General features: G+C 62.0%; 53 protein-coding genes, 1 tRNA gene and 1 other RNA gene (2 of these 55 only partly in view). 31 read left to right on the top strand and 24 right to left on the bottom strand.

Going from position 1 to position 57,268, the window contains the following annotated elements; translation table 11 throughout:
• From AC1RLZ_RS04545 to AC1RLZ_RS04530, 4 genes are all read right to left on the bottom strand, one after another.
• Positions 1-646 carry the 5' portion of a branched-chain amino acid ABC transporter permease gene (locus AC1RLZ_RS04545; protein WP_493187652.1) on the bottom strand. Its footprint begins 359 nt before the window's first position, so 646 of the gene's 1,005 nt are visible here — the first part of the coding sequence; the start codon lies at positions 644-646; its stop codon lies off the left edge, out of view.
• Positions 643-1,548, bottom strand: coding sequence for a branched-chain amino acid ABC transporter permease (locus AC1RLZ_RS04540; protein ID WP_493187651.1), 906 nt, complete (start codon positions 1,546-1,548; stop codon positions 643-645). Before AC1RLZ_RS04540 ends, AC1RLZ_RS04545 begins: the two co-directional genes overlap by 4 nt.
• A gap of 135 nt (positions 1,549-1,683) precedes the next feature.
• Positions 1,684-2,943: an ABC transporter substrate-binding protein gene (locus tag AC1RLZ_RS04535; RefSeq protein WP_493187650.1), complete on the bottom strand. Its 1,260-nt coding sequence runs from the start codon at positions 2,941-2,943 to the stop codon at positions 1,684-1,686.
• A gap of 266 nt (positions 2,944-3,209) precedes the next feature.
• A complete protein-coding gene (locus tag AC1RLZ_RS04530; protein WP_493187649.1) occupies positions 3,210-4,850 on the bottom strand; it encodes a flavin-containing monooxygenase in 1,641 nt (546 codons plus the stop codon).
• Positions 4,851-4,983: 133 nt separating this feature from the next.
• Here AC1RLZ_RS04530 and AC1RLZ_RS04525 point away from each other — a divergent pair, with 133 nt between their 5' ends.
• Positions 4,984-5,901 carry a LysR family transcriptional regulator gene (locus AC1RLZ_RS04525; protein ID WP_493187648.1) on the top strand — a complete coding sequence of 306 codons (918 nt, stop codon included), beginning with the start codon at positions 4,984-4,986 and terminating at the stop codon, positions 5,899-5,901.
• 63 nt (positions 5,902-5,964) lie between these two features.
• Here AC1RLZ_RS04525 and AC1RLZ_RS04520 read toward each other — a convergent pair.
• A tRNA-Arg gene (locus AC1RLZ_RS04520) sits at positions 5,965-6,041 on the bottom strand.
• Between the two features lie 163 nt (positions 6,042-6,204).
• The gene (locus AC1RLZ_RS04515) at positions 6,205-7,632 is read right to left on the bottom strand and encodes an ATP-binding protein (RefSeq protein ID WP_493187991.1); all 1,428 of its coding nucleotides are present in this window, start codon (positions 7,630-7,632) and stop codon (positions 6,205-6,207) included.
• 447 nt (positions 7,633-8,079) lie between these two features.
• On the opposite strand from AC1RLZ_RS04515, the gene rpmH reads away from it, so the two are divergent.
• The 12 genes from rpmH (at position 8,080) to AC1RLZ_RS04455 (ending at position 17,624) form a co-directional block, all read left to right on the top strand.
• The gene (rpmH, locus tag AC1RLZ_RS04510; protein ID WP_011471298.1) at positions 8,080-8,214 is read left to right on the top strand and encodes a 50S ribosomal protein L34; all 135 of its coding nucleotides are present in this window, start codon (positions 8,080-8,082) and stop codon (positions 8,212-8,214) included.
• 24 nt (positions 8,215-8,238) lie between these two features.
• Positions 8,239-8,601, top strand: a complete 363-nt coding sequence (rnpA, locus tag AC1RLZ_RS04505; RefSeq protein ID WP_493187647.1) for a ribonuclease P protein component — start codon at positions 8,239-8,241, stop codon at positions 8,599-8,601.
• A 73-nt stretch (positions 8,602-8,674) separates the two neighbouring features.
• Positions 8,675-10,534, top strand: coding sequence for a membrane protein insertase YidC (yidC, locus tag AC1RLZ_RS04500; protein ID WP_493187646.1), 1,860 nt, complete (start codon positions 8,675-8,677; stop codon positions 10,532-10,534).
• A 61-nt stretch (positions 10,535-10,595) separates the two neighbouring features.
• Positions 10,596-11,246: a ribosome biogenesis GTP-binding protein YihA/YsxC gene (yihA, locus tag AC1RLZ_RS04495; RefSeq protein ID WP_493187645.1), complete on the top strand. Its 651-nt coding sequence runs from the start codon at positions 10,596-10,598 to the stop codon at positions 11,244-11,246.
• On the top strand, positions 11,246-11,623 hold the full coding sequence (locus AC1RLZ_RS04490; protein ID WP_493187644.1) for a DUF423 domain-containing protein: 378 nt from the start codon (positions 11,246-11,248) through the stop codon (positions 11,621-11,623). The genes yihA and AC1RLZ_RS04490 overlap by 1 nt, the downstream gene beginning before the upstream one ends.
• Positions 11,624-11,715: 92 nt before the next feature.
• Positions 11,716-12,612 carry an acetylglutamate kinase gene (gene argB, locus AC1RLZ_RS04485; protein ID WP_371422033.1) on the top strand — a complete coding sequence of 299 codons (897 nt, stop codon included), beginning with the start codon at positions 11,716-11,718 and terminating at the stop codon, positions 12,610-12,612.
• Between the two features lie 25 nt (positions 12,613-12,637).
• Entirely contained in the window at positions 12,638-13,687 is a 1,050-nt protein-coding gene (locus tag AC1RLZ_RS04480; protein ID WP_493187643.1) for a DUF1036 domain-containing protein, read from the top strand.
• Positions 13,688-13,710: 23 nt separating this feature from the next.
• On the top strand, positions 13,711-14,445 hold the full coding sequence (locus tag AC1RLZ_RS04475) for a pyrimidine 5'-nucleotidase (RefSeq protein ID WP_493187642.1): 735 nt from the start codon (positions 13,711-13,713) through the stop codon (positions 14,443-14,445).
• A 74-nt stretch (positions 14,446-14,519) separates the two neighbouring features.
• A complete protein-coding gene (dapD, locus tag AC1RLZ_RS04470) occupies positions 14,520-15,365 on the top strand; it encodes a 2,3,4,5-tetrahydropyridine-2,6-dicarboxylate N-succinyltransferase (protein WP_493187641.1) in 846 nt (281 codons plus the stop codon).
• Between the two features lie 68 nt (positions 15,366-15,433).
• A complete protein-coding gene (locus tag AC1RLZ_RS04465; RefSeq protein WP_493187640.1) occupies positions 15,434-15,910 on the top strand; it encodes a DUF805 domain-containing protein in 477 nt (158 codons plus the stop codon).
• Complete coding sequence (gene dapE, locus AC1RLZ_RS04460) at positions 15,910-17,067, top strand: succinyl-diaminopimelate desuccinylase (RefSeq protein ID WP_493187639.1); 1,158 nt, start codon at positions 15,910-15,912, stop codon at positions 17,065-17,067. Before AC1RLZ_RS04465 ends, dapE begins: the two co-directional genes overlap by 1 nt.
• A complete protein-coding gene (locus AC1RLZ_RS04455) occupies positions 17,064-17,624 on the top strand; it encodes a phosphorylase family protein (RefSeq protein WP_493187638.1) in 561 nt (186 codons plus the stop codon). The genes dapE and AC1RLZ_RS04455 overlap by 4 nt, the downstream gene beginning before the upstream one ends.
• Here the strand turns inward: AC1RLZ_RS04455 and truA are convergent.
• Genes truA through def form a run of 3 tightly spaced genes read right to left on the bottom strand, consistent with a single transcriptional unit; the run spans position 17,621 to position 19,904 of the window.
• Entirely contained in the window at positions 17,621-18,361 is a 741-nt protein-coding gene (gene truA / locus AC1RLZ_RS04450) for a tRNA pseudouridine(38-40) synthase TruA (RefSeq protein WP_493187637.1), read from the bottom strand. The two genes, AC1RLZ_RS04455 and truA, sit on opposite strands and share 4 nt — an antisense overlap.
• Before the next feature lie 49 nt (positions 18,362-18,410).
• Positions 18,411-19,343 (bottom strand): methionyl-tRNA formyltransferase, encoded by a 933-nt coding sequence (fmt, locus tag AC1RLZ_RS04445; protein WP_493187636.1) that lies wholly within the window; start codon positions 19,341-19,343, stop codon positions 18,411-18,413.
• 39 nt (positions 19,344-19,382) lie between these two features.
• Entirely contained in the window at positions 19,383-19,904 is a 522-nt protein-coding gene (gene def / locus AC1RLZ_RS04440) for a peptide deformylase (RefSeq protein ID WP_175368577.1), read from the bottom strand.
• A 233-nt stretch (positions 19,905-20,137) separates the two neighbouring features.
• Here def and AC1RLZ_RS04435 point away from each other — a divergent pair, with 233 nt between their 5' ends.
• Both AC1RLZ_RS04435 and AC1RLZ_RS04430 read left to right on the top strand, forming a co-directional pair.
• Positions 20,138-21,352: a DNA recombination protein RmuC gene (locus AC1RLZ_RS04435; protein WP_371422043.1), complete on the top strand. Its 1,215-nt coding sequence runs from the start codon at positions 20,138-20,140 to the stop codon at positions 21,350-21,352.
• 76 nt (positions 21,353-21,428) lie between these two features.
• Positions 21,429-22,796: an AmpG family muropeptide MFS transporter gene (locus tag AC1RLZ_RS04430; RefSeq protein WP_493187635.1), complete on the top strand. Its 1,368-nt coding sequence runs from the start codon at positions 21,429-21,431 to the stop codon at positions 22,794-22,796.
• A gap of 11 nt (positions 22,797-22,807) precedes the next feature.
• Here AC1RLZ_RS04430 and AC1RLZ_RS04425 read toward each other — a convergent pair whose 3' ends face one another.
• The 5 genes from AC1RLZ_RS04425 to ffs form a co-directional block, all read right to left on the bottom strand.
• The gene (locus AC1RLZ_RS04425; protein ID WP_493187634.1) at positions 22,808-23,254 is read right to left on the bottom strand and encodes a hypothetical protein; all 447 of its coding nucleotides are present in this window, start codon (positions 23,252-23,254) and stop codon (positions 22,808-22,810) included.
• A 15-nt stretch (positions 23,255-23,269) separates the two neighbouring features.
• On the bottom strand, positions 23,270-23,872 hold the full coding sequence (gene recR / locus AC1RLZ_RS04420) for a recombination mediator RecR (protein WP_089262818.1): 603 nt from the start codon (positions 23,870-23,872) through the stop codon (positions 23,270-23,272).
• Position 23,873: 1 nt separating this feature from the next.
• A complete protein-coding gene (locus AC1RLZ_RS04415; RefSeq protein ID WP_371422046.1) occupies positions 23,874-24,194 on the bottom strand; it encodes a YbaB/EbfC family nucleoid-associated protein in 321 nt (106 codons plus the stop codon).
• A 21-nt stretch (positions 24,195-24,215) separates the two neighbouring features.
• Positions 24,216-26,105, bottom strand: a complete 1,890-nt coding sequence (locus tag AC1RLZ_RS04410; RefSeq protein WP_493187633.1) for a DNA polymerase III subunit gamma/tau — start codon at positions 26,103-26,105, stop codon at positions 24,216-24,218.
• A 169-nt stretch (positions 26,106-26,274) separates the two neighbouring features.
• Positions 26,275-26,371, bottom strand: an RNA gene (gene ffs, locus AC1RLZ_RS04405) — signal recognition particle sRNA small type.
• A gap of 180 nt (positions 26,372-26,551) precedes the next feature.
• On the opposite strand from ffs, the gene AC1RLZ_RS04400 reads away from it, so the two are divergent.
• From AC1RLZ_RS04400 to AC1RLZ_RS04375, 6 genes are all read left to right on the top strand, one after another.
• A complete protein-coding gene (locus AC1RLZ_RS04400; protein ID WP_493187632.1) occupies positions 26,552-26,974 on the top strand; it encodes an HIT domain-containing protein in 423 nt (140 codons plus the stop codon).
• Between the two features lie 5 nt (positions 26,975-26,979).
• The gene (nudC, locus tag AC1RLZ_RS04395) at positions 26,980-27,918 is read left to right on the top strand and encodes an NAD(+) diphosphatase (protein WP_493187631.1); all 939 of its coding nucleotides are present in this window, start codon (positions 26,980-26,982) and stop codon (positions 27,916-27,918) included.
• Positions 27,919-27,936: 18 nt separating this feature from the next.
• Positions 27,937-28,869 (top strand): sugar kinase, encoded by a 933-nt coding sequence (locus AC1RLZ_RS04390; RefSeq protein ID WP_493187630.1) that lies wholly within the window; start codon positions 27,937-27,939, stop codon positions 28,867-28,869.
• 78 nt (positions 28,870-28,947) lie between these two features.
• The gene (locus AC1RLZ_RS04385) at positions 28,948-29,457 is read left to right on the top strand and encodes an Lrp/AsnC family transcriptional regulator (protein WP_371422051.1); all 510 of its coding nucleotides are present in this window, start codon (positions 28,948-28,950) and stop codon (positions 29,455-29,457) included.
• 142 nt (positions 29,458-29,599) lie between these two features.
• Positions 29,600-30,637, top strand: coding sequence for a YeiH family protein (locus AC1RLZ_RS04380; protein WP_493187629.1), 1,038 nt, complete (start codon positions 29,600-29,602; stop codon positions 30,635-30,637).
• Positions 30,638-30,704: 67 nt separating this feature from the next.
• On the top strand, positions 30,705-31,586 hold the full coding sequence (locus AC1RLZ_RS04375; RefSeq protein WP_493187628.1) for a LysR substrate-binding domain-containing protein: 882 nt from the start codon (positions 30,705-30,707) through the stop codon (positions 31,584-31,586).
• Between the two features lie 220 nt (positions 31,587-31,806).
• On the opposite strand, the gene AC1RLZ_RS04370 is transcribed toward AC1RLZ_RS04375, so the two are convergent.
• The 3 genes from AC1RLZ_RS04370 to hrpB form a co-directional block, all read right to left on the bottom strand.
• Positions 31,807-33,306: a phosphomannomutase/phosphoglucomutase gene (locus AC1RLZ_RS04370; RefSeq protein ID WP_439065782.1), complete on the bottom strand. Its 1,500-nt coding sequence runs from the start codon at positions 33,304-33,306 to the stop codon at positions 31,807-31,809.
• 142 nt (positions 33,307-33,448) lie between these two features.
• Positions 33,449-33,967: a TIGR02281 family clan AA aspartic protease gene (locus tag AC1RLZ_RS04365; RefSeq protein ID WP_493187627.1), complete on the bottom strand. Its 519-nt coding sequence runs from the start codon at positions 33,965-33,967 to the stop codon at positions 33,449-33,451.
• A gap of 141 nt (positions 33,968-34,108) precedes the next feature.
• Positions 34,109-36,583, bottom strand: coding sequence for an ATP-dependent helicase HrpB (hrpB, locus tag AC1RLZ_RS04360; RefSeq protein ID WP_493187626.1), 2,475 nt, complete (start codon positions 36,581-36,583; stop codon positions 34,109-34,111).
• A gap of 202 nt (positions 36,584-36,785) precedes the next feature.
• Here hrpB and AC1RLZ_RS04355 point away from each other — a divergent pair, with 202 nt between their 5' ends.
• Positions 36,786-37,850 carry an acyltransferase family protein gene (locus AC1RLZ_RS04355; protein WP_493187625.1) on the top strand — a complete coding sequence of 355 codons (1,065 nt, stop codon included), beginning with the start codon at positions 36,786-36,788 and terminating at the stop codon, positions 37,848-37,850.
• A gap of 12 nt (positions 37,851-37,862) precedes the next feature.
• On the opposite strand, the gene AC1RLZ_RS04350 is transcribed toward AC1RLZ_RS04355, so the two are convergent.
• Positions 37,863-38,834 (bottom strand): quinone oxidoreductase family protein, encoded by a 972-nt coding sequence (locus AC1RLZ_RS04350; RefSeq protein WP_493187624.1) that lies wholly within the window; start codon positions 38,832-38,834, stop codon positions 37,863-37,865.
• Between the two features lie 91 nt (positions 38,835-38,925).
• On the opposite strand from AC1RLZ_RS04350, the gene AC1RLZ_RS04345 reads away from it, so the two are divergent.
• The gene (locus tag AC1RLZ_RS04345; RefSeq protein WP_371422059.1) at positions 38,926-39,783 is read left to right on the top strand and encodes a LysR family transcriptional regulator; all 858 of its coding nucleotides are present in this window, start codon (positions 38,926-38,928) and stop codon (positions 39,781-39,783) included.
• Positions 39,784-39,829: 46 nt separating this feature from the next.
• Here the strand turns inward: AC1RLZ_RS04345 and AC1RLZ_RS04340 are convergent, their stop codons facing one another.
• The gene (locus AC1RLZ_RS04340; RefSeq protein WP_493187623.1) at positions 39,830-40,414 is read right to left on the bottom strand and encodes a hypothetical protein; all 585 of its coding nucleotides are present in this window, start codon (positions 40,412-40,414) and stop codon (positions 39,830-39,832) included.
• Between the two features lie 139 nt (positions 40,415-40,553).
• Between AC1RLZ_RS04340 and polA the strand changes: the two genes are divergently transcribed.
• Positions 40,554-43,586 (top strand): DNA polymerase I, encoded by a 3,033-nt coding sequence (polA, locus tag AC1RLZ_RS04335; RefSeq protein ID WP_493187622.1) that lies wholly within the window; start codon positions 40,554-40,556, stop codon positions 43,584-43,586.
• Between the two features lie 117 nt (positions 43,587-43,703).
• On the top strand, positions 43,704-44,339 hold the full coding sequence (locus AC1RLZ_RS04330) for a LysE family translocator (RefSeq protein ID WP_493187621.1): 636 nt from the start codon (positions 43,704-43,706) through the stop codon (positions 44,337-44,339).
• Positions 44,340-44,434: 95 nt separating this feature from the next.
• Here the strand turns inward: AC1RLZ_RS04330 and AC1RLZ_RS04325 are convergent, their stop codons facing one another.
• Positions 44,435-45,061 carry a glutathione S-transferase family protein gene (locus AC1RLZ_RS04325; RefSeq protein ID WP_493187620.1) on the bottom strand — a complete coding sequence of 209 codons (627 nt, stop codon included), beginning with the start codon at positions 45,059-45,061 and terminating at the stop codon, positions 44,435-44,437.
• Between the two features lie 162 nt (positions 45,062-45,223).
• Here AC1RLZ_RS04325 and pyrE point away from each other — a divergent pair, with 162 nt between their 5' ends.
• From pyrE to AC1RLZ_RS04310, 3 genes are all read left to right on the top strand, one after another.
• Complete coding sequence (gene pyrE / locus AC1RLZ_RS04320) at positions 45,224-45,787, top strand: orotate phosphoribosyltransferase (RefSeq protein WP_371422064.1); 564 nt, start codon at positions 45,224-45,226, stop codon at positions 45,785-45,787.
• 115 nt (positions 45,788-45,902) lie between these two features.
• Entirely contained in the window at positions 45,903-47,267 is a 1,365-nt protein-coding gene (locus AC1RLZ_RS04315; RefSeq protein ID WP_493187990.1) for a sodium:proton antiporter, read from the top strand.
• Between the two features lie 99 nt (positions 47,268-47,366).
• Positions 47,367-48,188: a DUF2865 domain-containing protein gene (locus tag AC1RLZ_RS04310; RefSeq protein WP_493187619.1), complete on the top strand. Its 822-nt coding sequence runs from the start codon at positions 47,367-47,369 to the stop codon at positions 48,186-48,188.
• A 1-nt stretch (position 48,189) separates the two neighbouring features.
• Here the strand turns inward: AC1RLZ_RS04310 and AC1RLZ_RS04305 are convergent, their stop codons facing one another.
• A complete protein-coding gene (locus AC1RLZ_RS04305; RefSeq protein ID WP_493187618.1) occupies positions 48,190-48,621 on the bottom strand; it encodes a hypothetical protein in 432 nt (143 codons plus the stop codon).
• Between the two features lie 315 nt (positions 48,622-48,936).
• On the opposite strand from AC1RLZ_RS04305, the gene AC1RLZ_RS04300 reads away from it, so the two are divergent.
• The gene (locus AC1RLZ_RS04300; RefSeq protein ID WP_493187617.1) at positions 48,937-51,468 is read left to right on the top strand and encodes a glycogen/starch/alpha-glucan phosphorylase; all 2,532 of its coding nucleotides are present in this window, start codon (positions 48,937-48,939) and stop codon (positions 51,466-51,468) included.
• A gap of 12 nt (positions 51,469-51,480) precedes the next feature.
• On the opposite strand, the gene AC1RLZ_RS04295 is transcribed toward AC1RLZ_RS04300, so the two are convergent.
• The 3 genes from AC1RLZ_RS04295 to AC1RLZ_RS04285 all read right to left on the bottom strand — a co-directional run bounded on the left by AC1RLZ_RS04295 (position 51,481) and on the right by AC1RLZ_RS04285 (position 54,653).
• Positions 51,481-51,918 carry an EamA family transporter gene (locus AC1RLZ_RS04295; protein WP_493187616.1) on the bottom strand — a complete coding sequence of 146 codons (438 nt, stop codon included), beginning with the start codon at positions 51,916-51,918 and terminating at the stop codon, positions 51,481-51,483.
• Between the two features lie 200 nt (positions 51,919-52,118).
• Entirely contained in the window at positions 52,119-53,732 is a 1,614-nt protein-coding gene (locus AC1RLZ_RS04290) for a phosphoenolpyruvate carboxykinase (RefSeq protein ID WP_493187615.1), read from the bottom strand.
• A gap of 183 nt (positions 53,733-53,915) precedes the next feature.
• Positions 53,916-54,653 carry a HugZ family pyridoxamine 5'-phosphate oxidase gene (locus AC1RLZ_RS04285; protein WP_493187614.1) on the bottom strand — a complete coding sequence of 246 codons (738 nt, stop codon included), beginning with the start codon at positions 54,651-54,653 and terminating at the stop codon, positions 53,916-53,918.
• Positions 54,654-54,883: 230 nt separating this feature from the next.
• Here AC1RLZ_RS04285 and AC1RLZ_RS04280 point away from each other — a divergent pair, with 230 nt between their 5' ends.
• Together AC1RLZ_RS04280 and AC1RLZ_RS04275 are read left to right on the top strand one after the other, a co-directional pair.
• Positions 54,884-55,585, top strand: coding sequence for a response regulator transcription factor (locus AC1RLZ_RS04280; RefSeq protein ID WP_068733897.1), 702 nt, complete (start codon positions 54,884-54,886; stop codon positions 55,583-55,585).
• A gap of 135 nt (positions 55,586-55,720) precedes the next feature.
• Positions 55,721-57,268, top strand: the 5' portion of a protein-coding gene (locus AC1RLZ_RS04275; RefSeq protein ID WP_493187989.1) for a stimulus-sensing domain-containing protein. 258 nt of this gene lie beyond the right edge of the window; only the first 1,548 of its 1,806 coding nucleotides appear in the window; its start codon is at positions 55,721-55,723; its stop codon lies off the right edge, out of view.

Here is a 57,268-nt window from a genome sequence, read left to right as displayed (position 1 = left end):
TGAACACGCCGAGCTTCATGCGAACGATATCGACGCCAAGATAATTGGCACGGTTCGGATTGTCGCGGATCAGGCGCAGCGTGTAGCCGAACGGCGACTGCCACACCTGACGCATGATGAGAATGCAGACGACGAACACGCAAGCCGAGAAGATATAGAGCGACACACCACTGCTAAGATCGATGCCGAAGAACGGCGGCCGCGGGATGCCGCCGCGCAGACCCTGGTCGCCACCGGTCAGACTGACCCATGTCAGAATGATCGAGTGGATGAACATCTGGAAGGCGAGCGTGATGAAGGAGAAATAGATTTCCTTCAGGCGTACGCAGATCGCACCGATCACCAGCGCAAGCACCGCAGTGCCGAGCACCGTGACGAAAATTGCGACGGGTATCGATACACGGCCGGACTGCATCAGCAGACCGAACATATAGGCGCCGGACACGAAGAAGGCCGCATGCCCGAACGAGACCAGACCCGTGAGCCCCACGAGGAGGTTCAGCGACATCGCCAGCAGGCCATAGGCCATCACATAGATGAGGAAGTCACGCAGAGATGGCTTGGCGAAGATGAACGGTACGACAATCAAAACGATCAGCACAACAGCCGCAAAGAGCAGATCGCGCAGGAATCCGGCTTTCATCATCGCGCGATCTCCCGACCGAGCAGACCGCTGGGCTTGATGATCAGAACGACGGCCATCATGCCGAACATGATCCCGTCAACGAAAAGCGGAAAGCCGATCGCGCCGAACGCGCGCGTAAAGCCGATGAGCAACGCTGCGATCAGCGCACCGACAATCGATCCCATCCCGCCGATCACGGTGACGATGAAGCTTTCGATCAGGATCGACAGGCCCATGCCCGGCGTCAATGTACGCGTCGGCGCTGCGAGGGAGCCGGCAATACCCGCCAGCATGCTGCCGACGCCGAACACGGCCGCGTAGAGCAGCGTCGTGTTGATCCCGAGCGCGCCGACCATCTGCGGATTGATGGCCAGCGCCCGGATGATCTTGCCGATCCGGGTCTTCTCGATCGCGAGCCAGAGCATCGCGCCGATCGACAGGCTCGCAACGATCATGAAGACGTAATAGGCCGGGACGAAGCCGCCGGCGAATTCCAGCGGCGGAAGCGCGAAAACGTCAGGCATGCCCATCATCTTGTATTCCGGGCCGGCAACGATCTTCACCAGATCATCGAAGATCAGGATGATGGCGTAGCAGACCAGCAGTTGCATCAGGATGTCCTTGCCATACACCTTGCTGATGATGAACCGCTCGAAGATGATCCCGATCAAGCCTGCCCCAAGCGCGCCGGCAAGGAATGCCAGAAAAAAGCTCGACGTCGCCTGGTAGGTGAAGAACGCGATATAGGCGCCAGCCATATAGAAGGCGCCATGAGCGAAATTGATGACACCGAGCACGCCGAAGATCAGCGACAAGCCCGACGCCACCATGAACAGCAGCATTCCGATGATGAGCGCCGTCGATATCTGCGTCACGGCGCAAGCTGACGATGACAGACAGGAGGCAAGGGCTTCGAGGTTCACAGCGATGGTCCTTCGATGGTCTGAGCGGGCCTGTTCCGGCCGCCGCGAACGGCGGACCGGATGTGCGGCGGAGCGGCAAAGCCCGTCGGGATGCGACGGGCTGCGTCATCTAAGCGACGATGCTCCGCAGAAAGCTCAGGCGTAGCCCTTCTCCTTCTTCCACTCCTTCTCGAGCTCGATGATCTTCGACCATTCCGTATCGACGTAGTCGACCACCCAGGGGGACTTGCTGACCGTCTTGCCCCACGCCACTGGGTAATTGATGATCGTATGATCGCTGTCACGCATGGTGATGCCGGCGCCGCCAAAGGGCAGCTTCACCGTCATGCCGGAGATTTCCTTGGCCAGTGCAGAACTGTCCGTATTGCCGTTTGTGCGACGCAGCGCCTCGATAATGAACTGCGACGCCGCGTAGTTCTGCCACGCCCAATTGGTGGGTTCGTGAGGCGCCACTTTGACATAGGCATCGCAGAAGGCGGTGTTCTCGGGAGAACTCGGAAATCCCTTATTATACCGATAGGCCGTATTGAGCCCCTGCGGCAGATTCTTGATTGCTGTAAGGATCGGCGGGTCGCCGAGGCCGCCCGAGAAATAGGCGGTGTTCTGGAACAGGCGATACAGGTTCGACTGCTCGATGAACGCGACGAGATCGCCGCCCCAAAGCGCCGAATAGACAGCCTGCGGCTTCACCTGCATCAGCTTGGTGATGCTCTCGGTGTAATCGGGTGCAAACAGCTTCGGCCAGAGCTGATCGACGACTTCGATCGAGGGCTCGAACACCTTGGCATATTGCAAAAACTCCGCTGTGTTGTCGCGGCCATAGGCGTAATCAGGCGAACATGTCGCCCACTTCTTGAGCCCCTTCTCCTTGGCGATCTTCGCTGCGTAGCTCCCACCTGCGACGGCATCGTGGATGCCCTGCCGGGCGCACCTGAATACATTCTTGCTGAACAGCTTGGGATCTGCCGTCAGCGACGATGTTTCGCTGCAGGTATGAAGGCAGAGAATGCCGAGATCGCGCACGACCTCGTGCACGGCGAAACTGCCCGACGACGCCTCGCCATCGATGATGATATCGCAACCGTCATTGTTGATGAGATCGCGCGTGACCTTGGCGGCTTCGTCAGGGCGACCTTTGGAGTCGCGGTCGACCACTTCGAACTTGCGGCCGTTGATGCCGCCAGCTTCGTTGATCTGATTGAAAGCAAGCTGGACTGCAAATCGACTGGACGTGCCGAGGATCGCAACGCGCCCCGACAGGATCGTCGGCAGGCCGATCTTGATTACCTTCGCCTGCGCACCGGCGATATGCGGCGTGCCGAATGCGGCAAGCCCTGCCATGGCGCCAGCGCCCTTGAGGACGCGTCGGCGTGAAATGCCCTTGGTCGTCGTCATTGTACCCTCCCTGATTTTGATGTCCGGCTTTGCCGGTACATATTTTATTATTTCCAGATCGACGTGGTCTTCCGGTGGCTCACTCTCCTCACTCAGTTTTCCGGTCGATCAACGCACTACCGAAGATCGTGCAACAGGAACGGCGCGCTGTCCAACGGACTTTCCAAATACCTCGCGTAAATTCGCCGCAGCAAGGTCGGGAGGATGCGGCGGCGCCGAGTCCTGTTGTCCGCGTGCGCCCGCTTGGACCTTCGCAGCATATGTCGCTAGCTCAGCGCGAAACCGCGATAGCCGCTTTGTGCGACGTCGTCACAGATCGCGGTGTAGCGCGCAAAGCCGCCCGCATAAGGCATGAAAACGCGCGGCTTGCCCGGCACGTTGGCGCCAAGATACCAGGACGAGCTCGCCATTGGCAGCAGCGTTGCGTCCGCGGCCTCGTTGACGTGCGCGACCCACTTTTCGGCCGAGTCGATATTGGCCTCGATCCGCTTGAGACCCTTCGCGCGCATGTCGCGAATGCAATTGGTGATCCAGTCCACGTGTTGCTCGATGGCAATCGGCATGTTGCATAGCACCGACGGACTACCGGGGCCGGTGATGGTGAACAGATTCGGGAATTTCGGCGATTGCAGGCCAAGGTAAGTGCGCGGGCCGGCCGACCAGGCATCTTTCAGCTTCGTGCCCCGGCTGCCGCTGATGTTCAGATTGACGAGTGGTCCCGTCAATGCGTCGAAGCCTGTCGCGAACACGATGATATCGAGCTCATATTCCTGCTTCGCCGTGCGAATGCCCTTCGCGGTGACCTCGACGATCGGTTCTGCCTTGAGATCGACCAGGAGCACATTGTCCCGGTTGAATGTTTCGAAATAACCGCTGTCGATCGGCGGGCGTTTTGTCGCAAAGCCATGATCGCGCGGAGTCAACATCTCTGCGACCACCGGATCCTTGACGACGGTCTTGATCTTGTCGCGGAGGAAGTCCGAGGCCGTCAGATTTGCCTCGACGTTCTGCAGGACATCGGAAAACGAAGCACGAAAGCGCAAGCCGCCACGCTCCCACGCTTGCTCATAGATCTCCTGCCGCTCCGCATCGGACACCGACAGCGCCGAACGCGCCGAGATCGTGAACGGATGTCCGTTAGTGCCGGCGCGCGCCAGCCGCCAGATCTCGTCGTAGTTCTCTCGCGTGTGCTTGATGTCGTCCGCAGTCACCGGGCCATTGCGCGCCGGAATGCTGTAATTTGCCGTGCGCTGGAAAACCGTGAGGTGCTGCGCCTGCTCGGCAATGACAGGGGCTGCCTGAATCCCGGTTGATCCGGTACCAATCTGGCCGACCCGCTTGCCGGTGAAATCGACACCCTCATGCGGCCACAGGCCGCTATGGTACCATTGGCCCTTGAAGCTTTCGAGACCCTTGATATCAGGCACATTGGCGGTCGAGAGGCAGCCCACCGCCGTAATCAGGAATGGCGCGGAGAACGATTGTCCGTTCCTCGTCTGCACTGTCCAGAGATTGGCGTCGTCGTCGAATGATGCGGATGTAACCTCGGTGTTCAGCCGGATATCGCGTTTGAGATCGAGCTTGTCGGCGACGAAGTTCAGATATTTCCGGATCTCCGGATGCTCCGGATAACGCTCGCTCCAACTCCACTCCTGCTCGATCTCTTTGTTGAAGGAGTAGCAGTAGTAATAGCTCTCGGAATCGCAGCGGGCGCCCGGATAGCGGTTCCAGTACCAGGTGCCGCCGATGCCCTCGCCCTTTTCGAGCACGGCGACGTCGAGGCCGAGTTCATCCCGCAATTTGTGGAGCTGGTAGAGGCCTGAAAATCCGGCGCCGATAATGATGGCGTCACAGGCGTGGCTGGATCGTTCAGTCACTGCAAAAGCAGTGCGCTCGTTGCTCGCCAACGGTCGTCTCCCCGTTCGTTTATGAGCGGCTTCGCATGGCCGCGCTATTGCCTCGAAGGCTAGAGATTTGCCGGATGGCTTTCCATACTCTATCGTTCAAACCTAATGTGAATTTCCGTCACAAGAGAAAAATGTGAACCGCTACACAGAGATGCAGGTTTTCGTCAGGGCCGCGGAAGACGGCAGCTTCTCTGCAGCGGCCCGAAACCTTGCCATCACGCCGTCCGCAGTCAGCAAGCTGATTACGCGAATGGAAGAGCGGTTGGGCGCGTTGTTATTCCGCCGCGCGCACCGCAACATCGTCATGACGCCGGAGGGAGAAGTCTTCTATCGGGCGGCGCTTGCAGCCATCGAAGCCGTCGAGGCCGCTGACGCGACGATCTTCAGCGGCAAGCTCGGTCGCGAAACCCTGCGCATACGTTCAATGCCGATCTTCGGGCAGGTCATTCTCGCCAAGAAACTACCGGAGTTTTGCCGGCAGCATCCGGATCTTCAGGTCGAACTTCAATTGCGGATCGATCCCGGGCCGCTTCTCGACGAAGGAACGGACGTCGCAATCCACGTCGGTCATCTCCATGACTCCTCGCTGGTGGCCACGCGATTTACGAGCACGCGATGGATCATTTGCGCGTCGCCGAGCTATCTGGCCGAGCACGGCACGCCGTCACATCCCGACGAGTTGGCCGACCACGCTTGTCTCAATTTCCATTCGTCAATCGCTGCCAGTACATGGACCGTGCGCGGCGCCGATGGCCTGTCTGCGCCGCTTGCTGTCAAGAGCCGCGTGCGCTCGAACCAGGCTTCGATCCTGATCGAGTTCGCACGGGCAGGCCTCGGCATCGTGCGACTGGTCGAAGTCCAAATCGCGGACGATCTCGCTCAGGGCCGACTGGTCGAACTCTTTCCCGAACATCAATGCCCGGAGGAACATCCAATCTACGCGGTGTACCCAAGTCGACGACTTGTGAGCAATCGCGTGCGGGTCTTCCTCGATTTTCTGAAGATCACGCTGCCCGATCCGCCACCATGGCGGTATTGGCGAAGTCGGTAGGCTGAATATGATGACTGACCACCCGGTCGGCGGTTCGCGGTTCTGTCCCGAGTAGTGGGAAAATGGCGCGCCCGAAAGGATTCGAACCTCTGACCCCGTGATTCGTAGTCACGTGCTCTATCCAGCTGAGCTACGGGCGCGTGCCGCGATGTTGGAGACCAAACAAAAGTCAGAGCCCGCCGACATCGAATGCGTTTGGCAAACCTTGGTCTGCGAAAGCGGGCCATAGCTACCGGGTCGGACCCGGCTTGGCAAGCACCCTTGGGCGCTTATTTCACTCCCGTGACATGCTGGAAAAATCGCTCAGGCCCGGGCACGCTCGGTGCGGATACTGTGCAGTTCCACCGGTCGGTCAGGGAGGCTTATGCGGAAGGTGGCGCCCAGAGTGCCTTCCACCAGATTAATGTCGCCGTCATGGGCACGGACCAGTTCGGCGGCGATTGCCAGACCCAGGCCGCTACCGCCAGGGCGGGACGAGCCTTGAAACGCCTCGAAAAGGTGGTCGCGCGCCCGTTGCGGGACACCGGGGCCGGTGTCGGACACTTCGAGAATGGTCACAGCACCTTCGCGCCGCCCGGTGATGCGGATCTGCTGCGGGGCGGTATCGCTCTGCGGCTGGCCTTCGAGCGCCTGGGCCGCATTGCGGACCAGATTGAGCAAAATGCGAAACAACTGGTCGGGATCGGCATCGACCATCAGCCCGCGCTCGATGGCATTGACCCAGCCGATGGAGGCGTCGGTTGCAAGCCCCGCCGATTCGCGGACTTCATTAACCACCGGTTCGACCAGCATCATCTTGCGATCGGGCGCCGCTTCCTGCGCGCGACCATAAGAAAGCGTCGACTGGCAGAACGCGATAGCGCGCTCCAGCGAGCGCATCAGCTTCGGCGCGAAGCGCTGCACCCGCGGATCCGGCACACTGGACAGCTGATCCGACAGCAATTGCGACGACGCCAGCAGATTGCGCAAATCGTGATTGATCTTCGAGACCGCGAGGCCCAAGGCAGCAAGGCGGCTCTTCTGATGCAGCATCGAGACGAGATCCCGCTGCATGTCGGACAGCTCACGCTCCGCCACGCCGATTTCGTCGGCACGCTGGCTCGGCACGATGATTCGGGCCGAACTTTCGGGATTTTCATGGAACGCGACGAGATTGGCTGTCAGATTCCGCATCGGCCGCACAAACAGATAATGCAGCGCCAGATAGACCAGCCCCGCCGAGAGAATTGCCAGTCCCAGCGACACCCACAACAGATTGCTGGAGAAACGATACATCGCCTGCCGCAGCGGCAGTTCATCGACCACTACTTCGATGAATTGCGCTCCACCAGGCGCCGGACCAATGATTCGCATCGTCTGATCGCCGCTCTCCAGCATGACTTCGAACGCATCGACAATTGCCGACCATACGGTCATCGACCGCATATCGATGTCATGGTCGATCTGTGCGGGCAGATCAGCGCTGGCGAGCAGACGGCGCTGCTGGCCCATCTTGATGGCCACCGCACGGGCGCCGATGCTGCTCAGGATTTGTCGCGACAGCGATTCCGGGACCATGCCGAGCGGCGCGGCATCCAGCACCAGCGCGGCCGTATTGGCCGCGGCCAGCCTGTCATTGAGACGATTGATCCGAAAATTGGCGATCGACGGGACATAAATGAGAATTTCGGCAATCAGCACCAGCGGAATTGTGAGCAGCAAAAGCTTGCCCGACAGCCCCAGCCGTCGCATGGGGCCAAGACTGAACGGGGGCTCGAGGAGCTTTTCGCCGGCCGAAGACACGATATTGGCCTCTGATTTCACGGTCTGACGCTGAACTATCGAGAGATATGGGTCCAACGACGATTTGTTACGATGATCTTCGCGTCCATTTCTTAAATCCGTCCGCCCAGCGAACAAACTCCAGCGATAGAGCAATTTCATAACCGCCAACAACCTGAAAACACCGAACAAATGGGATTAATCCCATATTTCCAGGAATTTGGCGGACCGGAACACCGCTACAGGGCAACATTGACGAAAACAGGACGCTCCCGTATAAGCCCGCCAACTGTCCGCGATGGCCCGGTTTTAGATCGGGTGCGGCTCGTCTTTGGGCCGGAAATGGCTCGCTGAGCCAACATCTTAGGACTTACCTCAAATTACTCGGCGAATTGCCCGGTCAGCGGAGAACGACCCGTGAAGCGGACTTATCAACCCTCGAAACTGGTGCGCAAGCGCCGTCACGGCTTCCGCGCTCGCTTGGCGACCGTTGGCGGCCGCAAGGTTCTGGCTGCGCGCCGCGCGCGTGGCCGCAAGCGCCTGAGCGCCTGATCGGATCTCTTCCGAGAGTTCATCATGGACCGGTTACGGCAGCGGGCGGACTTTCTCGCCGCTGCCAATGGGCCGCGGGTGAATAGCCCTGCCTTTGTGATGCAAATCCGGCGACGTGACGACGACGGCCCGATCCGGGTCGGCTTTACCGTGACCAAAAAAAACGGAACCGCCACCGAGCGGAACCGGATCCGGCGCAGGCTTCGCGAACTGGTGAAGCGCGTCGATGTCTTATCCATGCGACCTCACAGCGATTATGTGCTAGTCGGCCGTCGTGTCGCGCTCCAACGCGATTTTACGACCATGCTCGACGACCTCCGTTCGGCGCTGCACCGCCTCGATCGGCAATCCGCTAAGATGCAATCTTCTAAAACTGACGTGACCTGACGCTCCCAGCCTGCCACAAGCGCGCAGCTGGCCGCGAGAGCCGCACCCGCATTTGAATGACGAGACCTGAACGATGATCGATAATCGCAACACCATCATTGCCGTCATTCTGTCCGGCCTGGTGCTGATCGGCTGGCAATATTTCTACAACATTCCGCAGATGGAGAAGCAGCGCGCGCAGACCGCGACGCAGACCCAGCTCGCCAATCCGGCCGCGCAGCCAAACGCCGCGCCCGGTAGCACGACGCCAACGGCGAATTCCACCGCCGCAGGCGGCGCACCGGCGAATGTCGCTCCGGCCAATGCTCCGATCGTCAGCCGCGATAGCGCCATCGCAGCGTCGCAGCGCGTCAAGATCGACACCCCGCGCATCTCCGGCAGCATCGCGCTGAAGGGCGCGCGCATCGACGACATCTCGCTGACCAAGTTCCGCGACACGGTGGATCCGAAGTCTCCGGCGATCGTGCTGTTCTCCCCCTCGGGCACTGCCGCGCCTTACTATGCCGAGTTCGGCTGGGTCGCCGCCGCCGGTGCAAACACCAAGATTCCCGACCAGAACACCCAGTGGCAGCAGGAAGGCTCCAACGCCCTGACGCCGACCACGCCGGTTGTTTTGAAGTACAACAACGGCGACGGCCTGACCTTCACCCGCACGATCTCGATCGACGACCGCTATCTGTTCTCGGTCAAGGACGACGTCAGCAACATCGGCAACGCGCCGGTGACGCTGTATCCGTTCGCGCTGATCTCGCGTCACGGCACGCCGCATGTCGAAGGCTATTACATCCTGCATGAAGGCCTCGTCGGCTATCTCGGCGACCAGGGCCTGCAGGAATACGGTTACAAGAAGATCGACGAAGCCAAGGCGGTGAATTTCAAGGTCACCAATGGCTGGCTCGGCATCACCGACAAATACTGGGCTTCGGCGCTGCTGCCCGATACCAATGCGCAGCTGCAGGCCCGGTTCTCGTCGAATCTGAGCGGCACCCAGCGGACCTATCAGACCGACTATCTGCAGGATGCGCAGACCATCGCCATCGGCGGCACCGGCACCGCCAATGCCCGCTTGTTCGCCGGCGCCAAGGAAGCCGCGACCGTCGGCATCAACTTCCCGCTGGCCGTCGGTCTCGGCGGCTATAATCAGGCACTCGGCCTCAACCACTTCGACCTTCTGATCGACTGGGGCTGGTTCTACTTCATCACCAAGCCGATGTTCCTGGCGCTCGACTGGTTCTTCCACCTGTTCGGCAATTTCGGCATCGCCATCCTGCTCGTCACCGTGCTGGTGAAGATCCTCTTCTTCCCGCTGGCCTCGAAGTCCTACGCCTCGATGGCGAAGATGAAGGCCGTGCAGCCGCAGCTGGCGGCGCTCAAGGAGCGCTTCCCTGACGACAAGATGAAGCAGCAGCAGGAGATGATGGAGATCTACAAGAAGGAGAAGATCAACCCGATCGCCGGTTGTCTTCCCGTCATGTTGCAGATCCCGGTATTCTTCTCGCTCTACAAGGTTCTGTTCGTCACCATCGAAATGCGCCATGCGCCGTTCTTCGGCTGGATCAAGGATCTGTCAGCGCATGATCCGACCAACCTGTTCAATCTGTTCGGCCTGATCCCCGTCGACCCGACGACGATTCCCGTGTTCGGCCACTATCTCGCGCTCGGCATCTGGCCGATCATCATGGGCATCACGATGTGGTTCCAGATGAAGCTCAATCCGACACCGCCGGATCCGACGCAGAAGATGATCTTCGACTGGATGCCGTTGATCTTCACCTTCATGCTGGCCGGATTCCCGGCAGGTCTCGTGATCTACTGGGCATGGAACAACACCCTCTCGGTGCTGCAGCAGGCCTACATCATGAATCGCAACGGCGTGAAGGTCGAACTGTTCGACAACGTGAAGTCGACCTTCGCGAAGAAGAAGACGACCTGATCAAACCAAGTGGCTGACGTCCCCGGCGCAAGCCGGGGCGCGAAGCCCGGAAAGACTTCGCATGACCACTGACACCGATGCGAAGCTGATCGAACAGGGGCGCCTGCTGTTCGCCGGCGAATGGAAGTTCATCTGGGCCTCGCCCTCGATCGAGACCCTGCCGCCAATGGCAGGTATGGAAGTGGCCTTTGCCGGCCGCTCCAATGTCGGCAAATCCAGCCTGATCAACTCGCTGACAGGGCGCAATGCGCTGGCGCGGACCTCGCACACGCCCGGCCGTACCCAAGAGCTGATCTTCTTCGAAGGTCCCGACGGCTCCGACTTCCGGCTGGTCGATATGCCCGGCTATGGCTATGCCTCGGCGCCCAAGGTCAAGATCGCGTCCTGGACCAAGCTGATCTACAATTTCCTCCAGGGCCGCGCGAGCCTCGCGCGCGTCTATGTTCTGATCGACTCCCGGCATGGCCTGAAGGATGTCGACCTCGACGTGCTCAAGTCCCTCGATCGCTCCGCGGTCAGTTACCAGATCGTGCTGACCAAGGCCGATCAGGTGAAGAAGAGCGAGCTCGACAAGACCTTCGAAGAGGTCCGCACCGAGCTGCGGACTCATCCGGCCGCCTTTCCCGACGTGCTCGTGACCTCGTCGCGCACCGGTGACGGCATGGCCGAATTGCGGGCCGCGATGGTCCGCCTGTTGAGCGAGCGCTATTGATGTCCCGCTTTAGCCTGTTTCGGATTCTTGTCATCCTGGCCGGCGTGATGGGCGCCGACGGCGTCATTCTCGCCGCGGCTTCCGCGCATCAACCCGACGCGACCCGGCTGGCCTCGGCCTCCTCGATGCTGCTGTTTCATGCCGCCGCCATTCCCGGCGCCGTCGCTTTGATCGAGCGCGGCGTCGCCCATCTGCAGATCGGCCTGACAGCGGCCTTCGGCTTCGTCATTGCTGCCGCGATCTTCGCGGGCGACCTGACGCTGCGCCAATATGTCGGTCACGGCCTGTTCACAATGGCCGCACCGACCGGCGGCGCCCTGCTGATCCTGAGCTGGCTGGCGCTGGCGGTATCCGCAGCTTGGCCGCGCAGCGCCTGACGCCGGGCCACTGGACAGGGCAGCGATGCTTTGCGCGACGGCAATCAATCGGCTAGAACGCGCCGCAGATTGCTCACCGTGAGATCCGCTTCATGACCGACGCGCCCATCATCAGTGCTCTCGACCAGGCCCGCATCCTGTCGGAGGCGCTGCCCCACATGCAGCAATATGACGAAGAGACGATCGTCATCAAATATGGCGGGCACGCCATGGGCGCCGAGGATACGGCCCGCGCATTTGCCCGCGACATCGTCCTGCTGGAGCAGACCGCCATCAATCCGGTGGTCGTGCATGGCGGCGGGCCGCAGATCGCGCAAATGCTTCAGCGTCTCGGCATCAAGTCGGAATTCGCCGCCGGATTGCGCATCACCGATGCCGCGACCATCCAGATCGTCGAGATGGTGCTGGCCGGCTCGATCAACAAGCAGATCGTCAGCTATATCAACGAAGCCGGCGGCAAGGCCGTTGGCCTGTGCGGCAAGGACGGCAACATGGTCACCGCGTCGAAGGCGACGCGGACCATGGTCGATCCGGATTCCAACATCGAGAAGGTAGTGGATCTCGGCTTCGTCGGCGAACCCGACAAGGTCGACCTGACGCTGCTCAATCAATTGATCGGCTATGAGCTGATCCCGGTGCTGGCGCCGCTGGCATCTTCACGGGACGGCCAGACCTTCAACGTCAATGCCGACACCTTTGCCGGTGCCGTTGCTGGCGCCTTGAAGGCCAAGCGTCTGCTGCTTTTGACCGACGTGCCAGGGGTGCTCGACAAGTCGAAGAAGCTGATTCCTGAATTGTCGATCAAGGACGCCCGCAAGCTGATCGCCGATGGCACGATTTCCGGCGGCATGATCCCGAAGGTCGAGACCTGCATCTACTCGCTCGAACAAGGCGTCGAAGGTGTCGTGATCATCGACGGCAAGATGCCTCACGCGGTGCTGCTCGAACTCTTCACCAACCAGGGCACGGGCACGCTGATCCACAAGTGATGGACGCACCACACCACACGTCGTCATGGCCGGGCTAAAGCGCGAAGCGCGGCTTCGCCAGACGTCCCGGCCATCCACGTTTGGTGGTTCGCTCTTGCTCGGCGGGGTCTTGCTGCTCAGCCTGTTTACGACGGCCGCCCGCGCCGACCTCAAACTCTGCAACCGCATGAGCTATGTCGTCGAAGCCGCCATCGGCATCGACGACAAGAGCGCCACCGCGACCCGCGGATGGTTTCGCATCGACCCGGCGCAGTGCCGCGTCGTCGTGCAGGGCACGCTGACGGCCGACCGCATCCTGCTTCATGCCCGCGCGCTCAGCATCTATGGCGCATCACCCGTGGCGCAGAATGGCACCGACAATCTGTGCATCGCACCGGATAATTTCGTCATTGCCGCCGCACGTCAGTGCCGCACCGGGCAGTCGCAAGTACCGTTCACGATGATCAAGCCGACGCAGACCGACGACGGCAATATGGTCGCCTATCTCGCCGAAGACAGTGAGTACGACGACGAGCAGGCCAAGCTTGCTGCGATTCAGCGCCTGCTGGTGATCGCCGGCTATGACGCCGCCCCCATCGACGGCGTCGACGGGCCGAAGACCCAGAGCGCGCTCTCGTCATTCCTCAAGAGCCGCGGTCTTGCGGCCGACGTGGTTTCAACGCCGAATTTCTTCGAAACCATGATCGCCGCGGTGCAGGCCCCCTCCGCGACCGGCCTCACCTGGTGCAACGATACATCCTACAAGGTCATGGCGTCTGTCGCGACCGACGACGGCAAAGGCGTCGTCAGCCGCGGCTGGTATCGCATCGAACCCGGCAAATGCCTGCGGCCGGACGTCATCGGTCAGCCCAGACAGATCCTCAGTTTCGCCGAAGCCGTCGACGATAACGGTCGCGCCATCAAGCTCAACGACAAGCCGCTGAACTGGGGCGGCGTTCGCTTGCTGTGCACGCGCGAGAGCAAATTCGAGATTCGCGAACACAGTGACTGCAATACCCGCGGCCTCACCAGCGCCGGCTATGCCATCGTCGATATGTCGGGCGGCGGCAAGACGCTGCGCTTCGCGACGCCGTGACGACCGAACAACAGAGACAGTCAATGACCCTGCCGACCAAATCGCCCCGAGCCTTCAATCATGTCGAGACATGGGTGTTTGATCTCGACAACACGCTGTATCCGCACCACGTGAACCTGTGGCAGCAGGTCGATGGCAAGATCCGCGACTTCGTCGCAAACTTCCTCAGGATCTCGCCTGACGAGGCCTTCAAGGTTCAGAAGGATTATTACAAGCGCTATGGCACCACCATGCGCGGCATGATGACCGAGCACGGTGTCCGCGCCGACGACTTCCTCGCTTTCGTCCACGAGATCGATCACTCGCCGCTGGAGCCCAATCCGGTGATGGGAGCCGCCATCGCGCAACTGCCCGGCCGCAAGCTGATCCTGACCAACGGTTCTGTGGCGCATGCCGGCGCCGTGCTGGAGCGTCTCGGCTTCGCCGATCAGTTCGAAGCGATCTTCGACATCATCGCCGCCGATCTCGAGCCGAAGCCCGCACAGCGGACCTATGACAAGTTCCTGCGCCTGCACGGTGTCGATCCCTCCAAGGCCGCCATGTTCGAGGACCTGTCGCGCAACCTCGTGGTCCCGCACCAGCTCGGCATGACCACCGTCTTGATCGTGCCCGACGGCGCTAGGGAGGTTGTCCGCGAGGATTGGGAGCTGGAAGGCCGTGACGACGACCATGTCGATCACGTCACCGACGATCTGACCGGGTTTCTGGCGGCGCTGAACACGGCACGCCAGGGCGGGATGGCGGCCGGCGCGTCTTGACTCTCCCGGACCAAATCCCGACAAAAGCCTTCGAAATCATCAAATCTCTGCCCATTTTGCCCAAGGAAATCGCGATGTCGCTGACCGCCCTCGAATCCACCATCAATGCCGCCTTTGATGTGCGCGACAGCGTCAATGCCTCGACCAAGGGCGAAGTGCGCGACGCCGTCGACCAAGCACTGAACCTGCTCGACAAGGGCGAGGCGCGCGTTGCCGTTCGCGCCGACGATGGCAAGTGGACGGTCAATCAGTGGCTGAAGAAGGCTGTGCTATTGTCGTTCCGCCTCAACGACATGACCTCGATCTCGGGCGGTCCCGGCGGTGCACCGTGGTGGGACAAGGTGCCATCGAAGTTCGACGGCTGGAGCGACGACCAGTTCCGCAGCGCCGCGTTCCGCGCCGTGCCGGGCGCCATCGTGCGCAAGTCGGCCTTCATCGCCAAGAACGTCGTGCTGATGCCGTCCTTCGTCAATCTCGGCGCCTATGTCGATGAGAGCTCCATGGTCGATACCTGGTCGACGGTCGGCTCCTGCGCCCAGATCGGCAAGCGCGTGCACATTTCAGGCGGTGTCGGCATCGGCGGCGTGCTGGAGCCGCTGCAGGCCGGTCCGGTGATCATCGAGGACGACTGTTTCATCGGCGCCCGCTCGGAAGTCGCTGAGGGCGTCATCGTCCGCAAGGGCGCGGTGCTGGCCATGGGCGTGTTCCTGGGTGCATCGACCAAGATCGTCGATCGCGAGACCGGCGAAGTGTTCGTCGGCGAAGTGCCGGAATATGCGGTGCTGGTCCCGGGCAACCTGCCGGGCAAGCCGATGAAGAACGGCCAGATCGGCCCGTCCACGGCATGCGCGGTGATCGTGAAGCGCGTCGACGAGCGCACCCGCTCCAAGACCAGCATCAACGAGCTACTGCGCGACTGATTGTCGTTCCGGCCGGTTTGCGCGTAGCATCGCGCAGACCGGACCGATCCGTTGACCTGGGGGCTGCCATGGACTGGACCACGCTGCTTTTCAGCTTCAAGGGACGGATCAATCGCGGCAAATACTGGCTCGCAATCCTGATCTACATAGTGGCCTGGATCGCCTTCGGGACTGCTGCCGTGATGTGGCTCGGCGGCTTTGACACCGATCGCCTGTTCAGCATGGTCGGCGGCGCATTGCTGCTCTGGCTGGCCGCTATTGTCCTCATCACCGCGGGCACATGGTCCGGCATCGCCACCGGCATCAAGCGGCTGCACGACCGCGAGAAGAGCGGCTGGTGGATCCTGGTATTCTGGCTCGGGCCCAGCGTGCTCAGCGGCATCGGCAGCACCAGCAGCGCAAGCACCAGTTTCATCTTTCATATTGCCAGCTTCGCCGTGACCATCTGGGCCATCGTCGAGCTGGGTTTCCTGCGCGGCACTGCGGGTCCGAATGAATACGGTCCCGATCCGCTCGCCGAACTAGTCACCGCACCAAGGATCTGATGTCCACCACCGCGCTGTCGATCGCTCAAGAACTGCTTCGCTGTCCCTCTGTCACCCCTGCCGATGCCGGCGCGCTTGACGTGCTTGAACGGCTGCTGACATCGGCAGGCTTCACCGTGCATCGCGTCACCTTCAGCGAGGAGGGCAGCGCCGATATCGATAATCTTTACGCCCGCATCGGGACTTCCGCGCCGCATATCTGTTTCGCCGGCCATACCGATGTGGTGCCGCCCGGCGATGAAGCCGCATGGACCCATGGCGCCTTTTCCGGCGACGTGATGGACGGGCTGCTCTACGGTCGTGGTGCCGTCGACATGAAGGGTGGTATCGCCGCCAGCGCGGCCGCCGTGCTGGACTATCTCGCAGAGAATGGCGGCCAACCAAAGGGGTCGATCTCGTTCCTGATCACGGGCGACGAGGAAGGCATTGCGGTCAACGGTACGGTGAAGCTGCTGCAATGGGCCGCCGAGCGCGGCGAAAAGTTCGATCACTGCATCGTCGGCGAGCCCTCGAATGTCGAGGAGATGGGCGACACCATCAAGATCGGCCGCCGCGGCTCGCAATCCGGCACGCTGGTCGTCGACGGCGTGCAGGGCCATGTCGCCTATCCGCATCGTGCGTCCAATCCGGTGCCGGACATCGCTGCGTTGATCGTGGCACTCAGCGGCGACCCGCTGGATCAGGGCAATGCGCAGTTTCAGCCGTCCAATCTCGAATTCACCTCCGTGGACGTCGGCAACACCGCCAGCAACGTGATCCCGGCGCAGGCACGCGCGAAATTCAACATCCGCTTCAACGATCATCACACGCAGGCGTCATTGCGCGACCTGATCGATTCACGCGTCGCGGCTGCTGCTGGCAATCGCATTCGCGCGCATGTGATCTGGGAGCCGAGCAATTCGGATAGCTTCGTCACAAAGCCGGGCGCGTTCACCGATACGGTCGTCGCAGCGATCAAGGACGTGACAGGTCGCACGCCTGACTTGAACACCGGCGGCGGCACTTCCGACGCGCGTTTCATCAAGAACTATTGCCCGGTGATCGAATTCGGCCTGGTCGGCCAGACCATGCACCAGATCGACGAACACACGAAGGTGTCTGATCTGGAGAAGCTCACCCAAATTTATCACGGCGTGCTGGATCGGTATTTCGCATGAACGGCAAGATTCTCGTCCTCACCGCGCTCGAAAGCGAGCTCGACAAATCGCGCGCGCCTGCCGAGATCGAGGTGATTTTCACCGGCGTCGGCAAGATCAACACCACGATCGCGACGCTTCAGGCGGTGCAGGCCATGCAGCCCAAGCTCGTCGTGAACTACGGCACCGCCGGCAAGCTGAACACCAAACTCAACGGCCTCGTCGAGGTCAGCGACGTGATCCAGCGCGACATGAATGCTGAGCCGTTGGCGCCACGCGGCCGCACGCCCTTTGCGCCAGATCTCGACCGGCTGGTCTCGGGCCAGCGCGGCGTGGTCTGCGGCAGTGGTGACAGTTTCGTTACCTCCACCGATCCCTGGCTGGTAGCGAACAAAGTCGACATCGTCGATATGGAGCTGTTTGCCATCGCGCAGGTCTGCCTGCGCCACGGCATCCGCTGGCGCGCCTTCAAGTTCATCACCGACGACGCCAATGATGTCGCGCATGAGCACTGGACGGCGAATGTCGCCAATGGCCAGGATCTGTTCTGGGACACGATGAAGGGTGTGAAGGTCTAGTAGTCGACCTTTACCAGATACAAACCGTCGGGCGGCGCCACGATGCCGCAGGCGCTGCGATCCTTTGCAGCCAGAGCAGCAGCCAGATCGTCCGGCGTCCAGCGGCCATTGCCGACCCAGACCAGCGAGCCAACCATCGAGCGCACTTGGCTGTGCAGGAACGAGCGTGCGGAGGTCGTGATGGTGATCGCCTCGCCGTTCTGCGCGACGTCGAGCTGATCGAGCGTGCGGATCGGCGACTTGGCCTGGCATTCAGTATCGCGGAAAGTCGTGAAGTCGTGCCGCCCGAGCAGGCACTTGGCGGCCTCGCTCATGGCCGCGACATCGAGCGGACGCGGCACGCGCCAGACACGGCCGGCATCGACGGCGAGATTCGCCCGCCGATTGCTGATCCGGTAGACATAGTGGCGTTTGATCGCCGAGAACCGCGCCTCGAAATCATCAGGCACGATATCCGCCGACAGCACGCCGACCGGATGCGGCCGCAGATGGGCATTCATGCCGTCGCGAAAGCGACCGGGCACCAGCACTTTCGGCACGTCGCAATGGGCGACCTGGCCGAGTGCATGGACGCCGGCATCGGTGCGGCCGGCGCCGTGAACGCGGATCGGCTCGCCGCAAATGGCCTCCGCGGCACGCTCCAGCGCGCCCTGCACCGTCAGCGTCGCATTGGCCTGCACCTGCCAGCCGGAGAATGGCGTCCCGTCATACTCGATGATCATCTTGTAGCGCGGCATCAGAGCATGATCCCGAAAAGTGGCCACCGGTTTTCGGACAGGATCATGCTCATGAAAGGCGCAGCGGCGGCTTCAGCGGCGTACCGCGCAGGAATTCACTGGCCTTCATCGGCTGCTTGCCCGCGCGCTGCAGATCGATGATCCGGATCGCGCCGCGGCCGCAGGCAATCGTCAACCGATCATCCAGCAATGCGCCGGGGGCACCTGATCCCTGCGCCAGTTCGCAGCGCAGGACCTTGACGCGCACCGATTCACCTTCGATCGGCACTTCGCACCACGCGCCGGGAAACGGCGACAGACCATGGCAATGCCTGAGCACGTCACGTGCCGGCTTCGACCAGTCGATCTTGGCTTCGGCCTTGTCGATCTTGGCAGCATAGGTGACGCCGACATCGCTCTGCGGCGTCAGGCTCAGCCGGCCCCTTTCCAGCGCGCCCATGGCACGCACCATCAAGTCGGCGCCGAGCGGCGCCAGTGCATCGTGCAGGTCCAGCGCCGTCATCGCATCGGTGATCGCCAGCCGCTCGGCCATGGCGACATCGCCGGTGTCGAGACCGACATCCATCTTCATCACCATGACGCCGCTTTCGGCGTCGCCTTCCATGATCGCGCGATTGATCGGCGCCGCACCGCGCCAGCGCGGCAGCAGCGAGCCGTGCAGGTTGAAGCAGCCGAGCGGCGGCACATCGAGAATGTTCTGCGGCAGGATCATACCATAGGCGACGACGACCGCAGCCTCGGCCTCATGCGAGCGGAATTCGGCTTCCGCCTCCGGCGTCCGCAGCGTCTTCGGGGTGAAGACGGGAATGCGGAGCCGCTCGGCCTCGCGCGCCACAGGCGTCGGCTGCAGCTTCATGCCACGGCCAGCGGGCTTTGCTTCGCGGGTATAGACGGCGGCGATCTCATGGCCATGGGCCACGAGTTCGAGCAGCGTAGGCACCGCGAAATCCGGCGTGCCCATGAAGATCAAACGAAGCGACATAGGTCGGAGCCGATCTGTTGCAGCGTTACGCGGAGAAACCTACTCCGCGCGCTTGGCGAGCTTGGTGAACTTCTTCAGCACGCGATCGCGCTTCAGCTTGGACAGGTAGTCGACGAACAGCACGCCATTGAGATGATCGATCTCATGCTGGATGCAGGTCGCGAACAACCCGCTGGCTTCTTCCTCGATGGTCTTGCCGTCGAGGTCCATATAGCGGATCCGCACCGTCGCCGGACGCTCCACTTCCTCGTAATATTCAGGGATCGACAAACAGCCCTCTTCATAGACCGAGAGCTCTTCCGAGGCCGAGATGACCTCTGGATTGATGAAGACACGCGGCTTCTTGCCGTCCTCCTCATCGTCCTTCTTGGCGATGTCCATGGTGATCAGCCGCAGCGGAACCGCGATCTGGATCGCCGCCAGCCCGATCCCGGGTGCGTCGTACATCGTCTCGAACATGTCGTCGGCGAGCTTGCGCACCTCCGACGTCACCTTCTCGACAGGTTTGGAGATCAGCCGCAACTGTTTGTCCGGCAATATGATGATTTCACGAATGGCCATGGCGGGCGATTTAATCTGCGCGCCTGTCCGGGTCAATCCGTTGGAAATGCAGGGGCTTCGATGGCCGTTAACCCATCGGTAACCATGCCAATTAAGGCAGGGCTAACCGTGTCGGTTAAGCTCCACCTAACCACATTTCCTAGGCTTCGGTTAACCAGGGAAATTCATCTTGCATTAACCATAAATGTTCCCTCTTCGTTCGCTTCATCGCCCGAATCGGCTACAAGGATGGGATGAACGAGATCCTTTTCATGATCGGCGACACGCCGGTCACCACCGGCGTGGCATTGATGGGCTTCGGTGCTCTGGCGTTGGGTTTGCTGCTCACCATCGCCATCATCATCGCCCGCTCCGGTAGCCGCGGCGCCGCCATGGCCATGGCACAGGCGATCCGGGCCGATGAACTGGAGGAACGTCTCAGTGAAGTTTTGAAGGCCCAGAACGAGGCCACCGGCCGCGTCGACGCCATGGGCCAGGCCCTGGCGGGTCGTCAGGCCGACATGGCACGCGCGGTGTCCGAGCGGCTGGACTCGGTGACCCACCGTGTCGGCCAATCCATGGAACAGACCACCCGCAACACCATGGAAAGCCTGAGCGCGCTGCATGAGCGGCTGGGCATCATCGACAACGCCCACAAGAATCTCACTGACCTGACCTCGCAGGTGACGACTTTGCGCGACGTGCTCGCCAACAAGCAGTCGCGTGGCGCCTTCGGTCAGGCGCGCATGGAAAGTATCGTCAAGGACGGTATGCCGAGCGGCGCCTATGCGTTCCAGCACACCCTGTCGTCCGGCAAACGGCCGGATTGCGTAATCTTCCTGCCGGACCAGCGCCCGCTGTGCATCGACGCGAAGTTCCCGCTGGAAGCCGTCACCGCGCTGCATGACGCGCGCAGCGACGAAGAGAAGAAATATGCGGCGCAGCGCCTGCGCGCCGACGTGATGAAGCATGTTACCGATATCGCCGAGAAATATCTCGTGCCCGGCGAAACGCAGGATACGGCGCTGATGTTCGTGCCGTCGGAGTCGGTCTATGCCGAGATTCACGATGGTTTCGACGACATCATCCAGAAGGCCTATCGCGCCCGCGTCGTGCTGGTATCGCCGTCGCTGCTGATGCTGGCGATCCAGGTGATGCAGCAGATCCTGAAGGACGCGCGGATGCGCGACGCCGCCGACCAGATCCGTACCGAAGTGCTCAATCTCGGCGACGATCTCGGCCGGTTGCGCGACCGCGTGATGAAGCTGCAGACCCATTTTGGGCAGGCCAACGAAGACGTCCGCCAGATCCTGATCTCCGCTGACAAGATCGAGAAGCGCGCCGGCCGCATCGAGGAACTGGATTTCAGCAAGAGTGAGCCCGCCACCGAGGTGGCCCCGGTCATGGCCAAGACCGCCGCTCCCGACATGTTCGCGCCGCTGCCGCGCAAGATTCAGGCGGGGGAATAGAGCGCTCTTTAGCCTCTCCCCGCTCTTTGCGGGAGAGGCTAAAGAAAGCGAGCCCGAATCTGCTAATCCTCGTCCCATGACCAGCGCGCCTGACTCGTCCGAAGCCGCCCTCACCCTGAAGCCCCGTGCCTCCTGGCGTGAAAGCATGGCGGTATACACGCAGCCGCGGGTGCTGATTGTGCTGCTGCTTGGCCTATCGTCGGGCCTGCCGCTCGCGCTGTCAGGCTCGACACTCCTGGTGTGGATGCGCGAATCCGGCGTCGATCTCGGCACCATCGGGCTGTTCGCCCTCGTCGGTACGCCCTACACGCTGAAGTTCCTTTGGGCTCCGCTGGTCGACGCGCTGCATGTGCCCTTCTTCACGCGGCAATTCGGCCGCCGCCGCGGCTGGCTGGTGTTCTCACAACTGTTGCTGATCGGAGCGATCCTGCTTCTGGCGCTGACCGACCCCGCCCGCTCGCCACTGTTCGTCGCTCTTGGCGCGCTGCTGGTGGCTGCGATGTCATCGACGCAAGACATCGTCGTCGATGCATTTCGTGTGGAGAGCCTGCCGGAAAGCGAACAAGCCGCCGGCATGGCATCCTATGTCGCCGCCTACCGCATCGGCATGCTGATCTCCACCGCCGGCGTGCTGTTTCTGGTCAGCGCCTTCGAGAGCACCGGCATCGCGCGCTCCACCGCATGGATGTGGGGCTATGTGACGATGGCTGCGATGGTGCTGATCGGCACGGTCACGGCACTGGCCGCCACGGAGCCCGAGCAATCCGCGCAGGCCGAAGCGGCCACACGCGACGAGAGCGCCTTCAATCGCGTGCTGCAGGCAGCGATCGGTGCATTCTCCGAATTCCTGGCCCGCAAGGACGCCTGGGCCGCGCTGGCTTTTGTCGTGCTGTTCAAATTCACCGACGCGTTTTCCGGCACGATGACGGCGCCGTTCGTGATCGACCTCGGCTTCACCCGCAACGACTACGCCGCCATTGTCAAAGGCGTCGGCCTTGCCGCTACGCTGATCGGCGGCTTCGCTGGAGGTTTTGTCGCGCGGCGCTATTCACTGGCGGCGAGCCTGTGGATCGGCGCTGTGTTGCAGGCGCTGTCCAATCTCGCCTTCTCATGGCTCGCCATCGTCGGCGTCAATCAATGGGCGCTGGCACTGGCCATCTCGGTCGAGAACTTCACCAGCGCCATCGGCACGGTGATCTTCGTCGCCTACCTTTCGGCGCTGTGCAAAAACCCGCTGCACACCGCCACGCAATATGCATTGCTTACGGCATTGGCTGCCGTAGGACGAACTTATCTGTCGGCAGGTGCCGGCTATGTCGCGCAGGCGACGGGATGGCCGATGTTCTTCGCCATCAGCGTCATCGTCGCGGTACCGAGCCTGATCCTGCTGATCTGGCTGCAGCGCCGCGGGCATTTCGAGATGCTGGGACCGGTGCGGGTTTAGCCAAAGCGAACTCAGTTCGGCTTCGTCACCACGCTCCACTTCGTCACCAGCGCTTCGCTCATCTGCCCGGCCTGCTCGGCGCAGGCGACCTCAGCGATCTTGAGCGCCACTTCCTTGCCGACAAGCTTCTTCAGCTGCGTGGCCTGGGCGTCATTGGCAACCACGATCTCGAACGTCTCAGGTCCTGTCTCAAGATTGCACAGCCCCGCAGGCGCCGGCAGGCGACGCGGCTCGCTGACCACTTGATACACATTGGTGCGTTTGCCCTTGGCATCGCGGCTGCGCATGGCATTGAGCTGCCCGGTCAGCACGTCACCGATCTTCATCGTCTTCGGTGCCACCGGTGCGGCTGGCGCAGCTGGTGTTTCGGTCGCGCCGCTGGCAGCCGTAGCAAACAGGCCGGCCGCGCAAATCACCGCGGCCCAGGTCGGCAAAACCTTCAAGTCGTATCGTGTCATCAATGCTCTTCCAGTTTAAAACAGCGTCCGCTGCCGCATCGCGGCCGACAGCGTGCCTTCGTCAAGATAATCGAGTTCACCGCCAACCGGCACGCCATGTGCCAGCCGCGTCACCTTCACATTGGCCTCCTGCAGGAGGTCGGTGATGTAATGGGCCGTGGTTTGTCCATCCACCGTCGCGTTCAGCGCCAGGATGATTTCGCTCACCTCGGAATCATGCGCACGTGACACCAATGCGTCGATGGTCAGGTCCTGTGGGCCGACACCGTCGAGCGGCGACAGCGTTGCACCCAGTACATGATACTTTCCCGTTGTCGCGTGGGCGCGTTCGAGCGCCCACAAATCCGCGACATCTGCGACCACCACGATTGTCGAGGGATCGCGGCGCGGGTCCGTACAGATGGTGCAGGGATTTTGCGTGTCGATATTGCTGCAGACCTTGCAGACCTGAATCCGGTCGATCGCGACCTGCAGCGCACCGGCCAGCGGCGTCATCAACGCCTCGCGCTTCTTGATCAAATGCAACGCAGCACGCCGGGCCGAGCGCGGGCCGAGCCCGGGCAGCCGCGCGAGCAGTTGAATCAGGCGCTCGATTTCCGGGCCGGCCGTGGACGCCATCTCAGGTGAGGCCCATCCCCGGTGGCAGACCGAGGCCGCCGGTCAGCGCCTGCATCTTCTCCTGCATCGCGGCTTCCGCCTTGCGGCGCGCATCGCCCAATGCGGTAACCAGCAGATCTTCCAGTATCTCGACCTCTTCGGCTTTGACCAGCGACGGGTCGATCTTCACCGCCTTCACTTCGGTCTTCGCAGTCATGCGTACCGACACCAGACCACCGCCAGAAATGCCTTCGACCTCGACATGGTCGAGCTCGTCCTGCATGGCCTTCATCTTTGATTGCAGCTGTGCTGCCTGTTTCATCATGCCGAGAAAATCAGCCATGAGTTTTCCTTCGCAGTTCGATTAATCGTCGTCGTTCAGATTGTCGGCTGCATCGTCGCTAATCAAGTCGCTATCGCTACCGCCGAATTCCGGCGGCTCAGGGGCGATGACACGAACCTCGACTTTCGCACGCGGAAACCGTGCCAGCACTTCCTTGACCCGCGGATCGGCTTCCGCCGCGCGTTGCCGCTCGTTCTTCTGCTCCAGCTGCTGATCGCGCAGCGTCGGCTGTCCCTGTTCGTTGGACACGATCACGGCCCAACGCCGGCCGGTCCATTGTTCGAGCTTCCGCGACAGGTCGTTGATCAGCGTGCGCGACGCCGTGCGTTCCATCGCAAGTTCAAGCCGCCCGTCCTCGATCTTGATCAGGCGCACATCGGCTTCGAGCGCTCCGCGCACCATCAGGTCGCGTTTCTCGCCGGCCAGCGCGACGAGTTCAGGAAAGGTGGAAATCTTCAGCACCGCTGCGGGCGGCGCATCTACCATGCCGGCCTGCGGCCGCGGCGACGGTTCGGCACTGCCGCGCTGCATGGTCGGGCCGCGCGATGCGCTCGACGACATCGTCGGCATGGCGGATGGCATTTGCGCTGACGGCAAGGATGCCGACGGAGCGGACGATGGCGCGGCGCGGCCGCCACCATTGCCGGAGATCATCGTCGACGAACCGCCATTCTGATCGAGCATCCGGATTGCTTCGTCAGGCGTTGGCAAATCGGCAACATAAGCGATACGCACCAGCACCATTTCGGCGGCGGCAGCGGGACGCGTCGCGCCCTGCACTTCGGTGATGCCCTTGAGCAGCATCTGCCACATCCTCGACAGCACGCGCATCGAGAGCTTCGAGGCGAAGTCCCGTGCACGCAGGCGCTCGGTCTCACCGAACGCAACATTATCGGCGGTCGCCGGCACGATCTTTACGCGGGTAACGAAATTGACGAATTCGGCGAGGTCGCTCAGCACCACGATCGGATCGGCGCCGACGTCGTATTGCTCGCGGAACTCGCGGAAGGCGCTGGCGATGTCGCCCCGCGCCAGCGAATCGAACAGGTCAATCACCCGGGTACGATCGGCGAGACCAAGCATCTGCCGGACTGCATCGGCGCGAACCGTGCCCGCGGCATGCGCGATGGCCTGATCGAACAGCGACAGCGAATCGCGCACCGAGCCTTCGGCGGCGCGGGCGATGATGCCCAGCGCTTCCGGCTCAACCTCGACATTCTCTTTGCCCGCGATGTTCGAGAGGTGCTTCATCAGCACATCGGCATCGACGCGGCGCAGGTCGAAGCGCTGGCAACGGGACAGCACTGTCACCGGCACTTTGCGAATTTCGGTGGTAGCGAACACGAACTTGGCGTGTTCCGGCGGCTCTTCCAGAGTCTTCAGGAACGCGTTGAAGGCCGCGGTCGACAACATGTGGACTTCGTCGATGATGTAGACCTTGTAGCGTGCGCTGGAGGGCGCATAGCGCACGCTGTCGTTGATCTGGCGAACATCATCGACGCCGGTATGACTCGCGGCATCCATTTCGAGAATGTCGATATGCCGGCTTTCCATGATCGCCTGGCAGTGGATGCCCGGGGTCGGCATATGGATGGTCGGACCTTTGACCGATCCGTCAGCCATTTCATAATTCAGTGCACGCGCGAGAATGCGCGCCGTCGTGGTCTTGCCGACCCCGCGCACGCCGGTGAGAATCCAGGCCTGCGGAATGCGGCCGGTCTCGAACGCGTTGGAGACGGTGCGGACCAGCGCGTCCTGGCCGATCAGATCGTCGAAACTGCCCGGGCGGTATTTGCGCGCGAGCACGCGATATGGCGTCGCGGCCGCAGGCGGCGGGGCGGCCCCCGAAGAACCTCCCATGTCGAAACCGGTCTGGTGATCATCAGGAGGGGACGTGCCAGCGTCGGTCATCGAGGAATCCGCAATGTGTTATCTCGTAAAGCCGGCTTGCGGAACGTCTGGCGCTTCGTCGGCGGAACGGGACACAGGTTCCGGCCTTTGATGCCGCCTCTATCATCGAACAAGGCGCCCTCCGAGCAAACGACCATGTATAGGGCGCTGAATTTGCTCGATAAAACAAGTAGGAGATTGACGAGCGACCCGATCCGGACCTCGTTAGGGCTGCTTCCTTCCGGACCTGACCCGATTGGCGAGTGGCTCGTCCACCGCCAATCTCCCGGTGCTTATTTGGGGCCAAAATGGTCGGAAAGCAAGCGCGGCGCATGCCGCAAGTCCGCCGCAAGATTTGCGCAACAAAGTCGCAGGAAAACATGGTTCAAACACGCAAAAGCGGCCATGACGGGAGTTGTCTGCGCAGCCGCTTCCTGCGACGCTGCGCGCCTTAATTGAGAGTCCGAATGGCCCCCTCCTCGACCTGGTCGCTGCACGCGCAGCTGCAACAAGACACCATCGACATCGGCGACCTGCCCCTCAGCCGCGTGCTGGTCGTCAAGGACGCGCATTATCCCTGGCTGATGCTGGTGCCGCGCCGCGCCGATGTCACCGAGATCATCGATCTCGACGAGGTCGCGCAGAGCGCGCTGATGACCGAGATCAACCGCGTCGGCCGCGCGCTCAAAGACATCACCAAATGCGACAAGCTCAATGTCGCAGCGCTTGGCAACATGGTGCCGCAGTTGCACGTCCACATCGTTGCGCGCCGCAAGACCGATGCCGCATGGCCGCGGCCGATCTGGGGCGTGATGCCGCCACTCGCCCATGACGCCGCCGAAGTGCAGCGCTTCATCTCAGAACTCCGCCGCAAGATCTGGCTCGGTTGACCATCATGACAAGCACCATGTTTCCGCTCGGCCATCCGGCCTTCGTCTCCAACACGCTCGATCGCGCCGCCCATCTGCGCTTGAACGACGAAAAGCTGTTCGCGCTGGAAGGCAAAAGCTCCTCTCGCGCTTACGTCATTTACCGCGACTCGCTGGTGATGAAGAAAGAAGGCGACAGCCAGCGCGCGCTCCTGACCATCGGCGAAGCGCTGACATTCGGCGCCAATCCCGGCACTGTCTTTCTCGGCCTGCGTGACGGCGATGCCGTATTCGGCATGGGCATCGGCGCAGCCGCCGTCGAAAAGCTGCTGACCCGCGATGATGTCGTGGTCAGCGAACTCCGCGGCATGGCCATGCAGGGCATGGTGCCGCCGGAACAGCTTTCGGCGGTTGCACAGGCCAAGTCGCTGGTGTCCTGGCATCAGCGCCACGGGTTTTGCGCCAATTGCGGCGCCAAGTCGTCGATGGCCGAAGGCGGCTGGAAGCGCGTTTGCCCGAGCTGCAAGACCGAGCATTTTCCGCGCACAGATCCCGTCGTCATCATGTTGGTGGAGAAGGGCGACAAGTGCCTGCTCGGCCGCCAGAAGCAGTTCGCACCCGGCATGTATTCGTGCCTCGCCGGCTTCGTCGAGGCTGCCGAAACCATCGAGGACGCGGTAAAGCGCGAGATCTTCGAGGAATCCGGCATCCGTTGCACCGACGTCACCTATTACATGACGCAGCCTTGGCCCTATCCGTCATCCCTGATGATCGGCTGCTCGGCCCGAGCCATCAGCGACGAGATTACCGTCGACAAGATGGAACTTGAGGACGCCCGGTGGTTTGACCGTGACGAGGCGATGCTGATGTGGAAACGCGAACACCCCGACGGGCTCGCGGGACCGCATCCATTCGCCATCGCGCATCATCTGCTCGGTCGCTGGCTGCATCCCGACCAGGCCTGACCACACGAGGACGTCCTCATGAGTGCCAAGCCCACCCGCATCCTGTGCATCGGTCTGCCTGTTCGCGACCTGACCTTTGCCGTCGAATCCGTACCCGGGCGTGGCCAGAAATTCCCATCCCAACGTTTCGCCCAGATCATCGGCGGAAACGCACTCAACGCCGCCATCGGCGTCAGCCGGCTGGGTGGCCGCGCGTCGATGACCGGGCCAATGGGCGACAAGAGCGAGACCGCCGACCAGTTCCTGTTCGACGATCTTGCCAAGGAAGGCATCGACTCCGCGCATCTGGTGCATATGCCGGGCCTGGTGACACCGATCTCGGCCGTCATGATCGACCCGTCGGGCGAGCGCACCATCGTCACCTTCCGCGATCCGGACCTCTGGAAAGTGAAGCTGCCCGACCACGACCTGTTGCTGAAGGACTGCGACGCGATCCTGATCGAAAGCCGCTGTGCCGGCTTTGCCACCGAGCTTTGTATCGAGGCGCGTCATCGCGGCATTCCGGTCGTCGTCGATATCGACAGTACGCTGTCGCAGCGCGAGGGCCTGCTGACCGCCTCCTCGCATCTGATCTTTTCGGACGATGCGCTGCAATCGACTGCCGGCATCACCGACAATCTCAAGGCGCTGCAGAAAATGGCGACGTTGACCTCCTCGTTCCTTGCCGTCACGCGCGGCCCCAAGGGCACCCTGTGGCTCGACGAGCATGGACATCCGAAGGAAACCCCGGCCTTCCCGGTTCACACCGTGGACACCCTTGGCGCCGGCGACATTTTCCACGGCGCCTTCGCGCTGGAATTCGCGGGCGGCAAGTCGGTACCGGAGGCGCTGCGCTTCGCGTCCGCCGCCGCAGCGCTGAAATGCACCCGCTATGGCGGCGCCTTTGCCTGCCCGCAACGTGCTGAAGTCGAACAGCTTTTAAGGGAATCCAGAGTCGGTGCCCTCTCCTGAGGACACGCAAGGCTTGCTTTAGAAGAATGTTCTATATATGAGGTTACACACCCCCATAATTAGAACAAAGTTCTTCCCATGACCGATATCGCCGACCAGCCCCTTGAATCCACCCGCCGCCTCGATGCGATCGATCGCAAGATCCTGACAGTCCTGCAGGAAGACGCTTCGCTGTCAGTGGCCGAGATCGGTGACCGCGTGGGGCTTTCGTCCACACCGTGCTGGAAGCGCATCCAGCGCCTCGAGGCTGATGGCGTGATCCTCCGTCGGGTCGCCCTGGTCGATCAGAACAAGATCGGCCTCGGTATCTCGGTATTCGTTTCGGTGGAGAGCGGCGATCACTCCGACGTCTGGCTGAAGAAATTCGCCGACGCCGTCAGCGCAATGCCCGAAGTCATGGAATTCTACCGGATGGCCGGCGACGTCGACTACATGCTGCGCGTCGTGGTTGCGGACATGCAGAGCTATGACGTGTTCTACAAGAAACTGATCAGCGCGGTCGCGCTCAAGAACGTCACCTCCCGCTTCGCCATGGAGAAGATCAAGTCGGTCACGGCGCTGCCGGTGCCATCCATGCCGGCCGGCTGAGTAATTTCGCGCGCATCGCCCGGTCAGACCGGGCGATGAGGGCGCCAAATCAATCGTTCTTCTCGATTGAAACAACAATAACGATCAATTAGATTTATTGATCGAACGGCATGATGGTGATGGCCAAACTGGAGTTTGGCCCATGACCGTTCTTTCCGACAATGCGAACCCCACATTCCCATTCGCTGCGCGCAGCCTGCCGCTTCTCCCCGGACTGGCGCTCACAGCCGCCATCGCCGGCACCGCATTCGCCTTGCGCGAAATCCCCTATGTCGGCTTCGCCAGTCCGATGATACTGGCAATCGGCATCGGCATCGCGATCCAGAACACATCCGGCGTGCCGACCGCAGCCGAAGCCGGCATCACCTTCTCCATGCGCAGCATTCTGCGCTTCGCCATCATCCTGCTCGGCCTGCAGCTCACCGCAGCGCAATTGCTGGAGGTTGGCGCCGTCGGTCTTGCGGTGATCGCGGCGACACTCGTTGCAACCTTCCTCTTCACCACCTGGCTCGGTCGCGCGATGGGCATCGACCGCAAGCTTGTCGAACTGATTGCCGCCGGCACGTCGATCTGCGGCGCCTCCGCCGTGATCGCCACCAACACGGTGACCCGCGCATCTGACGAGGACGTCGCCTATGCCGTCGCCTGCGTCACCATCTTCGGTTCGATCGCCATGTTCGCCTATCCATTGCTCTCCGGCGCGCTGCAGCTCGACCCGCATCATTTTGGACTATGGGCTGGCGCTTCGATCCACGAGATCGCCCAGGTCGTCGCGGCCACGTTCCAGCAGAGCCGTGAAGCCGGCGATTTCGGCACCATCGCCAAGCTCTCACGCGTGATGATGCTGGCCCCTGTGGTGATTGCGCTCGGCCTGCTGGCGACGCGTCGCGCGCACGCTATCGGAGCGGAAGCCGGCAATGCCAAAGTGCCGATGCCGTGGTTTGCCTTCGGCTTCGCGGCGATGGTGATCGTCAACAGCCTCATCAACGTCCCACACGCCGCGATGAATGTGATCGTGCCGGTCACGACCTTCCTGCTGACCATGGCGCTTGCCGCAATGGGGCTGGAAACCAATATCCAGAAGCTCCGCGCCAAGGGCCTGCGCCCGCTGCTGCTCGGCGCTGCGGCCTTCCTGTTCATTGCCGGCTTCAGCCTCATGCTAGTGAAGCTGACTACTTAATTTTTTGACGCGTTTTCCTGAGCGAACCGGCCTCCACTTCGCTCGAAAACGCTATGACGGAGATCACATGACGCTCGAACAGCTCCGGATCTTCGTCGCCGTCGCCGAACACGAGCACATGACGCGGGCTGCCGAGAGCCTGCATCTCACCCAATCTGCCACCAGCGCCGCCATTGCGGCGCTGGAAACGCGTTATGCGACGCAGCTGTTTCACCGCGTCGGCCGCCGCATCGAACTCACCGAGATTGGCCGCGCCTTTCTGATCGAAGCCCGGGCCGTGCTGGCACGCGCTACCGCCGCGACGACCCTCCTCACCGATATGGCCGGCATGACGCGCGGCTCCCTTGCGCTGGCCGCGAGCCAGACCGTCGGTAACTACTTTCTGCCGCCTGTCATGGCACGCTATCGGCAGCACTTCCCCGGCATCGACCTCAGCCTCCGCATCGGGAATACCGAACAGGTGGCCGGCTGGGTGCGCGATGGCGAAGTCGATCTCGGCATCGTTGAAGGCGCGGTTGACGATCCGGCCCTCGCGACCCGGCCAGTCGGCGACGACGAACTGGTGCTGGTGGTCGGTCAATCGCATCCATGGGCGCAACAACGCACCATCGCGCCAGCTCTGTTCGCCGAGACGCATTGGGTGCTGCGTGAGGCCGGCTCCGGCACGCGCGCCATCGCGCAATCGGTGCTGGACCGATCAGGAAGCGCGGCCGACCATATTCGCATCGCCATGGAGCTGCCGTCGAACGAAGCCGTTTGCGCGGCCGTCGTGGCCGGCGCAGGCGCGAGCATCATCTCGCGCCTGGCCGCCGCCGCCCTGATCAGCAGCGGCGCTCTCATTGCCATTGATGCCGAGCTGCCGACGCGGCGCTTCGTGCAGCTGCTGCACAAGGAGCGTTACGTCACGCAGGCCGCAAGGGAGATCATGGAGATGATGGAGGAACGATAACGTCGATCGTCTCGCCGGCATGTCGGAATCTGAGAGACGCTCGGTTATTCCCTCGCCCCGCCCTTGCGGGGAGAGGGTTAGGGTGAGGGGCCCTTCGATCCGCAGACACCATCGATGAGGTGAGCATCGTGCCATGCCCCCTCACCCGCCGCTAAGGCGCGGCGACCTCTCCCCGCCTAGCGAAGCTTCGCTTCGCCGGAAGCGGGCGAGGTTAAAGAAATTAAATCGTCTGGTTATATGCGCCGACTTCCGGATGCGTACGCAGTACCACATTCATGGCTTCGAACATGTCATGCATGCGCGCTTCGGAGACCGGGCTTTCGACCACGACCACCAGCTCCGGCTTGTTGGATGACGCCCGCACCAGGCCCCAGCTGCCGTCCTCGCAGGTGACGCGCACGCCGTTGACCGTGACGAGATCGCGGATCGATTGTCCGGCGACCTTGTCGCCCTTCTTCTGCGCATCCTCGAAATGCTTCACAACCGCAGCGACGACACCATATTTGGTCTCGTCGGCACAATGCGGCGACATGGTCGGCGACGACCAGGTCTTCGGCAGCGCCTCCTTGAGATCGGCCATGGTCTTGCCCGGCGCGCGGTCCATCATTTCGCAGATCGCAATCGCCGAGACGAGGCCATCGTCATAGCCGCGGCCGACCGGCGCATTGAAGAAGAAGTGGCCGGACTTCTCGAAGCCCGCGAGCGCCTTCAGCTCATTGGTGCGGCGCTTCATGTAGGAGTGGCCGGTTTTCCAATAGGTCGTCTTGGCATTCTGCTTCTGCAGTACCGGATCCGTCACGAACAATCCGGTCGATTTCACGTCGACCACGAAGGTCGCGTCCTTGTGAACCGCCGACATGTCGCGCGCGAGCATAACGCCAACCTTGTCTGCGAAGATTTCCTCACCGGTGTTGTCGACAACGCCGCAGCGATCACCGTCACCGTCAAAACCGAGGCCGACATCGGCCTTGTGTTCGAGCACCGCATCGCGGATCGCGTGCAGCATTTCCATATCTTCCGGATTCGGATTGTATTTCGGGAAAGTATGATCAAGCTCGGTATCCAGCGGGATCACCTCGCAACCGATCGCTTCCATCACCTGCGGCGCGAATGCGCCCGCGGTGCCGTTGCCGCAGGCAACAACAACCTTGAGCTTGCGCTTCAGCTTCGGGCGATTGGTGAGATCGGCGATATAGCGCGCGGGATAATTCTCGTGGAACTGATAGGAGCCACCGGCCTTGTTCTTGAACTCGGCATTGAGCACGATTTCCTTCAGCCGGGTCATCTCGTCCGGACCGAAGGTCAGCGGCTTGCTGGCGCCCATCTTCACACCGGTCCAGCCATTGTCGTTATGCGAGGCCGTCACCATGGCGACACAGGGCACATCAAGATCGAACTGTGCGAAATAGGCCATCGGCGTCACGGCGAGGCCGATGTCGTGGACCTTGCAGCCGGCGGCCATCAGGCCGGTCATCAGCGCGTATTTGATCGACGCGGAGTAACCGCGGAAATCGTGTCCGGTGACGATTTCCTGCTTCTGGCCGAGTTCAGCAATCAGCGCACCGAGCCCCATGCCCAGCGCCTGAATGCCCATCAGGTTGATTTCCTTGCCGAACAGCCAGCGCGCGTCATATTCGCGAAAACCCGTGGCCTTTACCATCGGCTCGGATTCGTAAGCATAGGTATTCGGCACGAGCAAGGGCTTCGGCTTCGGAAACATCGGAGAACCTCGCATCAATTGGGATCAATCTTGAATGCGCAGGCTTAGCCTTTGCGCACGCCCGTGGGAAGACGTGCGGGTATTCAAGGGTGCGAGTTTGTTTGAAATTGGGCTACAGCGCCAATGGATGACGACATAGGTACTACTGTTCGAGCACCATACGGCCATCTGCATATTCGAAGCGTTTCAACTTCGACAGAAACGACAGGCCGAGCAGGTTCTCGGACAGCGCCTCATCGGGCAGCACCATCGCATCGACATCACGAACAGTGAGTTCGCCGACCTGCACGACAGCAATTCGCGCGCGTGCCGCCTTCAGCGTTCCGTTCGCGGTTGTCACCGTGGCGTTATAATCGGCACGCGACGGACGCAATCCAAATCGCGCCGCCGACTTTTCATTCAATGCGATGACAGATGCGCCAGTATCGACCATGAAGCCGATACGCTGGCCATCGATATTGGCCTCGGTCTGGAAGTGACCTCGCGCATCGCGCGCAATCGACAGGCTGCGGATACCGGCCTTTGCATTGCCTTGTGTCGTGGTCGCGGGTGATGCCGCCTTCGCCATGGCCGGCGTCGTCGCCGTCATCTTGTCGGCCATCTGCGCCATCACGGTGCCCAGACCGACCAGGATCGCCGCGAAGAACATGATACTACGCATACGCAACCTCACTGAACGCAACCAGGGGAACCGCGAGTTCATCACACGGGCTCACCACCGTCCGTTCAGGACGGTCTTTCAGACTGCTATTTTCGCGAAAAGGATGAGCGAAGCGTTAATGAGCGGCACTTTGCCTGATGATCAGGTCCCGCGCGGCTTCACGCGGCGCGTCGGCAGCGCGTTGGCGGGATCTTCCGGCCAGGGATGGCGCGGATAGCGACCACGCAGATCGGAGCGCACATCGAGGTAGCTGCCGCGCCAGAAGCCCGGCAAATCGCGCGTCACCTGCACCGGGCGCTGCGCCGGCGACAGCAATTCGAGCACCAGCGGCACCTTCCCTTTCGCGACCGATGGATGCGTATTCAGCCCGAACAATTCCTGCAGCCGGACGGCAATGGTCGGACCCTGCTCGGCTTCATAGTCGATCGCCAGCACGGTCCCCGTCGGCGCCTCGAAATGCGTCGGCGCCTCCCGGTCGAGCCGCGCGCGCAGCTCCCATGGCAGCAGGCCCATCACGGCATCGGACAGATCGCCGGCCGAAAAATCCTTCAGCGAGGTCTTGTCGAACAATGCCGGCATCAGCCAGCTCTCGCGCGCTGCAGCGAGCGCAGTGTCGGACAGATCGGGCCAGACGTCGCCTTCCGAGGCACGCAGGAACATCACGCGCCCCCGCCACTGCTGCAGCGCCTTCGACCATGGCAGGCGGTCGATGCCCGCGGCCACCAGACCATCGGCGAACACGCGCGCGGTTTCCTCCGACGGTTTCAGCGTGAACGGCGCTTCCGACAATGTGATCGCATGCAGCACACGCTTGCGACGGCCGCGCAGCGACATCGACGCCCGATCGAAACTGACATCGTCGGTATTCTCGATCTGATCGGCGAAACGCGTTTCGATATCGGCCTGCGCGATGGGCGCCGCCAGCAGGATACGGCCATTGGCGGCGGTGCCGGTGAGCTCGGCCACCGCGATATAGGGCGCCCGCGCGAGCGCGGCGCTTTGTTCGATCGACGCGCCCCGGCCGTTGGCCAGCACGAAACTGCCATTGCCGCGGTTCCTGGCCACACGATCGGGGAAAGCGAAAGCGAGCATGGTGCCGGTGGTGAGCTCCTCGTTCTCTTGGGCTAAAGAAGGTTTTTCAACCTGCGACGCCCAGCGCTCCGCCAGTTGCCGCGCGCTGCCGGCCCGTTGCGAACGATCACGGCGGAACAGATCGAGACGGTGATCGAGATCCACACTGTCGCCGCCAAGCCCACGCTCGGTGAGGATGGCAGCGATCTCGGCAGCCTCCTCGCCACGACCGAAGCGCGCCGAATCCACGATCATGCGCGCCAGCCGCGGCGGCAGGGCGAGCGCGCGCAGCGCGTGGCCTTCCTCGGTAATGCGGCCATCACCATCCAGCGCGCCGAGTTCGCCGAGCAGGCCGCGCGCTTCCTTCAGCGCAGGCGCGGGCGGCGGATCAAGGAAAGTCAGTTGCGAGGGATCGCTGACGCCCCATTGCGCGAGATCGAGCACCAGTGTCGACAGATCGGCGCTGAGAATTTCCGGCTGTGTATAGGCCGGCAGCGATGCGGTCTGCGGCTCGTCCCACAGCCGATAGCAGATGCCGGGCTCGGTACGTCCGGCGCGGCCACGGCGCTGATCGACGGCAGCGCGCGAGGCACGCACGGTCTCCAGCCGCGTCAGCCCGATATCCGGCTCATAGCGCGGCACGCGGGCGACGCCGGAATCGACCACGATGCGCACGCCTTCGATGGTCAGCGAGGTCTCGGCAATCGAGGTTGCCAGCACCACCTTGCGCTGCCCCTGCGGCGCAGGCTGGATCGCGCGGTCCTGCACGCCGGCATCGAGAGCACCGAATAAAGGGACGATCTCGATGGACGCATCCTGCACGCGCTCGGCGAGAAAGTTCTGCGTGCGACGGATTTCTGCAGCGCCCGGCAGGAAGGCCAGCACCGAACCGGGATCAGCGCGCAAGGCGGTCGCGATAGCGTCGGCCATCTGCCGCTCGAGCTGGATATCGGGCTTGCGGCCGAGATAGCGCGTCTGCACCGGGTAGGCGCGCCCCTCGCTGGCGATGACCGGCGCGTCGCCGAGCAGTTTTGCGATGCGTGCACCGTCGATGGTCGCCGACATCACCAGAATGCGCAGATCCTCGCGCAATCCGGTCTGCGCATCGCGCGCGAGCGCGAGGCCCATATCGGCATCGAGCGAACGCTCGTGAAATTCGTCGAACAGTACGGCGCCGATATTCTTCAACTCGGGATCGTCGAGAATCTGCCGCGAGAAAATGCCTTCGGTGACCACTTCGATCCGGGTATTGCGCGAGATCTTCGAGCCGAAGCGGACGCGGTAGCCGACCGTCTCGCCGACGCGCTCGCCCAGCGTCTTCGCCATCCGTTCGGCGCTGGCGCGGGCTGCGATCCGCCGCGGCTCCAGCATGATGATCTTTTTGCCCTTCAGCCATGGTGCATCAAGCAGCGCCAGCGGCACACGCGTCGTCTTGCCAGCGCCGGGCGGCGCCACCAGCACCGCGGCGTTGCCGGCCTCCAGCGCGCCTGACAGGTCGTCAAGCACAGCATCGATGGGCAGTGATGTATCGAAGGTTCGGGTCAAATCAGGCTCTGCAATGATCCCGGCTGTCATACGCGGCGGCGGGGCGGCGGACCATCCCACATTCCTTAACGGGCGTTAACCACCCCGCCAAACTCGCACTGCCGCGACCATTTGCGGGGCTTATTCTTCGGTCAGGGAAAGGCAATTGAAACCGATCTCGTCTCATGATCCCGCCAAAACAGGCGCCGAACAGGGGATACCGATGACCACCAGTGGCACCTTCGCCGTGGCCGACCGCGCGGCGCTGTCAGGCACGGAGCGAATCGACTGGGTCGATTACGCCAAGGGCATCTGCATCATCATGGTGGTGATGATGCATTCGGTGCTGGGCGTCGAACTAGCCGCCGGCCAGACCGGCTACATGCATGTGCTGGTGGCCTTCGCCAAACCGTTCCGGATGCCTGATTTCTTCCTGATCTCCGGGCTATTTCTGGCTGTCGTCATCGACCGCGACTGGCGGACCTATCTCGACCGCAAGGTCGTCCACTTCCTGTATTTCTATGTGCTGTGGGTGACGATCCAGTTCGGCTTCAAGGCGCCCGGCTTTGCCGCCGAACATGGCTGGGCCTATGTCGCCAACCTCTATCTGGTCTCCTATATCGAGCCATTCGGCACGCTGTGGTTCATCTATATGCTGCCGGTGTTCTTCATCGTCACCAAGCTGGCACGGCGCATGCCGCCGCTGGTGATCTGGGGCATCGCCGCCGCGCTGGAGATGGCGCATATCGCCACCGGCTGGACGATGATCGACGAATTCTGCTCGCGCTTCGTCTACTTCTATTCCGGCTATCTGTTTGCCACGCAGGTGTTCGCGTTATCCGATCGCGCCCGTGCCAAGCCGGTGATGGCGTTGGTCGGTCTCGCGATTTGGGCACTGATCAATGCCGCGCTGGTTTACGACGGCTGCAGCGAATGGCCAGTGATCTCGCTGATGCTCGGCTTTGCCGGCGCGGTGGCCATCATCGTGATGGGCACGCTGCTGGCGAAGATGCAGTGGCTCGGTTTCATCCGCTTCTTCGGCGAGCATTCCATCGTGATCTATCTCGCCTTCTTCCTGCCGATGGCGACATCGCGTGCGCTGCTGCTGAAAGTCAGCCCGTTCGACATCGGCACGATCTCGCTGCTGGTGACGCTCTGCGGCGTCATCGGCGCGCTGGTGATCTGGAGGCTCGCGCTGCTGGTCCACGCGAACTTCCTGTTCGAACGTCCGGCGGCGTTCTGGATCGCGCCGAAGAAGAAAAGCGCGACGCTGCAGGCGGCTGAATAGTCCCGCCAAAACTCACGGCACCAGATATAACGAACCGCTGGTCCGCCCGGCTTCGAGATCGCCCTGCGCGCGCGCCGCATCGGCGAGCGAATAGGCGGTTCCGCTGACCTGCAACACACCTTTCGACAATGCAGCCAACACAGCCGCCGCGCCGCGGTGATAGTCCTCCATGTGATTCATGTAGGCCATGACGCTCGGCCGTCCCAGCATGATGCTGCGCCGGGGGCCGAGATCGTTGACATCGATGGGCGGGATCGGCCCGGCGGCCTGGCCAAAACTCGCCACAATACCAAACGGCCGCACGCAGCCGAACGTCTTGGCCAATGTCGTTCCGCCGACGCCGTCATAGGCGACATCAACGCCGCGTCCATCGGTGAGCGCGGCCACCTCACCTGCGAAGTCGGCATCGCGGCCGACGATGACATGCTGGGCGCCGGCTTCACGTGCCATTGCGGCCTTGAGGTCTGAACCCACCGTCCCGATCACGCGAGCGCCGAGGTGCCGTGCCCAGCGTGTCAGCAACTGACCGAGGCCGCCGGCTGCGCTGTGCACTAACACGACCGTGCCGGTCCCGACCGGATAGACACGCGTCAGCAGCATATAAGCCGTAATGCCCTTGAGCAGCACCGAAGCGACAGTCGCGTCGGTGAGACCGTCCGGCAATTTGACCGCGCGCCATGCCGGCAGGTTGCGGTCGGAGGCGTAAGCGCCCACCGGTGCACCAGCATATCCGATCCTGTCGCCGACCTGCACCGAACTGACATTCTCGCCGATCGCCATCACGACACCCACCGCCTCGGCACCGAGAACACCGTCCGCGGTTGGTGGGTACATGCCCGTGCGGTAGTAGATATCGAGGAAGTTGATGCCGATCGCAGTCTGCCGGATTCGGATCTCGTCAGGCCCGGGCCGCGGCAACTCGACAGTCACATGTTCGAGCTGCTCGATGCCGCCGGGCGACTTGAGGCGAATGATGCTGGTCATCGGTGATCTCCTGGGAAGGTGAGCCACTTTGCAGCATCGGCCTGATATGCAAAATTCCGTATCTCTGCATATTTATTGTGAGATTTTGCACATGCCTGATTGGGAAGACCTGCGTCATTTCGTGACGCTTGCGCGTGAAGGCTCGCTATCCGCCGCGGCCCGCGTACTGGGTGTCGATCATGCCACCGTGGCGCGTCGCGTAGCCGCGCTGGAAGCCGACACCGGCATGAAACTGGTCGATCGCCGCGCGCGCAGCTACGTGCTGACCGATACCGGCAGGCGCGTGGCGGACACCGCGGCGCCGATGGAAGATGCGGCGTTCGCAGTCGAGCGCACCGCATTGGCGGCGAAAGCCAGCCTGCGCGGCGACATTACCATCAGTTCACCGCCGTCTCTGACCAACGCGCTCATCGCGCCACACCTGCTCCGGTTGCGGCAGCGTCATCCCGGCATTCGCCTCACGCTGATCGGCGAAAAGCGCGCAGCCTCGCTGAACCGACGCGAGGCTGATATCGCCGTACGCCTGTCCCGACCGACCGAACCCGGCCTGATCGCGCGCAAGGTCGGTTCATTCGGGTTCAGCCTGTACGGGTCGCCACAATATCTGAAGGAGACACCGCCATCGGCCTTCGCCTTCATCGCCTATGATCGCAGTATGGATGACTCTCCACAGCAGAAGTGGCTGAAGGCCATCGTCGCCAGCCGTGAGATCGTGCTTTACAGCAGCGACCTCGAGAACCAGACAGCCGCGGCGCGCGTCGGGATTGGACTCGCCCTGCTGCCACATTTCATCGGCGATCCCGAACCGGGACTGCGACGCTGCACGATCGCATCGAATGCCGTCCGGCGCGACGTCTGGCTGGTTGTACATCGCGACATGCGTGCCGCGCCGAACGTACGCGCCGTGATGGAATTTCTCGACGATTGCCTAAAGGATCTTCGACGCTAGTTCATCGCAAGATCAACCGCTGGCGCAAGGATCATCGTTGCGCCGTTCATTCGTCCAGCTTCACACCGTCCTTCATATCCTCGATCTTCTTGCGGAAGCCTTCCGCGTCGCCGAAATCCGCGAAGCCGACATAGTGCGGATGCGGGCCGAGAACGCGGCGCGCATGTTTGATCGGGCACCAATAGACCTCGGTACGCGCGGCGACTTCGCGCACGAAAGCGGCGGCGCCATTGCAATAGGAGCAATAGGCGCAGTTCACCTTCTCGATGATGTTGAGATAGGCGAGATGATGCCGGTCGAACACCAGATAGTCGCGCCGCCGCACCTTGGAGATGCCATAGATCGGAAAACAGATCGCCTGATAGGCCATCACCCAGAGATCGATCAGCACGAAGGGGATGATCAGCGAATAGATCACCGGTGCCGACAGCACGATCAGCGGATTGGCGCAGAAGAGGTATTTCGACGCGCCCACCTTGATGGCACGCTGCAGTTTCTCGATATCCTGCTCGAATACGATCTTGCGGCGCTCGAAGTGGAAGCGCAGCTCTTCCCGCCGGCGGGTCAGCTCGGCCTCGATCTCGGCCTCCACGCCCTTCATCTTGTCCATCAGTTCGGCGAGCTCGGGCATGAATGGTCCTTCGATTGGCAATGACCGGCGCAAGGACACATGGAACAGGGCGTGGCGCAAGCCGGCCGGCATCACAAAAACCCGCGGGATGGCCGGCTGACAGACTGTCATTTCCGGCGAAAATCCTTAAGTTGCGGCCATGCCGAAAACCTCAGAAACAGCTGCCACCAAGCCCGCCACCGTCAAGCCCCTGGCGAAGGGCGACCACGTCTTTCTGGTCGACGGCTCGTCCTATATTTTTCGCGCCTATCACGCACTGCCGCCGCTGAACCGCAAATCCGACGGGCTGCAGGTGAATGCAGTGCTGGGCTTCTGCAACATGCTGTGGAAGCTGATCCGGGACATGCCGCCGGACAACCGGCCGACGCATCTGGCGATCATCTTCGACAAGTCGGAAGTGACCTTCCGCAACAAGCTTTACCCCGAATACAAAGCGCACCGGCCGGCGGCGCCGGACGACCTGATCCCGCAATTCGCGCTGATCCGCGACGCCGTCCGCGCCTTCGACCTGCCGAGCATCGAACAGGGCGGTTTCGAGGCCGACGACCTGATTGCGACCTATGTCCGCGAAGCCGGTGAGCGCGGCGCGACCGCCACCATCGTATCCTCCGACAAGGATCTGATGCAGCTGGTGACCGAACAGGTCACCATGTACGACACCATGAAGGACCGCCGCCTGGGGATCGCCGAGGTGATCGAGAAATTCGGCGTCCCGCCAAACAAGGTTGTCGAAGTGCAGGCACTGGCCGGCGACAGCGTCGACAACGTGCCCGGCGTACCCGGCATCGGCATCAAGACTGCGGCACAGCTGATCACCGAATATGGCGATCTCGACACGCTGCTCGCCCGCGCCGGTGAAATCAAGCAGCCGAAACGCCGCGAGTCGCTGATCGAGCACGCCGAAAAGGCGCGGATCTCGCGACAGCTCGTGCTGCTCGACGACAGGGTGACGCTCGACGTGCCGCTCGATGAGCTCGCGGTGCATGAGCCAGACGCGCGCAAGCTGATCGCGTTCCTGAAGTTTATGGAGTTCTCCACGCTGACGCGGCGCGTCGCCGAATATGCCGAGATCGATCCGGCCGATGTGGAAGCGGAAGGCGGTTCTGCGGCGATACCGCCCGCGCGAAAGACCAGCGAAGCCGGTGGCCAGGGCGGCGACCTGTTCGGCGACGCCGAACCTGCGCCTGCTGCCAAGGGCAAGACGGGCGCGACCAGCCCGGTAAGCGGTAGCGCCCACGCGACCGGTCCAGGCAGCAAGGACGTGCTCACACCGATCTCGCTGGCCAAGGCCCGCGCCGAAGCGGCGCGAAAGCTGCCGGTCAAGCGCGACAACTATCAGACCGTGCGCACGCTCGCCGACCTCAATGCATGGATCGCGCGCATCCTCGATACCGGTCACGTGGCGTTCGAATGCAAGGCGTCGTCGATCGATCCGATGCAGGCCGATATGGTCGGCATCGCCCTGTCGCTCGGGCCGAATGACGCCTGCTACGTGCCGTTCGCGCACCGACAATCCGGCGACGGCTCCGGTCTGTTCGCTGCGGATCTCGAGCCCGATCAGATCAAACCCGCCGATGCGCTCGCCGCGCTGAAGCCGCTGCTGGAATCCGCGGGCCTGCTGAAGATCGGCTTCAACATCAAGTTCACCGCAGTACTTCTGGCCCAGCATGGCATCACCCTGCGCAACGCCGATGACGTGCAGTTGATGTCCTACGCCCTGGATGCCGGGCGCAATGCCCATGGTCTCGATGCGCTCGCCGAGATCTGGCTCGGCCATGCCATGCTGACCTTTGGCGAACTCATCGGCTCCGGCAAAGGCAAGCTGACCTTCGAGCAGGTCAAGATCGACCGCGCCACCGCCTACGCCGCGGAAGACGCCGACGTACTGCTACGACTATGGAATGTGCTGAAACCTCGGCTGCCGGCCGAGCACATGACCACCGTCTATGAAACGCTGGAGCGGCCGCTGATTTCCGTGCTGGCGCGCATGGAGCGCCGCGGCATCTCCATCGACCGGCAAGTGCTGTCGAAGCTCTCGGCGGACTTCGCGCAGACCGCTGCCCGCATCGAGGCAGAGATTCGCGAGATCGCCGGCGAAGAGGTCAATATCGGCAGTCCCAAACAATTGGGCGATATCCTGTTCGGCAAGATGGGTCTGCCGGGCGGCAGCAAGACCAAGACCGGTGCGTGGTCGACGTCCGCGCAGGTGCTCGATGACCTCGCCGAACAGGGTCACGAATTCCCGCGCAAGATTCTCGACTGGCGCCAGGTCTCCAAGCTGCGCTCGACCTATACAGATGCGTTGCCGAATTACGTGCATCCGCAGACCCACCGCGTCCACACGACTTACGCCTTGGCAGCGACGACGACGGGACGCCTCTCGTCCAACGAACCGAACCTGCAGAACATCCCTGTGCGAACCGAAGACGGCCGCAAGATCCGCCGTGCCTTCATCGCCGCCCCCGGCCACAAGCTGGTGTCCGCCGACTATTCGCAGATCGAGCTGCGGCTGCTGGCGGAGATCGCCGATATCCCGGTGCTGAAGCAAGCGTTCCAGGACGGGCTCGACATTCACGCCATGACGGCGTCGGAAATGTTCGGCGTGCCGGTGAAGGACATGCCGGCGGAAATCCGCCGCCGCGCCAAGGCGATCAATTTCGGCATCATCTACGGCATCTCGGCCTTCGGCCTCGCCAACCAGCTCAGCATCCCCCGCGAGGAAGCCGGCGCCTATATCAAGAAGTACTTCGAACGCTTCCCGGGTATCCGCGCCTATATGGACCAGACGCGCGATTTCTGCCGGGAGCACGGCTACGTGCAGACCCTGTTCGGGCGCAAGTGCCACTACCCGGACATCAAGGCCTCGAATGCCTCGATCCGCGCCTTCAACGAACGCGCCGCGATCAATGCCCGCCTGCAGGGAACGGCCGCCGACATCATCCGCCGCGCCATGACGCGGATGGAAGACGCTCTGGCGGAGAAGAAGCTGTCAGCGAAAATGCTGCTGCAGGTGCATGACGAACTAATTTTTGAGGTGCCTGACGACGAAGTGGCGGCGACGCTGCCAGTCGTGCAGCACACCATGCAGGACGCGCCATTCCCGGCGGTGCTGCTGTCCGTGCCGCTGCAGGTCGACGCACGCGCGGCGAATAACTGGGAAGAGGCGCACTAGTTTTACCGTCCAAACCAGCATCGCAGATGGATTTCGACTATCTGCGATGCTCTATCTGAAATGGTTCAGCGCCGCTTCATGAGCTACACAACGGCTATCCTCAGCCGCGAGTAGCCCATGCCCCATCTCACATCCCTGCTCGGTTTCGCCCTCGTCTCGCTCGGCATGGTGCTGACGCCGGGGCCGAACATGATCTACCTGATCTCGCGCTCGATCACGCAGGGGCCCGCGGCCGGCATGGTGTCGCTTGGCGGCGTGGCGCTGGGCTTCATCTTCTACATGCTGTGCGCGGCCTTCGGCATCACCGCGCTGCTGTTCGCTGTGCCCTATGCCTATGACGCATTGCGCCTTGCCGGCGCGGCCTATCTGCTGTGGCTGGCATGGCAGGCCCTGAAGCCGAACGGCCGCTCACCGTTTCAGGTCAAGAAACTGGCCATCGACAGCCCGCGCAAACTGTTCGTCATGGGCTTTGTGACCAATCTGCTCAATCCGAAGATCGCCATGCTGTATCTGGCGCTGCTGCCGCAATTCATCGATCCCACGGCCGGCAGTGTGCTGACGCAATCGCTGGTGCTGGGATCGACGCAGACGATCATCAGCGTCGGCGTCAACGGGCTGATCGCACTCGGCGCCGGGTCGATCGCGCTGTTTCTTGGCGAGCGACCGACCTGGCTCAGGCTGCAGCGCTGGCTGATGGGCACGGTGCTCGCCGGGCTTGCCGTGCGGATGGCGCTGGAGACGAAGCGGGCCTAGAGCCTCGGTTCTGCTAGAAGCGGAACCGAGGTCTAGTTTTTTGTTTTGACGCGTTTTCTTGATGCGAACCGGTACCCACTTCGCTGGAAAACGCTTTAATCCAGCTTCGCCTCCATACCCCGCTTCACGCCGGGCCGCGCCATCAACGCATCGTACCAGCGACCGACATGTGGGAAATCGGCGAATGACACCTTGTGGCGCTCATGGCGCCAGGCCCAGCCGAGAATGGCGAAATCGGCCACCGAGAGCGCGCCGGCGACGAATTCGTGATCGGCCAGCTGGCGATCCAGCACGCCATAGAGCCGACGAGTCTCGTCCGAATAGCGCTTCAGCCCATAGGCGCGCTGGGTCTCGTCCTCCAGCGCGATGAAATGATGTACCTGGCCCGGCATCGGGCCGAAGCCCCCCATCTGCCACATCAGCCATTCCAGCACCGGGATGCGGTCACCGAGAGATTTCGGCAGGAATTTGCCGGTCTTCTCGCCCAAATAAAGGAGGATGGCACCGGATTCGAACACGCTGACCGGCTTGCCGTCCGGTCCGTCGGGATCGACGATGGCGGGAATCTTGTTGTTCGGGCTGATTTTCAGGAATTGGGGCTTCATCTGCTCGCCCTTGCCGATATGCACCGGGAACACCTTGTAGGGCAGGCCCATTTCCTCCAGCGCGACGGAGATCTTGCGGCCATTCGGCGTATTCCAGGTGTGCAGTTCGATGGTCATGCGTTTCCTCTTCCGGTCTTGCCCGATCTTGTTGTCAGGTCTCTAGCATCGTCCCGATGGACGGTAAAAGGGACCGGAGAGTGTTGACGACGCCCGTTCCAGTCTGGAATGTGCCGGAAAGCGCCGATAGATTGCGCCCGGTTCAGCACAGAGACATTCATTTTGACCAAATCAGCCGCCCGCGCCCGCCTGTTCGAGATCATCCGCGACCGTTCGTTCGGTTACGGCGAGATCACATTGGCCTCGGGCCGCAAGAGCAATTTCTACTTCAACCTGAAGCCCACCATGTGCGACCCGGAAGGCGCGGCGCTGCTGGCCGAGCTGACCTATGACGCGTTGCGCGAGGACAATCTCGATTATGTCGGCGGCCTGGAAATGGGCGCCGTGCCGCTGGCCGGTGCGCTGGCGCAGCTCTCCTGGCTGAAGAACCATCCGATTGCCGCCTTCTTTGTCCGCAAGAAGCCGAAGGAACACGGCGCGCGTCTCGCCGTGGAAGGCCTCGCCAAGGGCGAGACGCTGGAAGGCAAGCGCATCGTCATCGTCGAGGACGTCACCACCACCGGCGGCTCGGCCGTGAAGGCGCTCGATGCCGTGCGCGAGGCCGGCGGTGAAGTCGTGCTGGTCTTCACCATGGTCGACCGTGACGAAGGTGCTGCAGAGACCTTCGCCAAGGCCGGCGTGGCGTTTCGCTCGCTTTACAAGGCCGGGGAATTTCTGAAGGGTTGATTCTTTATCGGCTCCGTTCGCGCGCAAAGCACGCGAGGATGCAGTGAAAGGTCACGTTTTGCTTCGCTTCCTCGTTCTCGCCGCTTTCACCCTCTTCGTCACGCTAGCACCCGATATGGCGCAGGCAGCCGAAGGCGGCCTCGATGGCGCCAAGCTGTCGATGTTGTGGGCATTGCCATTCGCCGGCATCCTGCTCTGCATCGCCACCGGCCCGGTGCTCTATCCGCATCTGTGGGAACATCATTACGGCAAGTTCGCAGCGTTCTGGGCCGCGCTGGTGATCATACCGCTGTTCATCTTCACCGGTGCCACGACGGTGGTGCACACGCTGTCCCACACCGTGCTGCTCGAATATCTGCCTTTCATCCTGCTGCTGCTGGCGCTGTTCACGGTGGCTGGCGGCATCTATGTCGAAGGCAACCTGCATGACAGCGTGTTGACCAACACGGCGCTGCTTGGCTTCGGCACGCTGATGGCCAGCGTGGTCGGAACCACCGGCGCGTCGATGATCCTGATCCGCCCGCTGATCCGTGCCAATGACGATCGCCGATACAACGTCCATGTCGTGGTGTTCTTCATCTTTCTCGTCTCGAACATCGGCGGCTCGCTGTCGCCGCTCGGCGATCCCCCGCTGTTTCTCGGTTTCCTGCGCGGCGTCGATTTCTTCTGGACCACCGTGCATATTTTTCCGGACACGCTGTTCACGGCCGGCATCGTGCTGGCCATCTTCATGGCGCTGGATGTCTATTTGCATCATCGCGAAGGCAACTTTCCCAAGAAGAAAGACCCGACGCCGGATTTGCCACTGCATCTGCACGGCAAGATCAACCTGCTGCTGCTGGTCGTGATCATCGGCGCGATTCTGATGAGTGCCAATTGGAAGCCGGGCATCACCTTCACCATACTCGGCACGCCGCTCGCGTTGCAGGATCTGCTGCGCGATGTGATTTTCGTGCTGGCGACGTTTGCGTCGCTGTGGCTGACCAAGGCCGAGCACCGCAAGGCGAACGATTTCAAATGGGGCCCGATCGAGGAAGTCGCACTGCTGTTCGCCGGCATCTTCATCTGCATCGTGCCTGTCATGGCGATGCTGCAGGCTGGCAGCCAGGGGCCGTTTGCCCCACTAGTCGCCCTTGTCAGCCATGCCGACGGCACGCCGAACAATACCGCCTATTTCTGGCTCACCGGCACCCTGTCGTCGTTCCTCGACAATGCGCCAACCTACCTCGTATTCTTCGAACTCGCGGGCGGCGACGCCAAGGCACTGATGACAACGGGGGCCGCGACACTGGCGGCGATTTCGGCAGGTGCAGTGTTCATGGGTGCCAACACCTATATCGGCAACGCGCCGAACTTCATGGTCTATGCCATCGCCCGCGACGCGGGGATAAAGATGCCGAGCTTCTTCGGTTACATCCTGTGGTCGGGTGCAGTGCTGATCCCGGTCTTCCTGCTGATGACATGGGTGTTTTTCATCTAGCCCGCCGCGCGGTTACCATTCATTTACCATGACGCCCTAACCTGACACCGCATCGGAGCGTTTGCGCTCCGGCACTGACATGCGGTCGCGGAGCTGGCGTTGCGTCACAATCGAACATCGTCGCGAGTCGTGCGTCCCTTGGTGCTGCTGACGGCCATGAGCCTCGGCGCGCTGACCCCGCAGATGGCGTCTGCGCAGAATTTCTTCGATTTCCTGTTCGGTGGCAGCCAGCCGCAGAAACAGCAGCAGCGCCGCGGCGCGCCCGAGAGCAATTTTTTCTCGGATCCGTTCGGCCTCAACACGCCAGTCGAAGCGCCGCCGCCCCAGCGGAGCCCATCCGCCGGCGGCTCCGGTCCCGCCTTCTGCGTGCGCACCTGCGACGGCAAATATTTTCCGCTCGGCCGCGGCATGAGCCAGGCACAGATGTGCCAGGCATTCTGCCCGGCGGCGACCACCAAGATCCTGTTCGGCAGCAGCATCGAAAGCGCATCGTCGAGCACCGGCGAGCGTTATAACGATCTCGAAAATGCCTTCGCATATCGCAAGGCCCTCAAGGCCGACTGCACCTGCAACGGCCGCGATTCCTGGGGACTCGCGCCGGTCGATTTGACGCTCGATACTTCCCTGCGTCCCGGCGACGTGGTTGCCACCACTAACGGGCTTGTCGCTTTCTCGGGCGTCCGCACCGGCAACACCCAGACCGCTGAATTTACGCCAGTGGCGAACTATCCCGGCCTGACCTCCGACGTCCGTGCCCGGCTCGGCGAGATGAAGGTCGCGCCGGTCTCCGCCGAAATGGTCACCGACGAAGCGCCGATGCCGGAAGCCGCGCGCGATGCCGCGCCAGTTCCTGCCCCTGCCACAACCGTCATTCCGAAGACTGCCCCGGCCACCCGCGCCAAGCGCGCCGAGCTTCAGTAGATCATCGTCCGACGATGACGCCGATGACGTTCGGCGCCGAGAGATACTTCTCCTCGATCTCCGCACGTGCGGCCGCGCGATTCTCCGGGGTCAGCAATCCGCGCTTCTCGGCAAGGATCATCCAGCAATACCCCCACCAGTCTGTGAGCATGCCGTGGTCATCGACGAGGTCGTAGCCCTGTTCGGCCGCAAAGATCCGCGCATGCGCCTCGTCGAGCTGGTCGAGCCAGGCGTGATCTTCCAGTGAGAACAGGTCATCGCTGATGTCGTCCGTCGTATAGCCCCAGACCGAGAGGCAAACGGTGTTGAACTCGCGATCGATCTGATCGTCATCGATGGGATGCCGACGCGCCATCAGATGCAGCCGCGACAGCGACCGCGCGTAATCGGCGATTCGGGTGAGAGCAAACTGATCGAAGGCAATGGTGGACATCTAGTCCTCGCGAGCTTGAACAGACCATAGATATTGTGGGCGACTGCAACGAATCACATCGGAATATCAATAGCTTACTAATTTGTTCTTAATTTGTTCCATCTTATTTACCCATTCCTGCCCCGTGAGGTCATCGGACTGGCAGAGCTCAAGCTGATAACTCCAGCGTCCCTTTCGCCGCCGCTCGTAACGGCATAGCTCCGGCTCCGCCGACTGCTCAAATCCAGGGCAGTTCCATTGCAAAAGCTCGCCACCGCCACGGGTTCCGGCAGCAGTCAAATACGCGTATGATTTTCGTCAGTGACACAGCTCAGGATGGCCGGTTTGTCAGATCTATCAGTCCCAGCAAAATTCCAGCCGGCGAATGCCCCCGTGGACGAGCTGGCGCTCGCCGACATCAAGAGCGCCATTCTCGTCAAGCTGAGGCTGGCGATCGGCAAGGAAGCGGCCTTCGCCACCAAGCACGACTGGTACAAGGCTGCCGCTCTGACGCTGCGCGACCGCATGGTGCATCGCTGGCTTACCTCGGACAAAGAGAGCTACGACGCCGGCCGCAAGCGGGTCTATTACCTCTCACTGGAATTCCTGATCGGCCGCCTGTTCACCGACGCGCTGAACAATATGGGCCTGCTGCCGCTGTTCGAAGCAGCCCTCGGCGATCTCGGCGTCGGCCTCGACGAACTCCGCAAATGCGAGCCCGACGCAGCGCTGGGCAATGGCGGTCTCGGCCGCCTCGCTGCCTGTTTCATGGAAAGCATGGCAACGCTCGGCATTCCGGCTTTCGGCTACGGCATCCGCTACGATTTCGGCCTGTTCCGCCAGATCATCTCCCATGGCGTGCAGCAGGAATATCCTGATGAATGGCTGGGCTTCGGCAACCCCTGGGAGATGCCGCGGCGCGAGGTGCGGTATGACATCCACTTCGGCGGCAGTATCGAGACCATCGAGGACGGCAAGGGCCGCAAGCAGGTCATCTGGCATCCCGGCGAGACTGTCGAGGCCGTTGCCTATGATACGCCGATCGTCGGCTGGCGCGGCCAGCATGTGAACGCACTGCGGCTGTGGTCGGCGCGCGCGCCGGATCCGTTGCGGCTCGACGTGTTCAACACCGGTGACTATGTCAGCGCCAGCGCCGAACAGGCGCGCGCCGAAGCCATCTGCAAATTCCTCTATCCGAACGATGAGAGTGCTGCCGGCCGCGAATTGCGGTTGCGGCAGGAATACTTCTTCGTCTCTGCGTCGCTGCAGGATCTCGTCAAGCGTCATCTCCACTCCGACGGCAATTTGCGTGGCCTCGCCAACAAGGCCGCGGTGCAGATGAACGACACGCATCCGAGCCTGGCGATCGCCGAGCTGATGCGCATTCTGGTCGACCAGCACAATATGCGCTGGGACGCCGCCTGGCAGATCACCAACGCAACGCTGTCCTACACCAACCATACGCTGTTGCCCGAAGCGCTGGAGACCTGGCCGGTCGAACTGTTCCAGCGGCTGCTGCCGCGGCATCTCGAGATCATCTATCGCATCAATGAAGCGCATCTCGATCGTGCCGATGCGACGCGTCCAGGCGACACCGCCTATCGCGCCTCGGTCTCAATCATCGACGAGACCTCCGGCCGCCGCGTCCGCATGGGCAATCTCGCTTTCATCGGCTCGCACCGCATCAACGGCGTATCGGCGATGCATTCGGAGCTGATGAAGGAGACCGTTTTCCACGATCTCAACCAGCTCTATCCCGGCCGTATCACCAACAAGACCAACGGCATTACTTTCCGCCGCTGGCTGATGCTGGCCAATCCGAAACTCACCGACCTGTTGCGCGCCACCTGCGGCGAGGCCGTGCTCGACGATCCCACGCGGCTCATCAAGCTGGAGGCCTTTGCCGGCGACGCTGCGTTCCAGCAGGAATTCCGCAAGGTCAAACATCACAACAAGCTCGCACTTGCGCGCGTGATCGGCGAGAAGCTCGGCGTTCAGGCCGATCCCTCGGCGCTGTTCGACGTGCAGATCAAACGCATCCACGAATATAAGCGGCAGCTTCTCAATCTCGTCGAGACCGTTGCGCTCTATCAGGCGATCAAGGACGAGCCGGGCAAGGACTGGGTGCCACGCGTCAAGATTTTCGCCGGCAAGGCGGCGGCGAGCTATCGCTATGCCAAGCTGATCATTCGCCTGATCAACGATGTCGCTGATATCGTGAACAACGATACCACGATCGGCGGCAAGCTGAAGGTGGCGTTCCTGCCGGATTACAATGTCAGCCTCGCGGAAGTCATCATTCCCGCCGCCGACCTCTCCGAGCAGATCTCCACCGCCGGCATGGAGGCCTCCGGCACCGGCAATATGAAACTGTCGCTGAACGGCGCGCTGACCATCGGCACACTGGACGGCGCCAATATCGAGATCCGCGACAATGTCGGCCCGGAGAATATCGCGATCTTCGGCATGACTGCTGCGGAAGTTGTCGAGCGCCGCGCCAAGGGCCTCGACGCCTCGGACGTCATCAACAAATCGCCAAATCTCGGGCGTGCCATCCAGGCCATCGAGACCGGCGCATTCTCGCCGGACGATCCCGGCCGTTACGCGTCGGTTGGCCACGCGCTGCGCCATCTCGACCATTACGTCGTGAGTGCTGACTTCGATTCCTATTACGAAGCCCAGCGCGGCATCGACACGCGATGGAGGGCCGGCTCAGCCTGGAGCCGCGCCGCGATTCTCAACACCGCACGGATGGGCTGGTTCTCGTCGGACCGCACGATCCGTGAATATGCCGATGATATCTGGGGCGTGCCGATTGCTGGCGATCTACCGGGCACAACGGGTCTGCAGGCACGCAAGGCGACGTGAGCGCGGCGGTGCTCACGCGCGATAGGCAACGAGCACCGCGCCGCAAGCGATCAGGATGACGCCGAGCCAGTTCGGCAGCGACAGTTTCTCGCCGAGAAACAATACGGCGAACACTGCGACGAACACGACGCTGAGCTTGTCGATCGGCGTGACTTGCGCGGCATTGCCGAGTTTCAGCGCACGGAAATAGCAGATCCATGAGGCACCGGTCGCCAATCCTGACAGCACGAGGAAAAACCACGTCTTCGGCGAGACGGCTGACGGCGATTGCCAGTTGCCCGTGACATAAACCATCATGCCAGCGGCAAAGAGAATGACGATGGTGCGGATGAAGGTCGCGAAGTCCGAATTGACGTTCTCGATGCCGACCTTGGCGAAGATCGCCGTGAGCGCCGCAAAGGCCGCGGACAGCAGCGCCCAGAACGGCCAGGTGAGCATGACGTTTTTCATTTGAAGTGTCCTTACCTGTCAGCCGTCATTGCGAGGAGCCCTTGCGACGAAGCAATCCAGCCTTCGCGTTCTAGCTGGTCGTGCATCGCATTCCGACTAACGGTTTCGTCATGGCCGGGCGTGACGGTTGATAGATTTCGCGTGACATGAAAAAGGCGGCCTTGCGGCCGCCCTTTCGCGTTCCTAATCGCTACAGCGACTTACTCCGCCGCCAGCTTCACATCCGGCGCGGCGGCGCGGACTTCCGCATCGACCTGCGCTTCGAACTTGGCGAAGTTCTTCTGGAACATGCCGACCAGCTTGCGCGCGGTGGCATCGAATTCGGCCTTGTCCTTCCAGGTGTTGACGGGATCGAGGATCTCCGACGGCACGCCATCCAGCGCGGTCGGGACTGCGAAACCGAAATACTTGTCGGTGCGGAATTCCACACTGCGCAGCGAACCGTTGAGCGCTGCAGTGAGCAGCGCGCGCGTCACCTTGATCGGCATGCGCGAACCGACGCCGTATTTGCCGCCGGTCCAGCCGGTATTGACCAGCCAGCAGTCGACATTGTGCTTGGCGATCAGGTCACGCAGCATGTTGCCATAGACCGAGGGATCAAGCGGCAGGAACGGCGAGCCGAAGCAGGTCGAGAATTCGGGCTCCGGATCGTTACCGAGACCACGCTCGGTGCCAGCAACCTTCGCGGTGTAGCCGGACAGGAAGTGATACATCGCCTGCGCTGGCGTCAGCTTGGCAATCGGCGGCAGCACGCCGAACGCGTCGGCGGCGAGCATCACCACGTTCTTCGGCTGCGGCGCACGGCCGGTGCGCGACGCATTCGGGATGAAGTCGAGCGGATAGGCCGAGCGGGTGTTCTCGGTCTTCGAACCATCGTCGAAATCCGGCAGGCGAGTGTTGGCGTCAAGCACGACGTTTTCCAGCACCGCGCCGAAGCGCTTGCTCGCCGCGTAGATCGCCGGCTCGGCTTCTGCCGACAGCTTGATGGTCTTGGCGTAGCAGCCGCCTTCGAAATTGAAGATGCCGTCCTTGCCCCAGCCATGCTCGTCGTCGCCGATCAACGTGCGCTTCGGATCGGCCGAGAGCGTGGTCTTGCCGGTGCCGGACAGGCCGAAGAAGATCGCGCTGTCGCCATCGGGGCCGACATTGGCCGAGCAATGCATCGGCAACACGCCCTTGGCGGGCAGATAGTAGTTCAGCGTGGTGAAGACCGACTTCTTCATCTCGCCGGCATAATAAGACCCGCCGATCAGGACGATCTTGCGGGCGAAATCGATGGCCACGACGTTTTCCGAACGGCAGCCGTGACGTTTCGGATCGGCCTTGAAGCTCGGCAGGTCGATGATGGTCAGTTCAGGCACGAAGTCCTTCAACGCAGCGGCTTCCGGGCGGATCAGCAGCGTGCGGATGAACAGCGAATGCCAGGCGAGTTCGGTGAACACGCGGGTCTTGATCTGGAAACTCGGATCGGCGCCGCCATAAAGGTCCTGCGCGAACAGGGTCATGCCTTCGGCGTGCTTCTTGAAATCGATATAGAGCGCTTCGAACTGCTCCGGCGTGATCGCCTGATTGCCAGCCCACCACATCTGTTCGGTGGAGGCATCCTTGACGGTGAACTTGTCCTTCGGGCTGCGGCCGGTGAATTCACCCGTGTCAGCGCAGAGGGCGCCATCGGACGACAATTCGGCTTCGCCATTGCGCAGCGAATATTCGTAAAGCTGCGGTGCGCCGAGATTCCAGTTCACCGCCTTGAGATTTTTCAGTCCGAATTTATCGGCGCCATAGGCACCGTTACGTACGCCCGTCTCTTGCACGGAATATTCCTCCTTGAGTCCGCATATCCGACCTGTGCGACTGTCTTCAATTGCACGTCAGCAGCAGTAGCCTTCACTATAAACGCTCGGCCAGTAATCCGGCGATCTAATAGTGACGAAGATGTGAAATGCCAAGCTGTCGTCCGTATATTTGGTTTATTCCAGCACGGCACTTGATACCGCTCAATTATTCAAAGCGCGGGCCTGCTCTGCGAGTTCCTTCAGGACTTGCCGCAACGCACCCGGAGTGACAATCCGCCGCGGAAAGTCCAGCCGCATCACCATCCCGCTGTTCTGCAGATCGATACCGTCCGGGTCGCATCCGGTGCAGCGCCAGTCACCCGCCTCCGCGCGCAGAAGCTTTGTTGCATAGAGATTGAGCGCATCGAGATGATCGGCGTTCATATGAGCAACAGCGCCCTCCTCTGCCTCCAGCATCGCTTCGGCACCGGTGAGGTCGGTCAGAAATTGCTCCGGCGTCAGATCGTTGATGCGGCCAAAGCCAGCCACCAGATGGACGCTCTTCGGCACGATCCTGAAAAACGAGAAATCCTTAAAATCCACAAAGACTTGTGCGGATGGATGGACACTCAAATAGCGTCGGCGCAGCAGCGATTTTTCGCTCTCGCTGGCCTCCTGCGCGATACCTCCGAGCATGATGCGCGAGCCCTCCAAGGGGTCACCCGGAGCCCGCTCATCCAGCATCAGCGAGACGCGGGCATCCGCCAGGATATTCCGGGTATGGAGCGCCATCCGGGAAATCAGGAGAATCGGCGACCCATCCGGGTGGCTGGCGACATTGGCCAACGCACAATAAGGATCGCCGGAGCCGACGGTCAGGGTGGCCAGGGCACCCTGCCGACTGCGCCGCAATAGCGACCGGGTGACGCGCGAGGGGTCGAAATCGGGGGTCGGTTGCATCGTTAAATCCCGTATTTCATTGCAAAAAGTAGCTTCTTCTTCTTCGCCGGGAGGTCTATACATCTATGGAACCCACGCGTCATTCAAGCGTTTAGGGAACTCGGCCACACTTCAGCCCAGCTTGCATTGCTCGTTGCAGGACTTGTTTGTTGACTGTGTTCTTAAGGCCACCTCATACGGCGGATTGTCGAATTCTGCCGGATAGCCCATCCCGCTCGGAAAGCAGGCTCATGCCAACTATCGCTCTGGTCGACGACGACCGTAACATTCTCACATCCGTATCGATCGCGCTGGAAGCCGAAGGCTACCGCATCATGACCTATACGGACGGTGCTTCTGCGCTCGATGGTTTCCGCACCAGCCAGCCAGACCTCGCGATCCTCGATATCAAGATGCCACGCATGGACGGTATGGAGACGCTGCGTCGTCTGCGCCAGAAGTCCGATCTGCCGGTGATCTTCCTGACGTCGAAGGACGAAGAGATCGACGAGCTGTTCGGCCTGAAGATGGGCGCCGACGATTTCATCCGCAAGCCGTTCTCGCAGCGTCTGCTGGTCGAGCGCGTGAAGGCCGTGCTGCGTCGCGCCGCGCCGAAGGATCCGACTGCCGCTCCGAAGGAGACCGATGCCAAGGCGCTCGATCGCGGCTTGCTGCGGATGGATCCGGAACGTCACACCTGCACCTGGAAGAATGAGCCGGTCACGCTGACCGTCACCGAATTCCTGATCCTGCAGGCGCTGGCCACACGCCCAGGCGTAGTGAAGAGCCGCAACGCGCTGATGGATGCCGCCTATGACGATCAGGTCTATGTGGACGATCGCACCATCGACAGCCACATCAAGCGGCTGCGCAAGAAGTTCAAGGTCGTCGACGACGACTTCGAGATGATCGAGACGCTCTACGGCGTCGGCTATCGCTTCAAGGAAACCTGATCTGTAGAGGGTTCCCGCGGCACGGTTGGGGCCTGACGGCTCAGCCGTGCTGCGCTAGAATGCGCATCCGCCCCCGCAACAATGAGCATTGCGTGGCGCATCGCAGATATCGACAACAACCGGGCAGTTTTGGCATTGCTGGATCGTACGCAGCCTGATGAAAGCCTGGACGCCGACGGCACTTCGCCGCATGCGGCAGGCGGCGATGCCGATCGCGCCCATCGCGGCTGGCAGCGCCCGCTCGACTGGCTGCGCCGCGCCCGGCAATTCTTCGTTGCGCTTACCTTTTCAAGCCTGACGCGCCGCATCGTTTCGCTCAACCTCGCCGGCCTTTGCGCCCTCGTCGCCAGCATTCTCTATCTCTCGCAATTTCGCGCCGGCCTGATCGACGCACGCGCGCAGAGCCTTCTGGTGCAGGCCGAAATCATCGCGAGCGCCATTGCCGCTTCGGCCACCGTCGAAACCAATACGATTACGATCGACCCCGACCGCCTGCTCGATCTCAAGCCAGGCGAAACCTACGGCGTGCCGGACGAACTCTCCGGCCTCGACTTCCCGATCAACCCCGAGCGCGTCGCGCCGGTGCTGCGGCGGCTGATCTCCCCAACCAAGACGCGTGCGCGCATCTACGACCGCGACGGCGTGCTGATCCTCGACAGCCGCAGCCTTTATGGCCGCGGCGATGTGCTGCGTTTCGAACTGCCGCCCCCGACCACCGAAAAGCCCGGCTTTGCCGAACGCACGATGATCGCGGTCCGGACCTGGCTCAATCGCGGCGACCTGCCGCTCTATCGCGAACTTGGCCCGGAAAACGGCAACGGCTATCAGGAAGTACAGCAGTCGCTCGACGGCCTGAAGAGCAGCATGGTGCGCATCAACGAACGCGGCGAAGTCATCGTCTCGGTCGCCGTACCTGTGCAGCGCTTCCGTGCCGTGCATGGTTCACTGATGCTGTCGACCCAGGGCGACGACATCGACCAGATGGTGACGGCCGAGCGTCTGGCGATTCTGAAAGTCTTTGCGGTCGCCGCCGTGGTCATGATCGTGCTGTCGTTGTTGCTGGCATCGACCATCGCCGGTCCGGTGCGACGTCTTGCCGACAGCGCCGAGCGCGTTCGCCGCCGTATCCGCACGCGCGTCGAGATTCCCGACTTCACACGCCGGCGCGACGAGATCGGCCATTTATCCGGCGCGCTGCGCGACATGACCGACGCGCTTTATAACCGCATCGAAGCGATCGAGATGTTCGCCGCCGACGTCTCGCACGAACTCAAGAACCCGCTGACATCGCTGCGTTCCGCCGTAGAAACGCTCCCGCTGGCGAAGAACGACAACAGCCGCAGCCGCCTGCTCGCGGTCATCGAACATGATGTGCGACGGCTTGACCGGTTGATCTCGGATATTTCCGACGCCAGCCGTCTCGACGCCGAACTACAGCGCAACGACACCGCGCCCGTCGATGTCCGGCGGTTGCTGACCACGCTGACCTCGGTCGCCAACGAAACCAAGCTCGGTCATGACGTCGGCGTTGAAGTCCGCTTCGAAGGCGCAGCCACCGACGCGTTTTCGGTGCCCGGCCACGACTCTCGCCTCGGTCAGGTCATTACCAATCTGGTCACCAATGCACAGTCGTTCTCGACGCCGGGCGGCAAGGTGCGGATCGTCTGTCGCCGCCTGAAAGGC

It is taken from the genome of Tardiphaga sp. GW822-FHT04G09 (assembly GCF_058800725.1).
The sequence above is the reverse complement of the archived record's forward strand: the minus strand, read 5'-3'. Positions and strand labels throughout refer to the sequence as shown.

Coding starts and splice junctions, on each gene's coding strand:
- AC1RLZ_RS04535 (WP_493187650.1), bottom strand. CDS start 2,943: ATGACGACGACCAAGGGCATTTCACGCCGACGCGTCCTCAAGGGCGCT.
- AC1RLZ_RS04515 (WP_493187991.1), bottom strand. CDS start 7,632: ATGCGACGGCTGGGGCTGTCGGGCAAGCTTTTGCTGCTCACAATTCCG.
- rnpA (WP_493187647.1), top strand. CDS start 8,239: ATGGACCGGTTACGGCAGCGGGCGGACTTTCTCGCCGCTGCCAATGGG.
- yidC (WP_493187646.1), top strand. CDS start 8,675: ATGATCGATAATCGCAACACCATCATTGCCGTCATTCTGTCCGGCCTG.
- yihA (WP_493187645.1), top strand. CDS start 10,596: ATGACCACTGACACCGATGCGAAGCTGATCGAACAGGGGCGCCTGCTG.
- AC1RLZ_RS04490 (WP_493187644.1), top strand. CDS start 11,246: ATGTCCCGCTTTAGCCTGTTTCGGATTCTTGTCATCCTGGCCGGCGTG.
- argB (WP_371422033.1), top strand. CDS start 11,716: ATGACCGACGCGCCCATCATCAGTGCTCTCGACCAGGCCCGCATCCTG.
- AC1RLZ_RS04480 (WP_493187643.1), top strand. CDS start 12,638: ATGGCCGGGCTAAAGCGCGAAGCGCGGCTTCGCCAGACGTCCCGGCCA.
- AC1RLZ_RS04475 (WP_493187642.1), top strand. CDS start 13,711: ATGACCCTGCCGACCAAATCGCCCCGAGCCTTCAATCATGTCGAGACA.
- dapD (WP_493187641.1), top strand. CDS start 14,520: ATGTCGCTGACCGCCCTCGAATCCACCATCAATGCCGCCTTTGATGTG.
- AC1RLZ_RS04465 (WP_493187640.1), top strand. CDS start 15,434: ATGGACTGGACCACGCTGCTTTTCAGCTTCAAGGGACGGATCAATCGC.
- dapE (WP_493187639.1), top strand. CDS start 15,910: ATGTCCACCACCGCGCTGTCGATCGCTCAAGAACTGCTTCGCTGTCCC.
- AC1RLZ_RS04455 (WP_493187638.1), top strand. CDS start 17,064: ATGAACGGCAAGATTCTCGTCCTCACCGCGCTCGAAAGCGAGCTCGAC.
- truA (WP_493187637.1), bottom strand. CDS start 18,361: ATGCCGCGCTACAAGATGATCATCGAGTATGACGGGACGCCATTCTCC.
- fmt (WP_493187636.1), bottom strand. CDS start 19,343: ATGTCGCTTCGTTTGATCTTCATGGGCACGCCGGATTTCGCGGTGCCT.
- def (WP_175368577.1), bottom strand. CDS start 19,904: ATGGCCATTCGTGAAATCATCATATTGCCGGACAAACAGTTGCGGCTG.
- AC1RLZ_RS04435 (WP_371422043.1), top strand. CDS start 20,138: ATGAACGAGATCCTTTTCATGATCGGCGACACGCCGGTCACCACCGGC.
- AC1RLZ_RS04430 (WP_493187635.1), top strand. CDS start 21,429: ATGACCAGCGCGCCTGACTCGTCCGAAGCCGCCCTCACCCTGAAGCCC.
- AC1RLZ_RS04425 (WP_493187634.1), bottom strand. CDS start 23,254: ATGACACGATACGACTTGAAGGTTTTGCCGACCTGGGCCGCGGTGATT.
- recR (WP_089262818.1), bottom strand. CDS start 23,872: ATGGCGTCCACGGCCGGCCCGGAAATCGAGCGCCTGATTCAACTGCTC.
- AC1RLZ_RS04415 (WP_371422046.1), bottom strand. CDS start 24,194: ATGGCTGATTTTCTCGGCATGATGAAACAGGCAGCACAGCTGCAATCA.
- AC1RLZ_RS04410 (WP_493187633.1), bottom strand. CDS start 26,105: ATGACCGACGCTGGCACGTCCCCTCCTGATGATCACCAGACCGGTTTC.
- AC1RLZ_RS04400 (WP_493187632.1), top strand. CDS start 26,552: ATGGCCCCCTCCTCGACCTGGTCGCTGCACGCGCAGCTGCAACAAGAC.
- nudC (WP_493187631.1), top strand. CDS start 26,980: ATGACAAGCACCATGTTTCCGCTCGGCCATCCGGCCTTCGTCTCCAAC.
- AC1RLZ_RS04390 (WP_493187630.1), top strand. CDS start 27,937: ATGAGTGCCAAGCCCACCCGCATCCTGTGCATCGGTCTGCCTGTTCGC.
- AC1RLZ_RS04385 (WP_371422051.1), top strand. CDS start 28,948: ATGACCGATATCGCCGACCAGCCCCTTGAATCCACCCGCCGCCTCGAT.
- AC1RLZ_RS04380 (WP_493187629.1), top strand. CDS start 29,600: ATGACCGTTCTTTCCGACAATGCGAACCCCACATTCCCATTCGCTGCG.
- AC1RLZ_RS04375 (WP_493187628.1), top strand. CDS start 30,705: ATGACGCTCGAACAGCTCCGGATCTTCGTCGCCGTCGCCGAACACGAG.
- AC1RLZ_RS04370 (WP_439065782.1), bottom strand. CDS start 33,306: ATGTTTCCGAAGCCGAAGCCCTTGCTCGTGCCGAATACCTATGCTTAC.
- AC1RLZ_RS04365 (WP_493187627.1), bottom strand. CDS start 33,967: ATGCGTAGTATCATGTTCTTCGCGGCGATCCTGGTCGGTCTGGGCACC.
- AC1RLZ_RS04355 (WP_493187625.1), top strand. CDS start 36,786: ATGACCACCAGTGGCACCTTCGCCGTGGCCGACCGCGCGGCGCTGTCA.
- AC1RLZ_RS04350 (WP_493187624.1), bottom strand. CDS start 38,834: ATGACCAGCATCATTCGCCTCAAGTCGCCCGGCGGCATCGAGCAGCTC.
- AC1RLZ_RS04345 (WP_371422059.1), top strand. CDS start 38,926: ATGCCTGATTGGGAAGACCTGCGTCATTTCGTGACGCTTGCGCGTGAA.
- AC1RLZ_RS04340 (WP_493187623.1), bottom strand. CDS start 40,414: ATGCCCGAGCTCGCCGAACTGATGGACAAGATGAAGGGCGTGGAGGCC.
- polA (WP_493187622.1), top strand. CDS start 40,554: ATGCCGAAAACCTCAGAAACAGCTGCCACCAAGCCCGCCACCGTCAAG.
- AC1RLZ_RS04330 (WP_493187621.1), top strand. CDS start 43,704: ATGCCCCATCTCACATCCCTGCTCGGTTTCGCCCTCGTCTCGCTCGGC.
- AC1RLZ_RS04325 (WP_493187620.1), bottom strand. CDS start 45,061: ATGACCATCGAACTGCACACCTGGAATACGCCGAATGGCCGCAAGATC.
- AC1RLZ_RS04315 (WP_493187990.1), top strand. CDS start 45,903: ATGGCGCAGGCAGCCGAAGGCGGCCTCGATGGCGCCAAGCTGTCGATG.
- AC1RLZ_RS04305 (WP_493187618.1), bottom strand. CDS start 48,621: ATGTCCACCATTGCCTTCGATCAGTTTGCTCTCACCCGAATCGCCGAT.
- AC1RLZ_RS04300 (WP_493187617.1), top strand. CDS start 48,937: ATGGCCGGTTTGTCAGATCTATCAGTCCCAGCAAAATTCCAGCCGGCG.
- AC1RLZ_RS04295 (WP_493187616.1), bottom strand. CDS start 51,918: ATGAAAAACGTCATGCTCACCTGGCCGTTCTGGGCGCTGCTGTCCGCG.
- AC1RLZ_RS04285 (WP_493187614.1), bottom strand. CDS start 54,653: ATGCAACCGACCCCCGATTTCGACCCCTCGCGCGTCACCCGGTCGCTA.
- AC1RLZ_RS04280 (WP_068733897.1), top strand. CDS start 54,884: ATGCCAACTATCGCTCTGGTCGACGACGACCGTAACATTCTCACATCC.